The organism is Empedobacter sp. UBA7611 (genome assembly GCF_002484365.1).
Classification (GTDB): domain Bacteria; phylum Bacteroidota; class Bacteroidia; order Flavobacteriales; family Weeksellaceae; genus Empedobacter; species Empedobacter falsenii_B.
Genome location: NZ_DLJR01000036.1, coordinates 1 through 57,671 on the forward strand (window position 1 = coordinate 1; position 57,671 = coordinate 57,671).

Sequence of the window (57,671 nt, forward strand, 5' to 3'; positions counted from 1 at the left end):
ATAAATTAAAAGTGTATCTGTGGAAATTTTTCGTAGAACTTCCAATATTCTTTCGTAATTTGCAAGTAAGTTGTTCATTGTAAATGTTTTGTGGTTAAAGCAATTTACTGATTTTCAATCAAATGAACAACTTTATTATTTAGTAATCAAAATGCACAACGGGTTAAATTAATAAATATTTAGAATAATATATGGAAGCTTTTACAATTTGTAGCAGCTTTTTTTGTGAGTAATTTAAGAAGATTTTAATGAGATTTTTAATTGTAATATGATTAGATATGTTTATTCTATAATTAAACTTTTTATTAAAATTTTATTTCTAAAAATATGTAAAGATGTTTTACCTTTATTCTTGACAACTGAATCACCTATTTCGATAAATTGATTAGCATTTTCATAAGGTAAATAATAATCGGAATATTTTACTCTAACCATTAATCGATTTCCTCTACTTTCATATTTTGTATATATCTTTTGAACATTTCCTTTGTAATGAATTGTTTTATAGTACTCATAAGGGGAATAAGTTTTTGGAGAAAGAAAAAATTATGCAACAATACAACCTAAAAACAAAAGAGGAGAAAATAATGAAATAGTAAGTATGATATTATCTTTTTTCATTTAAAAGCTTTACAATATCGTAATATACAAAAAAGGACTTCAATTAGAAGTCCTTTTGTTATTTTTCTCTTTCGATAACGTATTTCACCATTGTTTCCAATGAATTTCGAAATTCACTTTCTGGGAATTCGTATAGTATATCTAAAGCCTCTTGGCTATATTGTTTCATCATTTTTTGCGTGTACTCAATTCCGCCGTGATCTTTTACATACTGAATAATTTCTCGTACACGTTTTTTGTCATTGTTGTAACGTTTTACCGAATTAATCAACCATTTTTTGTCTTTTTCATTCGCTGTATTGATTGAATAAATCAACGGTAACGTCATTTTTTGTTCTTTGATGTCAATTCCGACAGGCTTTCCAATTGCATTAGAAGTGGTATAATCAAACAAATCATCTTTAATCTGAAAGGCAATTCCAACCAATTCACCAAAACGATGCATTTTTTTCGCTACTTCTTCCGAACAACCAACAGAACGTGCTCCAGCCTCACAACAAGCTGCGATAAGCGTTGCCGTTTTCATTCGAATAATCTCGAAGTATACATCTTCTGTAATATCAAGTTTTCGCGCTTTTTCGATTTGCAATAATTCACCTTCCGAAATTTCCTGTATCGCAACCGAAACAACTTCAAGTAAATCAAAATCTTTGTTTTTAGTCGAAATAATTAAGGTCTTTGACAAAAAATAATCTCCCACCAAAATAGCTACTTTATTCTTCCAAATCGCATTAAGTGAAAAGAAACCACGACGCAATGTACTATCATCCACTACATCATCGTGTACTAAAGTTGCGGTGTGAATAAGCTCGATAAAAGAAGCTGCACGATAGGTACGTTCTTGTACTTCGCCATTTAATTTTGCAGTTAAAAATACAAACATCGGACGCATTTGTTTTCCTTTTCTGCGCACGATATAATTGGAAATACGGTCAAGAAGCGAAACATTACTCTTCATCGATTCGAAGAATTTCTGTTCAAACAATTTCATTTCCTCCGCGATCGGAGCTTTAATCAAATCTACCGTGTTACCCAAAATTTATTTTTTTAATTCGTAAAATTATTGATGCAATGTACAACCTGTTTTGCATAGAATCCTTTATAGTTAAATTCCTCTCCGCTAAAACAAATTTTGTTTTCGGTTGGCAAAACTGAAATACCTTCCAATTGTCCCAACTGTGTCGTGAAGCCCAAAGGTAAACTTATTTTTTTAACTTGAGAAGTGAAGAATAACTGATTGTTATCTTTTGGCAAATCGAACCAATTGATAAAAGTTAACGCTTCTTTTGTGTAGCCCAATAGATAAATTCCTTTGGTAGAACTATTTACATCAGCATCGATATAAGCAGCAGCTACAGCGTAATTTGTAGGAAAAGTTTCTAACTTTTTGGCTGCGTGTTTTTTAGAAGAGTCAATAGGAACAACATAATGAGACGTTGACATATTTGACCATTCTTTTGTAAAAATATGCAATTGATTTTGGTAGACAAAAAATGCTTCTGCGTCCCAATTTGTCGTCATATTTTTGAACTGAAAAGTTTCTTGTTCTGGATAATAAAATTCTATTTTTTCAGCTTTTAATTGCTGATAAGATTTTGAATAATCGATGTTTGATTTCTGGATAAAATAAATGGCTAAATCTTTTCGTTTGCCCAAATTATTTCCAAAATCAGCAAAATAAATTCGATTATCATCCGAAGACATTTCTTCCCAATCGATATTTGGAGCATTTGTGATGAAAATAGTATTGATAATTTTACCTGTTTTTGCATCAAAACGATACAATTCTGGTTTGGAATCAGAATCGTTTAAACCCCAAAAAGAAGCCACATTTTTATCTTCTTTTTCATATTCTAAAGTCGAAATTTCGTTCAAAGTAGGCGGTAAGTTGATACTTTCCATTTTATAATCATCAATAGAAATTGTATCGATGTTTTCTACTATTTGCGCGAAAGAGAATTTAGTCAGAATCAAAAATAAAAATATGGCTAAATATTTCATTTGATTATGTTTTAATCATTTCCAGTTTTATTGGCTAATTGTCCGCAAGCTGCATCAATATCTTTTCCGCGACTACGACGTACATTTACCACAATATTGTTGGATTCTAAAGCTTTGATATAATTGTTAACTGCTTCTTCTGATGCTTGTTTGTAGATTCCGTCATCAATCGAATTATATTCGATAATATTTACTTTAGAAGGAATTTTTCGACAGAATTTTACCAATGCATCAATGTCTTCTTTTTTGTCATTAACACCGCCCCAAACAATGTATTCGAACGTGATTCGTAAACCTGTTTGTTGGTACCAATATTGAAGACTATCCATTAAATCCGTCAACGGAAATTTAACAGAAAAAGGCATAATCACATTACGAACTTCTTCTCGAGCCGAATGTAAAGATACCGCAAGGTTAACGCGTAAATCTTCGTCAGCCAGTTTTTCAATCATTTTAGGAATTCCAGAAGTAGAAACTGTAATTCTTCTTGGCGCCATTCCCAATCCTTCTGGCAACGTGATTTTTTTGATGGCAGAAATTACTTCGTTATAATTTAACAAAGGTTCTCCCATTCCCATAAATACGATGTTGCTTAATGGACGATTGAAATAACGTTTACTTTCTTCATCGATAATCACAACTTGATCGACGATTTCGGCAGCTGTTAAGTTACGCATACGTTTTAATTGCGCTGTTGCACAAAAAGTACAATCCAAGCTACAACCAACTTGAGAAGAAACGCAGGCAGTTGTGCGAGAATCAGTCGGAATTAAAACAGATTCCACAACGTTACCATCATGAAGCTTAACCGCATTCTTGATGGTTCCGTCGTTAGATTTTTGTAGAAGATCAACTTCAACAGGTTGAATTTGGAAAGATTCTCCCAATTGCTCACGTAGAGCTTTTGAGATATTCGTCATGTCATCAAATTGATGTGCATTCTTTTTCCATAACCATTCGTACACTTGTTTTGCGCGGAATGATTTTTCTCCAATTTCTTTGAAATAATCTTCAATCTCAGCTTGTGAAAGCTTTCGTATGTCTTTTTTTGTTGTACTCAAACTTGTCTTATAAGATTAACATTGCATCTCCGTAAGAGTAGAATTTGTATCCTTCTTTTACAGCTTCGTTGTATGCTTTCATTGTTAAATCGTGTCCAGCAAACGCAGAAATCATCATGATTAATGTAGATTTTGGTGTGTGGAAGTTTGTAATCATACAATTTGCAATAGAGAAATCGTATGGTGGGTGAATAAATTTGTTCGTCCAACCATCAAATGCATTTAAATGACCATCTGCAGAAACAGAAGATTCGATAGAACGCATAGAAGTTGTACCAATAGCACAAACTTTTTTCTTCTCGTCAATTGCACGATTTACAAGATCAGCAGATTCTTGAGGAATAATAACTTGCTCAGACTCCATTTTGTGTTTAGATAAATCTTCAACCTCTACAGCTTGAAAAGTTCCTAAACCAATGTGTAATGTTAATTCAGCAAAATCAACACCTTTAATTTCTAAACGTTTTAATAAGTGTTTAGAAAAGTGTAAACCAGCTGTTGGTGCAGCAACAGCTCCTTCGTGTTTTGCATAAATTGTTTGGTAACGCTCTGCATCTTCTGGTTCAACATCACGTAAAATATATTTTGGAAGTGGAGTTTCTCCTAATTCTTTCAATTTTGCACGGAATTCTTCGTAAGATCCATCAAATAAGAAACGTAAAGTACGTCCACGAGAAGTTGTATTGTCAACAACCTCTGCAACTAATGTATCATCATTATCGAAGAATAATTTATTTCCGATACGAATTTTACGCGCTGGATCAACCAAAACATCCCATAAACGAGTCTCAGCATCTAATTCTCTTAGCAAGAAAACTTCGATTTGAGCACCAGTTTTTTCTTTATTTCCCATTAAACGAGCAGGAAAAACTTTCGTATTGTTACGAATCATTACATCTCCTTCGTCGAAATACTCGATAAGATCTTTAAATTGTCTATGTTCAATTTCTCCGGTGTCACGGTGAACAACCATTAAGCGAGCTTCGTCTCTGTTTTCAGAAGGACGATCTGCTAAAAGTTCTTCAGGTAAAGTAAAGTCGAAATCGGAGGTTTTCATTTTCATAATTGTACAATTTTTTGCAAATATACGATGTCAGATACCCCTTTGTCAAGTGAATTGAGGTATTTTATGAAATTGCTAACGTTTAAATGTTTATTTTTGACGAAAGACCTATAGATATTATCAAGTTTTTTAATACTTATTTGAAAAATAAAATGAAAACGAACCTACTAATTTTTTCCGCGATTTTTACACTTTTTAGTTGTAATAAATCCGAACAAAAAATTGAAGAATCTACTGAAATAGAAAAGATTGATTCTGTTGCAAAAAAAGAATCACCAGAATCAGAAATTCCGAAAGAATTGATAAAAGCACCAGATTTTTCTTTGGCTGATATCAATGGAAAACGATTTGACTTATCAGATTTCAAAGGAAAATATGTCTACATGGATATTTGGGCAACATGGTGTGGACCTTGCAAAGTTCAAATTCCTTTTATGAAAGAATTGGAAAAACAATTTCATAATGCACCAATTCATTTTGTAAGTGTTTCTTTGGATAAATTAGAAGATAAGCCAATTTGGGAAAAAATGGTGAGAGAAAATCAGATGTCTGGTGTACAGTTATTTGCAGGAAGAGAAGATAACTTTGGCTTTGATTATAAGATAGAATACATTCCGACTTTTATTATTTTAGACAAAGAAGGAAATATTATGATTGATCGCGCGCCTGCACCGATGGATTATCAAACAGGAGGAATCAATCAACAATTGATAGATATTCTCAAAATGATGAAATAAAAAAAGTTTTCAAAATGCCTCAAATATTATTTTTTAGAGGCATTTTTAATGTAAATAAAATCGAATACTATCAAAGGAATGATTTTAGTTGTTTTTAATAAAAATAGATTTATTTTCTTATAAATTACTTAATAAGTTGATTTAATAATGTTTATTTTAATTATTTATTAAATAATTCCGTATTATTTTTTTGTATTGATATTTAAAATGTATATTTGTATTACTAATATTTAATTAATATTTATGAAGAAAATTTTACTATTATGTGGTATGGCGCTAGGAATTGGCGCGAATGCACAAGTCTCAGTTAAAGAGGGGTTCGAAGGAACGCTTCCGTCGACTTGGGTTGGAGCTGGAGGTTATACACCAGCTAGCTATACAGGAGTGTATAATAATGCGGGGTGTACTGGAGCTGACAGAGCTTGGGGAGCTGCTTTAGTGGGAACTGCTGCCTCTGGAAAAACAGCTACTCTTACGTATACTAAGCCTGCAGCGATGGTGACTAATGGAAAGCAAGTTGACATTAGCTTTGATTATGTCATAGAGGATTTCTTACAAAATAATGTAGGGGAACTTAAAGGAGATATTCTTGTACAATATTCTACTGCTTCAATAGGGACTACTTTTACAACAGTTTCTACGATTCCATATAGTGGAACAACAGGTGAATGTGTACATGTTACAGCCTCTATAGCTGATGGAATTGTTAATGGAGCAAATTTTAGGTTTAGAATTTCAGTAACAAGTTCAAGTGCGAATAATACTAACGGAGCATTAGTGTTTTTAGATAATATTTCTATTTTACAAAAGGTTGATGCTCTTCCAAGTTGTACTACTCTTTCTACTCCAGTAGATGGTGCGACAGGTGTTTTTGTTAGACCAACTTTTACATGGGGAATTGCTGCAAATGCACATGCTTACAAATTGTATTTAGGAAGTGTGTCAGCTAATTACAATGCAATAAATGGAGAAGAACTATCTTCAGGTTATATGTTACCTGCAGCTCAAGCGTTGGCGGCTAATACGAAATATTTTGCTAAAATTGTTGCAACGAATAATTTAGGAGATGCTGTAGGTTGTGTGGAAACTACATTTACAACAGGTGAAAATTCGTTTGCTCCTTATTGTGGACCGATTATTAGTACGATTCCTGCTCAGATGTTTCCAATTAAATCATTCAAATTTGGAGATGTTGAAAAAATATCTGATGAAGCGGCTACTACTTTTGGAACGTATGAAGCTCATCAAAATTTTACAGCAACAAAATTCGAAATCAATGATGATGTAACGTCGGTGCCATTTACTTTATCTGGAATAGGATCGGGAAGTAATAATTTTGCTACTGTGATATACATCGACTGGAATGAAGATGGTGATTTTGATGATGCAGGAGAAGCTTATTTCAATACAGCTGGTACAATGTTGGTATCAAATGTTGTAACAGGTGGTTTAATTAATTTAAAAGGGGATTTATCGATTCCAGCGGATGTTAAAGCAGGAGAGAAGAGAATGAGAGTGAAATATAATTTCACAGGGGCTACAGCTATTCATAATTCTCTTTCTACAGCTTGTTCAGATGTTGGAAATGGTCAGGTGGAAGAGTATACAATTAAAGTAAAATCTACTGCACTTACTTATTGTGATGCTCAAGCGACTTCTACTAATAATGATTATGAAAGAATAGTTAATGTTAAATTTGCAGACATAGATAATGCATCGACACCTTTATATGATAATAATGGATACGAAGATTTTACTAATATAGTAGGTAATGTTCAAACAAATAAAGGATATCCAATTGAAGTTAAGATTGCTAATTTTTCTCGTGATAAAACAAGTATTTGGATTGATTATAACCAAGATGGAGTATTTACAGATGACGAAAAAACAAATATGACTGTAAATGCAGCTACATCAACAGGGCTTGTTAAAATACCTTCTAATGCAAAATTAGGAAAAACTCGTATGAGAGTTAGAACGGCATTTCTTACAGATCCTCAGCCATGTGGAAATACTACATTTGGTCAAGTCGAAGATTATACACTTGATATAAAAGAAGGGGTAGCAACACTTCCTGATTGTGTTACAATTACAGCTCCAACAAAAGATGCAGTTAATGTAGCAACAACTACTAAAATTACTTGGAATACTGTTGATAATGCAGATAAGTATAAAGTTTATATAGGGACTTCTTCTGGAGTTTATGATATAGTAGATGGAAAAGAAGTTACAGAAACAAGTTATGCTACTTCTATGGCTGCTAATACGAAATATTTTGTAAAAGTGGTAGCTTCAAATGAAACAGGTGATGCAACAGGATGTGAAGAGATTTCATTTACAACAGCTGCTAACTATACTTATTGTAACAACGGAATTAATATGATTTGTAACGATGGTGATGTTATTGAAAATGTAACATTTGCAGGAATTAATAAAGATTCTAGTTGTAGTGGCGCAACAGGTTATTCTGATTTTACTTCACTAGTTGCAGAGGCTTCAGCTGGAGAAACTTATCCTATTTCTGTAAAAGTAGGACCTTCAGGTGATGGTTGGTTATATGAATCTGTAGGTGTGTGGATTGATTTTAACCAGAATGGTACTTTTGAAGAAAATGAGTATACTTACGTAGGAACAGGACTTGCAGAAGTTCTTACTAAAGATATAATTATTCCTTCTGATGCAAAATTAGGAAAAACAAGAATGAGAGTTGTATTATCTGCATCAAAAGCAGATGCTTTTGGTCATCATTTCGCTTGCGGACCAAATAATGCAAATGAGGCATATGGTGAGATGGAAGATTATACTGTTAATGTAGGAAAATTAGGCGTGTCGGACATGAGTAAAACTACGATATCAATATATCCTAATCCATTCAAAGATGTGTTAAGAATCTCTGATGTTAAAGATGCTGTTTCTATTGTTGTTACTGATCTTTCTGGAAGAACATTAGCAAATATGAAACCAGCTACAGAGCTTAATTTATCAGCACTTAGCAAAGGTGTTTATATTATAACAATTAAATATGCTGATGGAAGTACTAAGACAACAAAAGTTGTCAAAAACTAACTTTAGATATTATTTTTAATAACAAACGCCACCCAATTTGGGTGGCGTTTTTTTTGATATAATTCTAATCGTTTATAAATTAATGAAACTCTGAATCTTAATGATAAACCTAAATTGTAAAGCTAAAACATATATACATCATATAATTCAGCTTAAAACCTAAGCTTTAAAATGAAAAAGGATATCATCGTTATTTATTTTTTTTTATTAATCTAATTTAGTAAGTTAAGTGTTGATTTTTAAGTGTCTGTTGGTGTGTCTAGTAAATGTGGAAGATTTATAAATGAGATAATGAAAGTTTGTTAAATTAGGATTTGATTAGTTTAAATAATTAAATGTTTTCTAAAACGATGAAATAAAAAAAGCTTCCTTTTGGAAGCTTTTTTAAGTTTATTGAAATTATTATGCTCTAACTTTTGTTTTCAAATTAATTCGTTGTCCAACTCTAGGTTGTTCACCTGGTTCCATACGATTTAGCTTGTATAAATTGTTAATTTTCATTCCAAAACGTTGCGAAATCGTGTACATATCGTCACCTTCTTGTACTTTGTATGAATAATCAGAACCTTTTGTTTTCTTTTTTCCGAAAAATACAATTTGTCCATCTTTCAATTTAGAACCCATTTGTATTTCATTGAAATTCGCAATATCCGAAGGAACTTTGTTGTACGTTTTAGAAATAGTCGCAATTGTTTCTCCCGCTTGTGCAACAATATAAGGAATATTATTCTTGTGTTTTTTAATGCGAGTTGTAGGATTTTGAGGACGAGTTTCGTAAGCAATTGTTTTGTTATTTACATTAGGCTCATTTTTCTCTATACTATTATTATTTGGTTGATAAGACGCTAATGCAATTTCTTCTTTGATTGTTTTAGATTCTTTCTTCGTTTTAGATTTCGATGAATTATTTGCCATCATCATATCATCCTGATTGTTGTATAATGTATACAATTTTGTATAAACTTCTTCTGGAGAAATCTTATCAAATTGATCTAAATTATATTTCTCAATTCTCGAAATTAATTTTGAAGCATATTTTGGATCAGTTGCATAACCAGATTTTTTCAGACCATTTGCCCAAGCGTTATAATCTGTCGGATCTAAGAAAAATAAAGCTTTGTAATAAGGTCTTAAAGCTAAAAATTTAGAATGATCTCTATAACTTTCTTCAACTGAAGAATATTTTCTAAAACATTCACCTTTCGCATCATCATCGTGATAAATACGAGGTTTATCCAACGACCATTCTTCAGGACCTTTACATTTTATTCCAAAATGATTATTGGCTTGATCGGCTAATTTACTTTGTCCGCCTCCAGTTTCCAATAATCCTTGTGCTAACGTAATACTTGCTGGAACTTTGTAAAGTTGCATTTCTTCAACAGCTAAAATAGCATGTTTTCGAATGTAAGTTATGTCTCTACTTTCTTGTGCTTGCGTCGAAATCGACAACACTAAGCTAAAAATGTATAACAATTTTTTCATTCTATAATATTTTTGTTCTTCTTCTTTAAAAGTTTGTTCATTCCTTCAATTCCTTGCAATCCGCCTGTATGAACCAAAAGAATTTTAGAATTATCACTAAAATAATGATTTTTAATTAATTGAAAAATACCAAAAAACATTTTTCCAGTGTAAATAGGATCCAATTGAATATGGTTAATTCGCTTGAAATCATTTACAAAAGTAATTAATTCATCCGAAACTTTCCCATATCCGCCAAAATGATAATCATTAAAAATAGTGAAATTCGTTTTATTTGTCAATTTTTCGATTTCATTTTGGATAAAATCTCCCTTTAAACTCGGAAAACCTAAAACTTTTTGATGAGGTTTCGAGCTTTCAATCAATCCAGCAATTGTTCCGCAAGTTCCAATTGCCGAAGCAATAAAATCATATTCGAAACAATCATCGTACAAAATTTCTTCGCAACCTTTTATCGCAAAATCATTTGTGCCTCCTTCTGGAATAACGTAAGTATTTGGGTATTTAGTGTTTAAATGATTAATAAATTCTACTTCATCCTTTTTTCGGTATTCTTCCCTCGAAATAAAATGCAATTGCATTCCACATTTTTTTGCAAAACGTAATGTAGGGTTTTCATCGATTTTATCTTTCAATTCTTCTCCACGAATAATGCCAATAGTTTCGAAATGATGAAGTTGACCAGCTGCCGCCGTTGCTGCAATATGATTGGAAAAAGCGCCACCAAATGTTATCAATTTCTTGAAACCAAGTTTTTCAGCTTCAATAAAATTATATTTCAGTTTTCGGTATTTGTTTCCAGAAATTTCGGGATGAATCAAATCTTCTCTTAATATAGAAAGTTGAATATTTTGAGAAGTTAAATGTTTGATGTCAATGTTTTGAATTTGAGCTTTAAAATCGTTCCAAATCATTTAGATATATTTTAGAAAATTATAAAATTTTCGTTTTTTTAAATAATTCAAATTGTGTTCGTTTGCATAAGCTTCACGCTCAAAACTAATATTGCGATATGCTTTGTGTTGATCGCGATATTGAATCAATCGAATGGCATATTCAATAAAATAAAAAGGATAGAAAAAAACGACCAAAAGTTCGAGTTGCTGAATGATATGAATGGTTTCGTGATTGATTAAAACTTCATCATTTTTCAGTTTTTTATCTCTCAAAAAAATGAAAGGAAAAATGGTGATTCCAATAAAATTTTTTCGGAACAAATGACTCAAAACAACTACAAACATGATTTAGGTAATTCGATTTTGTTGCAAAATTAATCAATCTGAGAAGATATTGATTTAAAAAGCATTAAAAATCGTAAATTTATAGGAAGTTTCGCAAATAATTATCATACCAAAATTAATGATAGTTTATAGATAAAAGTTGTAAATTCACAGCGTTAGAAATGAAAAAGTTTGAAGAAGGAGATTATTATTTATCTCCAGAAGGTTTCAGAATATTTACTGAACAATATCTAAAAAAAAGAGGGTATTGTTGTAAAAGTGGATGCAAACATTGTCCGTATGGATACGATAAAAAAACAGATAAAATAAAGAATAAGAAATAATTATATGAAAATAACATCAACAGTTTTAGCTTTGTTAATAGGAAGTTGTGCTTTTGCTCAAATGAAATTTCCCGCGGTAAGTTCTCATGCTGAAGTTGAACAAAAAGTAGGTTTAACAGAATTTGAAGTTGAATATAATCGACCAAATGTAAACGGAAGAAAAGTATTTGGAAAATTGGTACCGAATGGAGAAGTTTGGCGAACTGGTGCGAATGAAAATACGGTCATCAAATTTGATAAACCAATCAAAGTGAATGGACAAGAGTTGGCTGCTGGCGAATATGCGTTGTATAGCATTCCGAATAAAGAGGAGTGGGAGGTAATTTTTTACAAAGACACGAAAAACTGGGGAAATCCGAAAGAGTGGAAGGAGTCGAATATCGCTTTGAAAGTGAAAGCTCCGTCAACAAAATCGATGAACAAGACAGAAACGTTTGAGATTCGTTTTACAAATGTGACGCAAAAATCAGCGAATTTGGTATTAGCTTGGGATAACACAACGGTTGTTTTGGATATTGAAACGAATACAATTAACGAAGTTTTAAAAATGATTGGAGATCAATTGAATGAAAATTCTTCTGCAAGAGATTTTTACAATTCAGCAAACTTCTATTATTCGAATAAATTGGATCGAAATCAAGCGTTGAAATGGGTTAATACAGCTTTAGAAAAAGATGCAAATGCGCCAGATTATTACAAAGAATTGAAAGTTAATTTGGAAAAAAATAAATATTAATTAAAAATCCCTTCAAAAATTTTTGAAGGGATTTTTTTATTGAGTAATATTCTTCTTTAAGATAATTTGTAGGTAAGAAAACATCAACGCAGTTGACCAGCCTACCATCATAATTCCGTTTATAGCTTCTAATCCAGCCATAATTTTCCATTCGCTATCAATCACAACATCACCGTAACCAACGGTTGTAAAAGTGATTAATGAAAAATAGATTGCTTCTTGAAAACTATGTAAATTGTCAATATTTGGATTGAAATAAAAAGTAGCCGCCCAAATTGTACATTGTGCACCGTGCAATAAAGTCAAGAAAGATACTGAAATTGCCATTTGCCAAAGCACTTCACTAAACGTTAATCGTTGTTTTTTGAGATTATATTTATGTAGATATTTTAGCGAATAAACCGTAACAGTTGATTGTAAAATAACATTTACACAAATAATCAATACGCCAAAACATATAATTAGAAACATATTTTTATCAATTATAGATGAGTACAAAAATGTAAAGAATAAAATTTATAGAACACTTTTTGAAGCGAAAAATTTTGTAAATTTAATAGAGAAGGAAAATCTAGATATCCTAAATATTTGATAAAATCTGGATTAATAAAGCTTTATTACTAATTTTGTAACGCTAAAAATACATATTTCAACGAATGAAAATTAATTTTAAATATATTTTGATGTGTTTCGGACTAGCTACAATTGGCTTGACTTCGTGTGCTTCAAATAAAAATTCGAAAAAAATAGTTTATAAAAAAGTAGAATCTAAGCAGCCTATAAAACCTGTCGAATCTACGAAGTCAACCATTCCTACTACACCAAAAACTGAAATTTCGAATAAGAAAGATGAAGTTTTTACAGTGAAATTACCAGAAGTAAATCGTGAGTTCCGAGCGGCTTGGGTGGCTTCTGTTGCAAATATTAACTGGCCTTCTAAAAAAGATTTGACAACAACGCAACAAAAAGATGAAGCAATAAAGTTGTTGGATATGTTAGAAGCAAACAATTTTAATGCTGTTATTTTTCAGGTTCGCCCAGCGGCAGATGCTTTGTATAAAAGTAATTTCGAACCTTGGTCTTACTTTTTAACTGGAGAAGAAGGTAAGGCGCCTTCGCCATATTATGACCCGTTAGAATTTTGGGTGGAAGAAGCACACAAACGTGGAATTGAGTTGCATGTTTGGTTAAATCCTTACAGAGCGCATCACAGTAGTGGAGGTCCAGTGACAAACGAATCGATGGTGAAAAGATCGCCAAGTAATGTGGTGAGATTGAAAAATGGCATGTATTGGTTTGATCCTGCTGACAAAAAAACGCAAGATCACGTTTCGGAAGTTGTTCGTGATATCGTTTCGCGTTATGATATTGATGGTGTTCATTTTGATGATTATTTCTATCCATATGCATCGTATAATGGTGGTGCAGACTTTCCAGATAATTCAACTTGGAATGTTTACAAGAATAATGGAGGAATGTTGTCGAGAGCAGATTGGCGTCGTCAAAATGTGAATACAATTATTGAGCGTATTTATAAAGAAATCAAAGCAGAAAAACCTTTTGTAAAATTTGGTATTAGTCCTTTTGGAATTTGGAAACCAGGATATCCTGCTGGAATTACAGGTTCTTCGCAATATGATGAATTGTATGCAGATGCAAAATTATGGTTGAACAAAGGTTGGGTTGATTATTTTTCGCCACAATTGTATTGGCCAATTAATTCGACAGGACAAAGTTTTCCGAAATTATTAGAATGGTGGAAATCAGAAAACACACATAATCGTCATCTTTGGCCAGGTTTGAATACTGTAGAAGTGAAAGTTTCGGATAGAACAACTGAGATTACAAATCAGGTAAAAATGGCTGGAGAAATTTTACAAAACAATGTGGGTGTTATTCACTGGAGTATTGCTGGATTAACGAAAAATCCTTCGATGTTGAGTTATCTGAAAGAAGGTCCATACAAAGCTAAAGCTTTGGTGCCAACTATGAATTGGATAAAAGCAGATCGTTTGGTAAAACCAAGTTTGACTGTAAATATGAAAGCGTCAGAAGTTGTGATGAATTGGAATGATTATAAAATGAATTCAAATGTTTCGAAATGGATTTTATACACACGTTACAACAACGATTGGGAAACGTCTATTTTGGATAAAACCAAAACAAACCAAACAATTTTGAAACACAAAGATGGTAAAAGTTTAACAGCAGTTGCACTAAAAGCTGTCGATCGTTTAGGAAACGAAAGTGATTACGTTGCTCAAAAAATTAATTAAGAATTGAATTTCTCTCAATATAAATCCTCAACATAAGTTGAGGATTTTTTTATTTTTTTCTCTTTAAAATATAATAAAGCGCATCGTTATCATTTTCTTTTGATGTGTAGGCAAACTGAAATTCATATCCGTTTTCAGACATAAAATTCAACGCATCAATCATCGAATTGAATTTCACTGAAATTCCGCGTTCATCTTTTATTTTCAAACCATTTTTCAGTGAAAAAGATTTGGTTTCTTGTCCAAAATCCAATCGAATATTCATTTTTGTACTCAAACCTCGCCCAGTTCCAATAATCTGTACATAATCAACATTGATATCTTTAATCGGAACATCATTTACAGTTTGCGCAACCGAAAAATTACCGATGAATAATCCCAAAATAAGTGCTAATTTTTTCATAAGTTTTAAATTTTGATAAAGATATTTATTTTCGAATGAAAGAAAAAAGCTGTTTCAAAAGACTAAAATTAGTCATGTCATTTCGACGCATGGAGAAATCTGTAATTTAGATTTCTCATTTCACTACGTTTCATTCGAAATGACATTTTTGAAACAACTTTCTTAATTATATTATTTCAATCCCCAATCAACAGCAAAAACAGCTTGTAAAGCTGCAGTTTCAGTACGGAAACGTTGATGTCCAAGACTAATTCCTGTAAAATTATGATCTTCTGCAGCGAAAATTTCATCTCTCGAAAAATCACCTTCAGGACCAATCATAATCAAAATTTTCTGCGGATTATTTTCCAAAACTGTTCGTAAAGGCGTACGTTCAATATCCGCTTCGCAATGCGCAATACATTTCGTGAAACCTTCAAAATCCTGTTTGATAAATTCATTGAATTTTGTCAAATCATTTACTTTTGGCAAATACGCTTTCAACGATTGTTTGGTTGCAGATTGTACAATTTTTTCAATTCGCTCGATTTTAATATTTTTTCGTTCCGAATGAAAAGTCTGTAAAAAAGTAATTTCGTCAATACCAATTTCAGTTGCTTTTTCTAAGAAAAATTCCAAACGTTCCATTGTTTTTGTTGGTGCAATTGCAACATGTAAATAGTAATTTTTCTGCTCGAAATTTACTTTTAAGTCAACAACTTTTCCTTCAACTGCTTTTTTAGAAATTGATGTAATTTCAACTTCAGCCAAATTTCCTTTTCCATCTGTCACGTGCACCAAATCGCCTTCATTTCCGCGTAAAACTTTTGCAAAATGATGACTTTCTTCTTCGTTGAGAATAGCTGTGTCATGATGAATTTCTCCAAAAAATAATTTCATTAAATATGGTATTTAGCTACAGATTTCGCTGTGTTTTCTGTAAATAACTCTTGATCAAATTTTAAACTTCCAACCATTGCAATCATCGCTGCATTATCTGTTGTATAAGCAAATTTTGGTATAAAAGTTTTCCAACCAAATTCAGTTTCTCCATCTTTTAATCGTTGACGAATTTCAGAATTTGCAGAAACTCCACCTGCAATTGCAATTTGTTTAATTCCAGTTTCGTCCGATGCTTTTTTTACTTTTTCCATCAAAATATTTACGATAGAACGTTGAATAGAAGCGCACAAATCATCAATATTTTCTTCTATAAAATTTGGATTCGCTTTGACTTCTTTCTGAATAAAATATAAAATTGACGTTTTGAAACCGCTAAAACTAAAGTTTACACCTTCAATTTTTGGTTTTGCAAATTTGAATTTTGTAGGATCTCCAATCTTAGATTTTTTGTCGATAATTGGACCTGCAGGATAAGGTAAATTTAAAATTTTACCCGCTTTATCAAACGCTTCACCAGCTGCATCATCAATCGTTTCTCCTAAAATTTCCATCTCAAAATAATTATTGATTTTCACGATTTGTGTATGTCCACCAGAAACAGTCAAACATAAAAATGGAAAAGTTGGTTTTTCGTCGTTGGCATCTTCAATAAAATTTGCCAAAATATGTGCTTGCATGTGATTAACCTCAATCAACGGAATATCCAATGATTGACTGAAAGATTTCGCAAAACTTCCGCCAACCAAAAGCGAACCCATCAATCCTGGACCACGTGTATACGCGATTGCTTTAAGTTCTTCTTTGTTAATATTTGCCTGTTTTAAGGCTTGATCTACGACGGGAACAATATTTTGTTGATGTGCTCTCGAAGCTAATTCTGGTACTACGCCACCATATATTTCGTGAATTTTTTGGCTTGCTACAACATTAGAAATAATTTTATTTCTGTCAATAATTGCTGCGCCTGTATCATCACAAGAAGATTCTATGGCTAAAATGTAGTTTTTATCGCTCATAATTCCTTGTAGAATAAAATTTATAACTTATTTTTACCCTGCAAATATCGTAAATTTAAACCATTGAAAATAGTCAGACGAATAGGAAGATTTTTATTGTCGTTGATTATACTCGTTTTAACCCTTGTTTTAACAGTAGCAATCGCAATACAAATCCCTGCGGTACAGACAAAAATAGCACATTTTGCCTTAGAAAAATTAAATAAATCGTTGAACACACAAATGTATGTAGATGCGGTTGATATTGATTTTTTTGGGCGTATTTATTTCTATGGTGTACACATTAAAGACGATCACAAATATGATTTTTTGAAGTCGAAGACTTTAGAAACAACAATAAATGTTTGGTCGTTAATTCCAGGAATCAAAAAAGATCATATCAATTTGAGTGAAGTGAAATTGATTCAGCCCGAAATTCGTGTAATTACGTACAAAGGCGATTCGATTTCGAATTTCATCAAATTTGTGAACGGTTTTAGTTCTGATAAACCAAAAGATCCGAAAAAGATTTTCAAATTGGATGGAGATTTTATTTTGGAAGATGGTAAAGTTTCTATTGTTAATCAAAATTCTGGGAATATCTGGTTGGATTCAAAACAGTTGAACATGACTGTAAAAAAGTTTCGATTAGTTGATTCTGATATTACGGCTGATTTAGAAAACTTCTGCTTTGTTGCGACAAAAAATAAAGAAACGTATAACGTACAAAACTTTACAGGAAAAGTTCATTATTCGAAAAAAGAAATTCGAGTTGGGAATTTGAATTTGAGAACGGATACATCTGTTTTGAATGGAAATTTATTATTGAGTTACGACGAGCCTTCGGATATGTCGGACTTTGAAAATAAAGTTCGTTGGGATGTTTTCTTTGATCGAGGTTCTAAAATTAACTTTAAGGAAATTCGTTATTTTACTCCTTTATTTGATAAAAATTCGTCAGTAGATTTATATGGAAAAGTAAATGGAACCCTGAATAATTTAACATTTACAGATTTCGAATTGAAAGGAGAAGATAATTATGTTGGTGCTTCTCGTTTACAATTGCAAGATGTGACACATGGTTCTTCGCTAAATTTTTCGACAAGAAATGTAAAAATCAATACATCATATCAAAAAATAACAAAATTACTTCCAACCTTTGTTTCGAAGAAAATTCCAAATATGTTGACTCGTTTTGGAAACCTAAATTATCGTGGAGATATTTCATTAAATCCAAATGAAATTCATGCAAATGGTTACGCCGTTTCTGGACTTGGAGATGCAGATATTAAAGCGCAAATCAAGAATTATAAAAATGTAAAAGCTTTAATTTATAAAGGAACTTTAGATGCGAAAAACTTAAATCTTCGTCAATTGACAAATGCAAAAGATTTGGGTTATGTAAGCGGAAAATTTAGATTTGATGGACGAGGAACAGACTTGAAAAATATCAATTTAGATGTAGACGGAACACTTCGTTATATGGATTTGATGGGCAAACGTTACCAAAATATTACGGTTGACGGTTTGGTCAAAAATTATCAATTCAATGGCTTGTTCGATATCAAAGATCCAAATCTAAATGCGCAATTGAAAGGTAAAATTAACTTTAGTGGAAAACCTTATGATTTTGATTTTACTTCGAATATTCGTCAAATTAATTTAGATTTGCTTGGCGTTACAAAAAATCTAAATGCAATTGTACGCGGTGATGTAGAAGGGAATTTTAAGTTGACAAATATTAATGATTTCAGAGGAAATATTGATATCAAAAATCTTTACTTCCGTTCGAAAAAAGATACGTTAGAATTGTCACATGTCATGTTGAATTCTCAAATAGATGGTTCGCATAAAATCATGACTTTGGATGTTCCTAATTATATGCGCGCTACAGTAGATGGTCGCTATAATATTACGGAAGTTGCCAATGTCATCAATAATTCTCTTGTAGATTTAGTTCCATCTTTTCGTCATAAAAAAGTTTCGCCAAATCAAGCTTTTTCGTTTGATGTTTATGTGCAAGAAAATTTATTACAATATATCGATCCGTCGATTTCGATTGAGCCTGATACGCATGTAAAAGGTTATATTGATGGTACGAAAAATCAGTTGGAAGCGACTTTGGAAACGCCTGGAATAAAATATGCAGGAATTCAATTGTTCCAATCTAATGTTAATCTAAATACAATTGCGGAATTGCCAACGTTGAATGCGAAGATTGATAGTTTGAAAGTAAGTGGGGTAACGATTAATGCGATTAACGTAAATTCGATTCCGAAGAATGATACAATGATTGTCAAAACAGATTTTAATATTGGTCGAAAAAATCCAATTTTATTTAATCTGAATCTTTTCCATACAGTTCAGAATAATAATGATTTGATTTTTGGATTTTCTCCTTCAACAATTCAAATTGATTCGACACAATGGACAATTAATCATTTGAATGATGCAAATTCGAATCGTGTAATTTTTAATCGAATCAATAAATCATTAAAAGTTGAAGATTTATCATTAGAATCGGAAGAACAATATTTAAAAGTAAGTGGTTTATTTAATAATAATACAGATTATAAATTTAATGCTGATTTTAAAGATTTGCATTTAGAAAAAATTATACCTAAAACATTATTGAATAATCTAAAAATTGTCGGTATAGCGAATGGTAAAGTAGATATTATTCGTACAAAAGAAAAACTTGAGCCTACGCTTGAAGCTAAAATTGACAAGTTAGGTTTAAATGATTTTGAGCTTGGTAATTTGACGTTGCAAGGAGGTTATAATGTAGCGGATAAACAGTTTAATTTTGAAACAAGTTTACAGAAAGAACAAATTCAATCGTTGGTTGCTTATGGTAATATTATCAATAAACCAACAGGTCCTGAGGTTGATGTAGATGCCAATTTTGACGAGTTTCACATCGATTTCTTAGAAGGATTTTTAAAATCTGTTTTCTCTAATATGCGTGGAACGTTATCTGGTGATTTAAAAATTACGGGACCTGTCGATTTGCCGAATCTAAGCGGAAATATGGTTGCAAAAGATCTTGGATTAAAAGTTAATTTCTTAGGAACAGATTATTTATTTGAAGGAGAAAACGACCTATTTGTTTCGAAACAAGGTGCAGGACAAGGAAGTATTATTTTGAATGATATTGCATTTAAAGACACTGCTTACAATACAAAAGGAAAGGTTGACGGAGCAATTCTTTTCCGTAACCTGTCTAAATGGGGTCTCAACTTAGATTTCGATACGCAAAATTTATTGGTGATGAATACATCTATAAAAGACAATGAACTGTTTTATGGAAAAGTATTTGCCAAAGGAAATGTCTCTATGTTTGGTGCGGTAGAGGAGTTGGAAATTGCTGGTGATGCGACTGTTGTAGGGAATTCTGAATTGACAATTAATACAGGAAGTACAACAATTGAGTCAGAAAATAACTTGGTACGTTTTGTTCCTAACCAACATTTAGACGAAAAATCTAAAAATAATGAACCGCATGCGCCAAAAGGAATGTCGATAGATGTCAACATTAATGCGTATCCAAATGCAATGGTGAATTTGATTTTTGATGCAGCTACAAACGATAAAGCGACAGCGCGTGGTACAGCAGAAAATCTTAGATTCTTAATGAATAAAGCAGGATTGAGTATTACAGGTGTATATAATATAGAAAGTGGAACATATGAGTTTAGACAATTTCCGCTGATTCCGAAAGATTTTAAAATCAAAAAAGGATCTTCTGTGCAATTTGCAGGAAATCCGCTCGATGCAACGCTTAATATTACAGCTGAATATCAACGTTCGGTATCAAATGTTGGAGATTATTTAGGTGTAGGATATTCGCAAATTTATGATGCTCTCTTATCAATTAATATTTCCGAAACGTTGAAGAAACCTATTATCGATTTTGGATTAACAATTCCTAATGCAGGTTCGGATATCAATTCGCAGTTACAATCAAAATTCCGTTCAAATACAGAAGAACAGATGCTTCAGTTTAGTTATATCTTATTGACAGGTAAATTTGGTGACGCATCGGCTGTTCAGTCTGGTGTAACGAGTACAGCTGCTGATATTGGTTTATCGACAATTGCGGGCATGTTATCATCTATTGCGAATAATGTAGATATACAAATGGAGTACGTTGGTGGTAGTGCACAATCGGAGACAAATGATAAAATTAGAACTTCGGTTTCATATCGCGTTAATAATCGTTTAAGTTTGCGTGGTTCGTATGGAATTGCGGTTACAAATAATAGAAATGTACAAGAGAATTTCGATGGTAATTTTGATATTTCCTACGATATTTCAAAATTAAATAATGGATCTTTGGTCCTAAAAGCATTTACAAAACCTACAACTTTCGGTTTGTTACCTGGAATGGAAAATAACTTGAATCAAAGTTTCGGAGTCGGAATTCAATACAACAAAAGTTTCGATACGTTTAGAGGTTTCTTAGGTTTAGATGAAATTAAAAAGAAAACTAAAGCTAAAAAAGAAGAGCAACCACAAGAAAGATTTGATTCGATTGTACTTCCGAAACAGTTTAAAAGTGAGGAAAGAAGAATAGATTCTACCCGTCAAACTACAAAAGATACGGTCAAAGTTACGTATCAAAAAACTACTCAACCTAAGGTGGAACAAAAGCGTCGCGGCTTAGTCAAAATTAAATAAAAAAAAATGAGTTTATTGTGGTTAGACAATAAACTCGCGCAAACAAACAAAAGTGATTAGTTCTTTCTTTTTAGAACTATTATTACAACAAAAGTAAAATATTAAATAAATCATTAAAAAATATTTTGAAGTTTGTTTGTTTTATTTATAATTTTGCTAAAAATTAATTCGATTTTTTATTAAAATAATAATAATAATCAAAAATTAGGAAAATGAATTACATAATTGATGATGTTGATAAGAAAATTTTGATGTATTTGATTGACAATACAAGAATGCCATTTACAGAAATTGCAAAGAAAATGAATGTTTCTGCTGGTACTATTCACGTACGTGTCAAGAAATTAGAGGAGGCTGGAATCATCAAAGGAACTACACTAATTACAGATTATGATAAAATGGGTTATCAGTTTGTTGCGTATGTAGGATTGTTACTTACAAAAACAAATAAAACTCAGAAAGTGATAGATGAATTATATAAAATTCCTAACGTAACAGTGGTTCACGTTGTGTCTGGAAAATATAATATCTTCTGTAAAATTCGTGCAAGAGATACTTCTGATGCGAAAGATGTTATCTACAAAATTGATCAAATTGATGATGTATTGAGAACAGAATCTATGATTTCGTTAGAAGAATCTTTCAACGATAAAAATAGATTGATGCATTCAATTTTTCATTAAAAATAAATTTCAATTTATTAATCATCCCACAAAATGACAGACGAAGAAAAAGAAAAATATTTTCAGGTCGCTCTATGTTCAAGTCTCGTACTTTTCGGGTTTGATGGAGAAGATCTCAAAATATTGGTGTACAAAAAACTAAACGATCCTTTCAAAGGAGCATTGGTTTTGCCAGGAAAATATATTGCGCCAACGGTAAGTAACGATCAAGCAATTCACGAATTGTTGATTGAGAAAATTGCTTACGATGAGCATCAAACATATATTGAACAATTGAAAGCTTTTACAAAAGTTTTTCGTAATCCATTAGGACGAGTTGTAAATGTTGCTTACTATGCTTTGGTTAAATTGACGCCTCAAATAGAGGAAAAAGTGAAAACACAAGGTGGAGAATGGTTTCCTTACGATCGCGTTCCGGATTTAGCTTTTGATCATAATGAGATTGTAAAATATGCAAAAGAACGTGTAAAACGTCGTGTGAAGCGTCGTCCAGTAGGGTTTAACTTACTTGGTGATGAATTTACAATTGCGCAATTACAAAGTTTATATGAAAAAGCCTTGAATCGTGAGTTGGATAAACGTAACTTTAGAAAGAAAATCTTTAACTCAAATTTAATTATCGAAACAGGTAATACAACAGATCCTAAACAACATCGTAAAGTATCTAAATTATATCGTTTTGATGAAGAAAAATACGAAAAATTGAGTTTGAAAGGATATGATTTCTTATTTTAAAATAAAGCTATGACAGATCAAAAAGTAGAACAAAATCAAGAACGTGACGATATTTTTGACACAAAAGTTTTAATGTCGGATAATACCAAAACAAAAGATTTGAAACACGAAGGAAACAAAACATCATTCCTTTTCAAGTCAATGATTTTTATAATGGTTTTCTTGATTTTGAGTATTCTTTATCGTGGTTATCAATTATTGGTGACAAATGATTATTTGTTCCGCCAAATGATGAACGAAGATGCACCAGAAATGCCAAAATGGTATCCAATTGCAACGCTTGTTTTAGGAGTTATTGCATTAATTGGTATCTTTTTAGTGAAATCTTACAAAAGAATTGGTGTGTATATGGTTGTGACATCATTATTTGTGTCAGCAGCAATGCAGCCCGAATTTATGGCAGATGGAACACTTTTTACCATGTTTACATTGTTTGTGTTTATAGGTTATGGTTTAGCGATTATCTATCCATATTGGCACAAGTTTAAATAAAAACTTAATAAAGTATAGAAAAGAGGTTACAATTAGTTGTAACCTCTTTTTTTGATGCTGAATTATTTGTATTAATATCATTCAATATGAATATTTTAAGCTTATTAATTGTTTAAGTTGATAAAAAAACTGCTTAAATAAAGCGAATATGAGAATTTAACGGCTATATTTGTCTTGTGTGGAAAAAATATAAATTAAAAGTACAAAATGGATTGTATTTCAGTATTTGATATGCTCAAAATTGGCGTTGGTCCTTCAAGTTCGCATACTTTAGGTCCTTGGCGCGCTGCAGAAGCTTTTCTGAAAGAATTGGAAGCTGCATCTATCTTTAATAAAATTACAAAAGTTCGTGTAGATTTGTATGGCTCTTTATCGCTTACGGGTAAAGGACATGCAACTGATTATGCAGTAATGTTAGGGCTAAGCGGTGCTGATCCTGAATATATTCCTGTTGATGATATTTCGAATATTATTAATACGATTAATACAAATAAGCAATTAAATTTTGGAAATAAATTTTTAATTGATTTTAATCCTGAAACTGATATCGTTTTCAATCGTGAGTTTTTACCTTTTCACGCTAATGGCATGATGTTTACAGCTTTCTATGAGAACGAAGAATTATCTTCTACGTTTTATTCGATAGGAGGAGGATTTATTACAAAAGAGGATGATAGAGCTACCAATACAGATGTCACTTGTGCTTTTCCATATTTATTTAATACATCAACAGAGTTGTTAGAATTTTGTTCAAAAGAAAATAAATCGATTTCTGAAATAATGTTCGAGAATGAAAAAACAATCCGAACTGAAGATGAAATTCACCACGAATTAATGCGTGTTTGGAATACCATGTTAGAGTGTATGTATATTGGTTGTCATACAGAAGGTATTTTACCAGGCGGATTGAACGTGAAACGTCGTGCTTACGATATGCACAAGAATTTGGTTGGAGCAACACCTTATTCTAATCCACAAGAATGGATTGCTTCAATCCGAAAAACCAAAGTATATTTTCGCGAAATCTTGAAATGGGTGAGTTGTTTTGCTCTTGCTGTTAATGAAGTAAATGCTTCGTTAGGTAGAGTTGTAACAGCGCCAACAAATGGAAGTGCAGGAGTTATTCCAGCAGTTTTGATGTATTATTTGGTGATCGAAAATCATAAAGCTGGTCAAAAAGAGATTGAACAATTCTTAACAACAGCAGGAGTTATTGGTTCTATTTTTAAGAAAGGAGCAACTATTTCTGCGGCAATGGGAGGTTGTCAAGCTGAGATCGGTGTATCTTCAGCTATGGCTGCAGCTGCATTATGCGAATTAATGGGAGGAACTCCTGCGCAAGTAACAATGGCTGCCGAAATTGCAATGGAACATCATTTAGGTTTAACATGCGACCCGATTGGTGGTTTGGTACAAATTCCTTGTATCGAGCGTAACACAATGGGAGCGATTAAAGCGATAAATGCAGCAGAATTAGCACTGGATACAGATCCGTTGACTGCGAAAGTTCCGTTAGATAAAGTTGTGAATACGATGTGGGAAACTGCAAAAGATATGAATAATAAATACAAAGAAACTTCTGAAGGAGGTTTGGCAGTTGCTGTAAATATTGCAGATTGTTAGTAACTTATTTATTATCAGTAAAATAATATTATGTGTATTAATTGTAAGGATTATGAATGTGTGTTGTGTATTTCAAAAATAATCCTTACATTTGCACAGCCTTTTAGAGTTAAGGTACGGATGTTAAAGAATATTCATTTAGGGATTTTTTAGGCTGCTCAGCCATTTAATTTTATTCTTTCATATCTGTTGGTTAAATAATTTAAAATAAAACCGTGATATGAAATATAAATGAATTTCATTATCTCGGTATCGTATCTAACATGATTACATTCAAAGAATTAGGACTTCAAGAAGAAATCCTAACTGCAATTGAGAAAATGGGCTTCGTTAACCCATCTCCAATCCAAGAAAAAGCTATTCCTCAAATCCTTTCATCAGATCAAGATGTTATTGCATTGGCGCAAACAGGTACAGGAAAAACTGCAGCATTCGGGCTTCCAGTTTTAAATCAATTAGACAGCAATTCAAAATCAGTACAAGCAATTATTTTGTGTCCTACTCGTGAATTATGTTTACAAATTGCAAAAGAATTTGAATCTTTTTCTGCAGATATGCGTGGAGTACGTGTACAGGCAGTTTACGGTGGTGCTGACATCGTTAAACAAATTAGAGGATTAAAAGATAATCCGCAAATAGTTGTAGGAACACCAGGTCGTACAATGGACTTAATCAAACGTGGCGCATTAAAAATTAATGACATTACATGGACAGTTTTAGATGAAGCAGATGAGATGTTGAACATGGGATTCCGTGACGAAATCGATTCTATCTTAGAAACAACTCCAGAAGAAAAACAAACTTTATTATTCTCAGCTACAATGCCTTCAGAGGTTCGTCGTATCGCTTCAGAATATATGCACAATCCAGTTGAGATTGCTGTAAGTAAAGTAAATACTGCATCAAAAAATATCGAGCATCACGTTTACTTAGTACGTTCTTCTGATCGTTACTTAGCTTTAAAACGTTTGGCCGATTATTACCCAAATATTTATGGTATCGTTTTCTGTAGAACTCGTCGCGAAGCGAAAGACGTAGCAGATAAATTGATGCAAGATGGTTACAATGCAGACGCATTACATGGAGATTTATCACAATCACAACGTGATCACGTGATGGAGAAATTCCGTAACCAAAATATTCAAATCCTTGTCGCAACAGACGTTGCTGCTCGTGGTATTGACGTAAATGAGTTGACTCACGTAATCAACTTCAATTTACCAGATGATCCAGAAGTTTATGTACACCGTTCAGGACGTACAGGACGTGCGGGTAACAAAGGAATTTCTATCATTATTTCAGGAGGACGTGAAGCGCGTAAAATTAGAGATTTAGAAAAATTAATTGCTTCTAAAATCGAGCCTAAAAATGTACCAACTGGAGCAGAAATCTGTGAAAAACGTTTAATTTCTTTAATCGATAAAATCGAAAATATCGAAGTTGATGAAGAATTAATCGAGCCTTACATGGAAACTGTAAATGAAAAATTGGCGAACTTAGATCGTGACGATTTATTAAAACGTTTCATGACAGTTGAGTTCAATTCTTTCTTAGAATATTACAAAAACACGAAAGATATTTCTTCTGAAGGAGATCGTGGTGATAGAGGAGATCGTTCTTCTAACCGTCGTGGTGGACGTGATTTCTCTCGTTTCTTTATTAATATTGGTCAAAAACACAATTTACGTGTTCCAAACTTAATTGGTTTAATTAACGAGCAAACTCGTAATCGTAACATCGAAATCGGAAAAATTGAAATTTTACGTAATTTTTCTTTCTTCGAAGTTGATACACAATTCGAATCATTAGTGTTAGAATCTTTCAAAGATGCACAACGTGATGGAGTAGACTTAGATGTTCAAATCTCTAAACCAGAACCTAGACGTGGTGATGGTGAGCGTCGTGGTGGAGATCGTCGTCGTAATGACAGAGGAGATTCTCGCGGACGTGGTTTCAATAGCCGTCGTGATAATGACCGTGAAAGAAGTGGAGGTTATCGTGGTGGAGATCGTGATCGCGGAGGAGACAGAGGTGGATTCCGTGGAGGTGATCGTGACCGTGATTCTAGAGGTGGAGATCGTGGTGGTTACCGTGGAGGAGACCGTAATAGAACAGGAAACTCAAGAAGAGGTAGAGATTAATATATTCTCAATAAAAAATAACAAAAAGGATGATTTTATAAAATCATCCTTTTTTATTCATAAAACTTCTGTTTGAATAAATAATTTTTCTATATTTATTCAAAACCACAAATAAATGACAGTACAAGAATTGTTTAGCTCTATTCGATTATCCATCGAAGAAGAGAATTATACGCAATTAAAACAGATTAAAATTTTCAAACCAGAGAAATTCAATTGGGTGAAGGATATTTTTGAGCCTTATAATGTTGCTCAATTAGGAACTCAAAAAGGTTTAATTTGGAAGTATAATGAAGAACGAGAAGATTATACTTTTCAGGATTTAGCTGATAAATACAATCAATTTTTAAACTATTTAAGAAACAAAGGAATTGTACAAGGAGACAAAATGTTTTCTCAAGTTCCATTATTACCGATTACTTGGATTGGTTATTTGGCTTCTATCAAAGGTGGATTAATTATTATTCCAGCCGCAACAACTTTAGAAGCAAGGGATTTAACGTTTAGATTCGAGTCTTCTTTTCCAGAAGTTGCTTTAGCAGATCAAGCAAATGCATCGAAAATAGATGAAGCAGAAGCAAAATTTGATAAAAAGATTAAGGTAAAATTAATCACAGAAGGCGAGCGAGAAGGTTGGATAAATATCAATGAGTTATGGAAAGAATCTATTCAAGCTGAGGCTGCAGATACAAAACCAGACGATGATTTATTCTACTTTTTTACTTCAGGAACGACAGGAATGCCGAAAGTTGTGGTGCATACGCATTACACTTATCCGCTTGGAGGTTTCACGACTTCTTCTTGGGTTGGAATGAAAAAAGGTGATTTACATTATAATATTTCTCAACCAGGTTGGGCGAAATTCTTTTGGAGTAGTTTTTTTGCTCCATGGAATATGGGTGCGACAATTTTGGGTTATCATTCAGATAAATTTGTTCCGAAAGAACAATTACAAACCATTCAAGATTTGGGTGTAACAACTTTTTGCGCACCACCAACAGCTCTGCGTGTATTGATTTTAGAAGATTTGAAAAGTTATGATTTCAAACTTCGTCAATGTGTTGCAGCTGGTGAACCGCTTAATCCAGAAATTATAGATGTCTGGAAAGAAGGTACAGGAATTACGATTCGTGATGGTTATGGACAATCAGAATCAACTGCGATGATTGCGAATTTGCCAAATGAGAAGATTAAATATGGATCGATGGGAAAACCTGCGTTTTTATACGATATTGTGATTGCTGATGATGATGGAAATATTGTACAAGATTGCGAAGAAGGAAATATTTGTGTTGTGCATAATGAAGAAACCATCAATGGAATTTTCAAAACTTATTTGATTCAGAAAGATAAAATGGCGAAAGTTTTCAAGCATGGATTATATTATACAGGAGACAAAGCTTATAAAGACGAAGATGGTTATGTTTGGTTTGTTGGGCGTGATGATGATGTGATAAAAGCGTCTGATTTCCGTGTAGGACCATTTGAAGTAGAAAGTGCTTTGTTAGAGCATGATGCCATTATGGAAGCTGCTGTTGTGGCAAGTCCGCATGATTTGAGAAGTAATGCTGTAAAAGCTTTTGTTATTTTAGCACCTGGAAATGAAGCTTCGGAAGAATTAGCAAAAGATATTTTTAGATATACAGAAGAGCATTTAGCACGTTACAAAATTCCACGTATTGTGCAGTTTGTGGAGAGTTTACCAAAAACAATTTCAGGAAAAATACGTCGAGTGGAATTGCGTAACCAAGAAGCTGTTGATAAAAAGAATAAAACGATTATACCAAACGAATATTTTCACGAAAAATATTAGTCGAGCTTAAAATTAACACACAAAAAAACCACTTCAAACGAAGTGGTTTTTTAATATCAAATAATTTTATAATTTTTCTTCTATATATTCCTGAATTTTATTCGTAATAATTGGAACCGCTATCATAATCAATCCAGAAATTAAAATTTTTGTAATTCCCTTCATTGGATATTTTTTTGAAGCTTTATCTCCAGCCCAATTTAATGCACTTTCAACTTTAGAAGAAGTAAAACTTGTATCGGATTTTAAGTTTGTTACAAGATTAACTGCTTTATTTACAAATGAATTTTCATGTTTATTTTCAGCAACTTTCATTTGTAATTTTAGTTTACGTTTTGCCATTCGCAAATCGTCTAAATTTTTTATCGCAGACATTTGTTCTTTATTCTTCATCGTCGTCTTCGTCATCTTCCTGGTTAGACATAGCTTCCATCGCGTTTTCTACGGCAATATTTGTCAAGAAAAGTTTTAATTTCTTTCTAAATAGAATAGAAAAAACCATCATTAAGAAATAAATTCCAGTTACAGCAAGAAAACCTAATCCTGTATCATTAAAATAACCTCCCAAAATAAATCCTAATGCTAAACTTCCTAATAATAATAGAAACAAAGAAAATACGGCAATAATTAATACATAAATACCGCTCGCCAACATATTACTCAGCGAATCTACGAGATCGTATTTAGCTAAAGTTATTCTATTATTAATATAAACTTTTAGTTCATTAAACATAAAATTGATTTATTTCAGACAAAGTTAATTATAAATTTTAAGGAATGTTGTATTTCGAAGAAATTAAACTCCTACGTTTTCTTGAAATTCGTCTTTTAAATCTTCTTTTGTTTGGTTTGCTTTAGATTTTAAATCTTTTCCAGCTTCTTTCGCTTTTGCTACAAACTCGTCTTTTTGTTCTGCTAATTTTGATTTTACTTCGTCTAATTTAGCTTCTAATTCTTTTTTTGTTTTTTTCGCTTTATCAGAAAAATCATTCGCGTATTTGTCTAACTCTTTTTTGTATTTGTCAGCTTCTTTTTTTAATTTTTTGCGAGTGTCTTTCCCTGATTCTGGCGCATATAATAAACCTACTACTGCTCCGATTGCTGTTCCGATTGCTAAACCTGCTAATAATTTAGTTGCATTATTTAATTTACTCATAATAAAGTTTTTTTTGAGATTAAACGTTTTTTATATTTACACTTTAAAATTACAAAAACAATACCAAAGAATTCAAATCAAATTTAAAAAATTACAATAAATGTTAATATTATCTGAAAAATCACAAAATATGCCAGCTTCTCCAATCAGAAAGTTGGTGCCATACGCAGATGCAGCGAAAAAAAGAGGAACAAAAGTTTATCACTTAAATATTGGACAGCCCGATATTGAGTCGCCAAAAGCTGTTTTAGAAGGATTGAAAAATTTCCCTTCAAACATTATTTCTTATACACACTCAGAAGGAACGTTGGAATATCGTCAGGCTTTGGCAGATTATTTTACAAATCGTGGAATCGAATTAACGCCAGAAAATTTTATTGCAACGTTAGGAGGTTCGGAAGCTTTATTATTTATTTTCGGAATTATTGCAAATCCAGGAGATGAAATTATTATTCCAGAACCTTTTTATGCAAATTATAATGGATTTACATGTGAAAACGATGTAAATATTGTTCCAGTTCCATCTACAATCGAAAATAATTTTGCTTTACCATCTGTTGAGGAGTTTGCAAAAAAAATTACAGATAAAACACGTGCGATTTTAATTTGTAATCCAGGGAATCCAACAGGTTATGTATATTCGAAAGAAGAATTAAATCAATTGAAAGATTTGGTTTTAGAGCATGATATATATTTAATTGCGGATGAAGTTTATGCAGAATATTTATATACAGAAGAAGAATTTACATCTGTTTTAAGTTTCCCAGAATTGAAAGATAATGCAATTGTAATTGATTCTGAATCGAAACGTTTTTCTTTATGTGGAGCACGTTCTGGAGCTTTGATTACACGTAACGAGAAATTCTTAAAAGCTGCGATGTTATATGCTCAAGCGCGTTTAAGTCCAGTTGAAATTTCTCAGTACATTGCAACATTAGCACACAGAAACGTAGGAACTTATTTTGAAGATTGTCGTACAGAATATTTAAAACGTCGCAACACTTTGGTAAAAGGTTTACAACAAATTCCAGGTGTTGTTTGTCCAAATCCAAAAGGAGCATTTTATTGTATGATTCAATTACCTGTAGATAGTGCAGAAAAATTTGCAATCTGGTTATTAGAATCTTTCTCATCAAATGGAGAAACAGTAATGTTGGCACCAGGAGCAGGATTTTATTCAACTCCAAATTCAGGAATTCAAGAAGTTCGTTTGGCTTATGTTTTGAAAGAAGAAGATTTGGTTCGTTCTGTCGAAATTTTGAAAGAAGCTTTAGAACAATATCCAGGAACAATTAGATCATAAGAAAAATACGAAGATGGAAATCATCGAAAATTATTCATTAAAATTATATAACACATTTGGAATAGAAGCGAAAGCAAAATATTTTGCTGATGTTGCAACTATTCAAAATTTGCGAAAAGTTTTGGTTTTTCGTCGTCAAAAAGATTTACCTATTTTATTTATAGGAGGAGGAAGTAATATGCTTTTTGTAGACGATTTCCCTGGAATTGTGTTAAAACTGAATTTGAAAGGAATCGAAATTATCAATGAAGATGATGATTTTGTGTATGTAAAAGCGCAAGGAAGCGAGAATTGGCATAATTTTGTTGAATGGACGTTGCAAAATGATTTCGGAGGATTAGAAAATCTTTCGTTGATTCCTGGAAATGTTGGTACTGCACCGATGCAAAATATTGGTGCGTATGGCGTAGAGGTAAAAGATTATATCGAAGAAGTTCAGACATTAGTTCTGGAAACGGGTGATGAACGTACTTTTACAAATGAAGAATGTCAGTTTGGTTATCGCGAATCTGTTTTTAAAAATGAATTGAGAGGTCAATATGTCTTGGTGGCAGTTACGTTTAAACTGACAAAGAAAAATCATAAACTTCATGTTGATTATGGTGCAATAAAATCTGAATTGGAAAAGGAGCAAATTTTTGATCCAACGATTCAAGAAATTAGTGCAGCTGTGATCAAAATTCGTCAAAGTAAATTACCAGATCCTTCGCAAATAGGGAATTCGGGAAGTTTCTTTAAAAACCCTGTGATTTCGAATGAAGAATTTGCTGAGATTGAAAAACTTCATCCAGAAATTTCTCATTTCAAAACTGATTTAGGTGTAAAATTAGCTGCTGGTTGGTTAATAGAACACGCAGGTTGGAAAGGAAAACGTTTTGGAGATGCGGGAGTTCACGATAAACAAGCTTTGGTTTTGGTGAATTATGGCAATGCAACTGGACGTGAAATATATGATTTATCTGAACGAATTATAGAAGATGTGAAAACCAAATATGGCGTAACATTGGTTCGAGAAGTCAATATTATACAATAATTTAAATCCCGCTGAAAGCGGGATTTTTTTATTCTTCTTTATTGATTTTTAATTTATAAACTCCAAGAATTAAGATAACTCCGAATGCTATGTATAAAAGTTTTTCGAGAATATTTGTTACTATATTTAGTTCATAAATTGAAACACCAAGATATTCTTTTATAGATAATCTTATTATTGATAATAGTAATATAGAAATTGTTATGAAAATTAGATAATTACTAAAACTTATTTTTTTTCCGTGAGCAACAATAGAAATAATTAATAATAAAATATCGAATACGAAGTGAAGGACTAAAATTACTTTAGTATACAAAATTAAAAAATCCGGATCCATATATTTATTTATAATTTGTAATAATCTCCACAATTTTATCCAAACCATCGGTTAAAGCAGCAGGACCAGGTTGTAAAATCAATTCAGATTTTATTTCGTATAAATGATTTTGTTGAACTGCTTTTACATTTTCGAAACCAATACGTTGTTTTACTTTTTCTGGTTTGAACATTTTACCACACCAAGAACCAATAATAATTTCAGGGTTACGTTCAATCACTTGTTCAGCCAACAAAATACGATCTTTAGCCAAAGCTTTATTTTTGAGTTCTGGAAAAGCTAATTTTCCTCCAGCAATTTCTATCAAATCATTTACCCAAGCGCTTCCCGAAATAATTGGTTCGTCCCATTCTTCAAAAAAAACTGTTGGATGATAGGGAAGGAGAGCAGCTTGTTGTTTTACTTCTTCGAGTTTCTTTTCATAAGATTCAACTAATTTTAATCCTTTATCTTGGCAACCAATCAATGAAGTAAATTGCACAATCATATTTAAAATTTCATCAACTGTTCGGTGATTAAAAATAAAAACATTAATTCCTCTTCTGATTAATTCTGCAGCAATTTCAGCTTGTAAATCCGAATATCCTACAACCAAATCTGGCTTCAAATTTATAATATCTTCAAATTTTGCATCTAAAAAAGTTGAAACTTTAGGTTTTTCTTTTCTTGCTTGTGGCGGACGATATGTAAATCCACTAATTCCTACTAAACGATGTTGTTCGTTAATATTATACAGAATTTCGGTTCCTTCTTCGGTTAAGCAAACAATGCGTTGAGGATATCGATTTGATGACATTTAATTATGATTAATAATAACTAAAATTAAGATTAAAATATGTAAAAAAAAAAGACCACTTGCAAAAGTGGTCTTTAGATTAAGTTTTCAGCTTAAATTATATATTTTTTGAATTTGCACAGCTGTAATCAACTGGACCATCGTTTGGAATATCTTTTAAAATATCTAATAAATAATCCCAGAATTTTTGAACTGATGCAATTTCTACTTTTTCGTCAGGAGAGTGAGCGCCAGAGATATTTGGACCGAAAGAAATCATATCCAAACCAGGATAATTTGTTCCAATAATTCCACATTCTAAACCAGCGTGACATGCCACAACTTTTGGTTCTTCTCCGAATTTTGAAACATAAATTCCTTTCATCAATTCTAAAATTTCTGAATGAGTATTTGCTTTCCAACCAGGGTAAGATCCTGAGAATTTAACCTCAAAATCACCTAATTCGAATCCAGCTTTTAATGTTTGTGCTAATGCTTCTTTACCTGATTCTATAGAAGAACGAGTTAAACATAAAACACGAGCATTTCCGTCAATAACTTCTACGCGAGCCACATTGTTAGACGTTTCTACTAAACCTTCAACATCTGGACTCATTCTGTAAACACCATTGAAAGCTGCCATAATTGTTTGAACAAAAACTTTAGAATCTTGTGCTGACATTGCATCAGTTGCATCAGTTGGTTCTAGTGTAATCACCATTTTAGGTTCTTTCGTTTCATATTCTTCAATAATTTCAGCGCGTAAAGTTTCGTAAGAAGCTTTGAAAGCGTCAACTTTATCTGTAGGAATCACAATTTTAGCCCAAGACTCGCGAGGAATAGCGTTACGTAAACTTCCACCTTCCATATGAGCGATTTGTAAACCAAATTCAGTTGCAGCATTTAATAAACGAGCAATTAATTTGTTCGAATTTCCTAAACCTTCGTGAATTTGCATTCCAGAGTGTCCACCGTTCAAACCTTTTAATGTTAAGGTAAAAGCAGTTCCGTTAGTAGCTTCTGTAGTGTAAGCTTTTGTCGCCGTTACATCAACACCACCAGCGCAACCAATGTCTAATTCATCATCTTCTTCGGTATCTAAGTTCAACAAGATTTTCCCAGATAAGAATCCAGCTTTCAAACCTAAAGCACCAGTCATTCCAGTTTCTTCGTCAATTGTAAAAAATGCTTCAATAGCTGGATGAGGAATATCTTTCGATTCTAAAATAGACATAATTGTCGCAACTCCAATTCCGTTATCTGCACCTAAAGTTGTTCCATTTGCTGTAACAAATTTATCATCTTCAATGTACATTTCAATTCCTTGTGTTTCAAAATCGAATGTTACATCGTTATTTTTTTGACAAACCATATCCAAGTGCGATTGCATGATCACTTTTTTACGGTCTTCCATTCCTGGATAAGCAGCTTTTTTGATCAAAACATTTCCTACTTCATCTGTTTCGACAGGTAAACCTAAATCTTCACCAAATTTGATGATGAACTGACGTACTTTTTCTTCTTTCTTAGAAGGTCTTGGAACTGAATTCAATGCTGAGAAGTTTTTCCAGATTGCTTTTGGTTCCAAATTAAGAATATCGTTATTCATTGTTTGTTTTTTTATTGTTCCTCAAAGTTACGGAATTGCAACAATATAGTTTTATGAAAGAAGTTTTAAATTTTAAATAAAGCCAAAAAATCCCTTCAATTGAAGGGATTTTTTGGCTTTATATTCTCAATAACTATCTTGTCGAAGGCATTGGAGATTCTTTGTCTACAACTGGTCTATTTTCGGCGTTTGCTAAAATCCAAATTGTATTGAAAGCCAATTTTGTACGACGCGTCAATAAATCATATTCAATTTTATCTGGCGTATCGCCTGGTTTGTGGTAATCATCGTGCACTCCGTTAAAAAAGAAAACAGATGGAATATTATGTTTTGCAAAGTTGTAGTGATCCGAACGATAATAAAAACGATTTGGATCATCTGGCGTATTGTAACGCATATCTAAATCAATTCCTAAACCATTGTTTGCAGCTAAAACAGCTTTGTGTAAGTCAGAAGACAACATTTCAGAACCAATTACATAAACAAAGTCTCTTGTTTTTTCGTTGTGCTCATAATCTACGCGCCCAATCATATCAATATTAACATTCGCAACCGTGTTTGCAAGAGGAAAAATTGGATGCTCCGAATAATATTTAGAACCTAATAAACCTTTTTCTTCACCAGAAACATGTAACAATAAAACCGAACGTTTTGGACGGATTCCTTTTTTCTCAGCTTCGCGGAAAATACGACCAATTTCCATCACAGCAACAGTTCCAGAACCGTCATCATCAGCGCCAGCATATAATTTTCCGTCTTTTATTCCTTCGTGATCATAATGAGCAGAAATCACCACAATTTCTTCTGGTTTTTCTGATCCTTTGATGAATCCCATTACATTTCTCATTTGACCTTTTACACGGCTAAAAGTACCTGCAGGAATAATTTGGAAATAATTATTATTTGGTCCATTAATTCCTAACTCTTTGTAATAATTAGAAATATAATTCCCCGCTTTTATTTCGCCTTCACTTCCAGCATTTCTACCTTCCATATCAGGCGCAGCAATGATGTAAAGCTGTTTTTTCAATTCAGCTTCAGAAATTTTATCTGTATATTTTACAAGACTCTTTTGATATTTCTCCTGAGAAATTGGTTTTGTAGAATCACAACTTACTAAAGTAGCAGTTAAAGCAATTGCAAATAAAAATTGTTTCATGTTAATTTTTTGAATTAAATTTAAAATTAATCTAACCAAGCAGAATAAAAAAGAAAATTTGAATAAAAAACCAATATTTATACGGATTCTATCCGTTTTTGGGATTGTCTTTTTTATATTTGCCCGTTTTTAAATAAATTATGTCACAATTATTCAGAAAAAAATCTGTCGAATCCATTTTAGCAGAATCTGCAAAGAACACGACTACAATGAAAAGAACTTTAGGTGTTCGAGATTTAACAGGTTTTGGTATCGCCGCAATTGTTGGAGCTGGTATTTTTAGTACCATTGGTCGAGCAAGTTTTGAAGGTGGTCCAGCAGTTATCTTCCTATTTATATTTACAGCAATTGCCTGTGGTTTTACAGCTTTTGCTTATGCAGAATTTGCTTCGTTAGTGCCTGTTTCGGGTAGTGCGTATACCTATAGCTATGTTGCATTTGGAGAATTATTTGCTTGGGTAATTGGTTGGGCATTGATTATGGAATATGCGATAGGGAATATTGTGCTCGCGATTTCGTGGAGTGATTATTTTACCACCTTGCTCTCCGGAATGGGATTACATCTGCCAGAATGGATGACAATGGATTATTTTACGGCGAGAGAAGGTTTTGAGTTTGTTTCGAATGAGTTAGCGAAAGGTAAAACATTAGAAGGAATTGCGAATTCGCCTTATGCACAAGAAATCCCAAAATATTTAGCTTTTAAAGATGCACCATATTTAGGATTTAATTTAGTGGTGGATATTCCTGCATTAATCATTACTTTTTTGATTACAGCTTTGGTTTATCGCGGAATTAATGAATCGAGAAAAGCAAGTAACGCAATGGTTGTGTTAAAATTAGCTGTGGTACTTTTAGTAATTGTGGTTGGTGCTTTTTATGTGAATCCTGATAACTGGAATCCTTTTGCTCCGAATGGAGTAGGTGGAGTTTTGGCTGGAGTTTCATCTGTTTTTTACGCTTATATTGGGTTTGATGCGATTAGTACAACTGCGGAAGAATGTAAAGATCCGAAGCGAGATTTGCCTCGTGGAATTTTTGCGTCTATTATTATTTGTACTGTTTTATATGTGCTGATTGCGTTGGTAATTACAGGAATGGTTCATTATTCTGAATTGAATGTTGGAGATCCTTTGGCGTATGTTTTTGATAAAATTCAAGATTTAAAATGGTTGGCAGGAATTATTGCTTTTTCGGCTGTAGTAGCGATGGCGAGTGTATTTATTGTTTTTCAAATTGGACAACCTCGTATTTGGATGACAATGTCTCGTGATGGTTTATTGCCTAAGAAATTTTCTACTATTCACCCAAAATTTAAAACGCCTTCTTTTGCAACTATTTTTACTGGATTTGTAGTAGGTATTCCTATTTTATTTACAGATTTAGAATTGGTTGTTGACGCTTGTTCTATCGGAACTTTGTTTGCTTTTGTGTTAGTTTGTGTGGCTGTACTTCGTATGGATGCCGATCCTAATGCGAAAAGAGGAAATTTTAAAACGCCTTTTATCAATGCAAAATACATTATGCCAATTGTAACTGCGGTGATTGTATTTTTATGCGCAACAACGTTTAAAGATGATTCGATTGATTTCTTTACGAATAAACCGCAACCTATGCCAGTTGAACATTTTGTAAGTTCGTTAACACCAAAAGAGCTAAAAGATTCTTATACAACAATTAATGAATTAACAGGATCTGAAATTGAATTTTTGGATGATTATTTGGCTCAACTATCACCAGAACAATACAAATCTACTTTGAGCAAATTACCAGTTTACGAAGATAAGAAGATGGAAAAAGGTTGGGATGTTTTCAAACACAAAATCCCAATGATTCTATTCTTAATGATTTATGTTTTTATGGTAGTTAGAACATTTTTCAAAAGAACATCTATTATTCCGTTAGCAGGAATGTTGTGTTGTTTTTATATGATGGCACAATTAGGATTGAAAAACTGGATGATTTTCTTGATTTGGATCGCAATTGGCTTAACAATTTATTTCACTTATGGTTATAAACATAGTAAGTTGAGAAATCAAAATTCATAATAGTTAAAGCGATTCAATTTTGAATCGCTTTTTTCTTAAAATTATTTCATCAAATAAGTTATATAACTTCTTTATTTCACCTCAAAACTTTACCTTTGTTCAATAAATTTGACGACAAATGTTTAGAACTCATACTTGTGGTGAATTAACACAAGCCAACATTAATGAAAAAGTTACGTTAAGCGGTTGGGTATCAACGTTACGTGACAAAGGTTTTATGATGTGGATCGATTTACGTGATCGCTATGGAATCACACAAATCATCTTAGATGAAGAACGTTCTTCGAAAGAATTATTTGAAACTGCTCGTCATTTAGGACGCGAGTTCGTAATTCAAGTTACAGGAACTGTAATCGAAAGAGCTTCAAAAAATCCAAACATTCCAACAGGGGATATTGAAATCTTAGCAGAAAACATTACAATTTTGAATGAATCTGCATTGCCTCCATTTACAATCGAAGATAATACAGATGGTGGAGAAGATATCCGTATGAAATATCGTTATTTAGATATTCGTCGTAATCCAGTAAAAGAAAAATTAATCTTCCGTTCTAAAGTTGCGCAGGAAGTTCGTAAATATTTAGATGCACAAGAATTTGTAGAGGTTGAAACTCCAGTTTTAATTAAATCTACGCCAGAAGGTGCGCGTGATTTCGTGGTTCCATCTCGTATGAATCCAGGTGAATTTTATGCGTTACCACAATCGCCACAAACATTCAAACAATTATTAATGGTAGGAGGTTTAGACCGCTATTTCCAAATTGTAAAATGTTTCCGTGACGAAGATTTACGTGCAGACCGTCAACCAGAGTTTACACAAATTGACTGTGAAATGTCGTTTGTTGAACAAGAAGATATCATGAATGTTTTCGAAGGTTTAGCAAAACATTTATTACATACTTTCAAAGGATTAGAATTTGAACAATTCCCACGTATGACATTTGCAGAAGCAATGCGTCGTTATGGAAATGATAAACCAGATATTCGTTTTGGAATGGAATTCGGTGAAATCACAGACTTAGCTAAAGGAAAAGATTTCAAAATCTTTGATGAACAAGAATTAATTGTTGGTATTGCTGCGGAAGGTTGTAATGCTTACACACGTAAAGATATTGATAAATTAATCGAATGGGTTCAACGTCCACAAATTGGGGCAACTGGTCTTGTTTGGGCGCGTTATAATGAAGATGGAACATTTAAATCTTCTGTAGATAAATTTTATTCGCAAGAAGATTTAGCAGCTTGGGCAGAGCGTATGAACGCAAAACCAGGAGATTTAATGTTGGTGATGTCTGGTAATACAAACAAAGTTCGTGCGCAATTATCGGCTTTACGTATGGAAATCGCAGAGCGTTTAGGATTACGTAATCCAGAAGTTTTTGCTCCATTATGGGTTGTAGATTTTCCTTTATTAGAATGGGACGAAGAATCTGAAAGATATCACGCGATGCACCATCCATTTACTTCTCCAAAACCAGAGGATATGGAATTAATTGCGACTAATCCAGGTGAAGTTCGTGCAAATGCATATGATTTAGTTTTAAATGGGAATGAAATCGGTGGAGGTTCTATTCGTATTTTCGATAAAGAAGTTCAAGCAAGAATGTTCGAATTATTAGGATTTACGCCAGATCAAGCAGAAGCGCAATTTGGTTTCTTAATGAACGCTTTCAAATATGGTGCGCCACCTCATGGAGGTTTAGCATTCGGTTTTGATCGTTTTGTATCGATTTTAGATGGTTCAGAAACAATTCGTGATTACATCGCATTCCCTAAAAATAATTCGGGTCGCGATGTCATGATTGATGCACCTTCTCCAATTGATCAAACACAAATGGATGAACTGAATATTGCGTCAACATTTGTTGCAAAATAAAAAGAAAAATTTTCTATAAATATTAAAGACTACTTATTTAAGTAGTCTTTTTTTGTTTCAAATTATAGATATATAAAAAGCCTAAAATTTATAAAATTTCAGGCTTTTCTAATCTTTATTAAAATAAATTAATTTAAATTAATGATATAATCCTCATGTAATATCGTTGATTTAATAAACTTAATTGCCTTTGAAAAAGATAATATTTTGATTATAGTAAANNAAAACGCTAATAAGATAAGTTTATTTTTTAATCAACTGTTAAAATAATGTTATTATTATAAATCACTTTTCTAAGATTGATAATAGCGTATCGCATTCTCCCTAATGCTGTATTTATACTAACATCAGTTTCTTCTGCAATTTCCTTAAAACTTAATTCTTTAAATATTCTAAGTTCTAATACTTCTCTTTGATCTTCTGGTAACTGAGTGACTAAATTTCTTAAATCATTTTCAATTTGTGATTTAATGATTTTAGTTTCAGAACATTCATCACTTATACCAATAAAGTCAAAAATATTATATTCTTCATTGTAACCAACAGTTTCGCTAACCGTTGGCATTCTTTTGTTTGATCGAAAATAGTCAATAGTTAAATTGTGAGCAATACGCATAACCCAAGGCAAAAATTTACCTTCTTCGTTATATCGTCCACTTTTTAATGTAAGGATTACTTTGATAAAAGTGTCCTGAAATATATCTTCAGTGACATCTTTATCTAAGACTTTAGAGTATATAAAACTATAGATTCTTCCTTTGTATTTCTCTATCAATGTTTCTAAAGCATTTTCATTACCTCTTAAATAATCTTGGATTAATAAAGAGTCGTCTTCATAGTTCATAGTAGCAATTGTTAATTTTTAAAGTAGAATTAAATCTATAGGCTGTATTTTTTTGTTTATTCAAATATAAGTAAACAAAAATTTCTTACAATTTTTTTAACATAATTATTCATAATTTTTTTTAAAAATTTCTTAAAAAAATAAATAATTGTTAATTTTTGCTATTATGTATAATAATGTATTCACTTTATTGTGGATTTAATAAAACTATAAATAAGAGTTGTATAGAATTAATTTAGATGAATTGCATTCTTAGAACTCATTTTTTGTATTTTAACATTTGATAAAGATTTAGAAAAGGATAAAATTTTATCTATGGTTGATTTTTTTGGACCTAAAGTTCGTAATTCTTTTTTCATATAAGTGGTTTAAAAAATTAAAATCAAATATTAGTCCACAATATTAATTTATTGTAAAAAAGTCTTCTCAATTTGAGAAGACTTATAAAATAAACTATTTTTTAATCTAGGATTAAATCTTTGCGATGTGTTGAACTAAATCAACTACTTTGTTTGAGTAACCAATTTCGTTATCATACCAAGCAACTAATTTAACGAAAGTAGGGTTTAGCATGATACCAGCTTCTGCATCGAAAATAGATGTTCTTGTATCACCTACGAAATCTTGAGAAACAACAGCATCTTCTGTGTATCCTACAATTCCTTTCAAATCTCCTTCAGCAGCTTCGCGCATTACTTTTTTGATTTCGTCGTAGTTTGTTTCTTTTGCTAATTTAACTGTTAAATCAACTACAGAAACGTCAACTGTTGGTACACGGAAAGACATTCCTGTTAATTTACCATTCAATTCTGGAATTACTTTTCCAACTGCTTTCGCAGCTCCAGTAGATGAAGGAATGATGTTTACCATTGCACTACGTCCTCCTCTCCAATCTTTCATTGATGGTCCGTCAACTGTTTTTTGAGTTGCAGTAGTTGCGTGAACTGTTGTCATTAAAGCTTCCACAATTCCGAAATTTTCGTGAATTACTTTTGCTAATGGTGCTAAACAGTTTGTTGTACAAGAAGCATTAGAAACGATAGTGTCTTCTGCTGTTACAGATTCGTGGTTAACACCCATTACAAACATAGGGGTATCATCTTTAGAAGGACCTGTTAAAACAACTTTTTTTGCTCCAGCTTCAATGTGTTTTCCTGCAGTTTCTTTTGTTAAGAATAAACCTGTTGCTTCGATTACGATATCAGCTCCAACTTCGTCCCATTTCAAGTTCGCTGGGTCTCTTTCAGCTGTAACGCGAATTGTTTGTCCATTAACAATTAAGTTTCCGTTTTCTACTTTAACTTCTCCGTTAAATTTTCCGTGAACTGAATCATACTTTAGCATATAAGCTAAATAATCAACGTCTACTAAATCGTTAATACCTACGATTTCAATATCGTTTCTCTCAATAGCAACCCCGAAAACAAGGCTACCAATTCTTCCGAATCCGTTGATTCCAATTTTAATTTTTGACATAGTATATATAATTTCCCTTTATATTAAATGTTTAAATCGCTAAAATATTAGCTACTTTGATTAACTCTTCATCAATCTCATTGTGTTTTTTGATGGCTTCATCTATCGCTGTAAATACAACTTTATTAGAGCGAATACCAGCCATAAGATTTGTTTTACCTTCCAGTAAACCTTCAACAGCAGCAATTCCTAAACGACTTGCTAAAACACGATCGTGACAAGATGGAGAACCACCACGCTGTATGTGTCCTAAAACTGTGACACGAATATCATATTCTGGATGACTATTTTGAACTTGTTTTGCTAATTCAAAAACTCCACCTAATTTTTCACCCTCTGCAACTACAACGATGCTTGATTTTTTTCCAGATTTTTCTGAACGTTCTAAAGAAGAACATAATTCTTCGACGCTATCACGTTGTTCTGGAATCAAAATATCTTGTGCACCCGAAGCAATTCCACTATTTAAAGCAATAAAACCTGCATCGCGTCCCATTACTTCCACAAAAAATACACGATCATGTGATGTAGCAGTATCTCTTAATTTATCAATTGCATCAATTACAGTATTCAAAGCTGTATCGTATCCAATTGTAAAATCGGTTCCGAAAATATCATTGTCAATTGTTCCTGGAATTCCAATAAATGGAACACCAAACTCTTGATGAAATATATTTGCTCCTGTAAAAGAACCATCTCCACCAATTACAACTAAAGCATCAATGTTATTTTGTTTTAGATGATTATATGCTTTTTGACGACCTTCTGTAGTTTTGAATTCTAAAGAACGAGCAGTTTTAAGAATTGTACCACCTTGATTGATAATATTTTTCACTGAACGAGGTCCAAGTTCAATCATATCATTGTTAATCAAACCTTCATAACCTTGACGGATTCCTACTGATTTGATATCGTAGTACTTACATGCTCTTACAACGGCACGTAAGGCCGCATTCATTCCAGGCGCATCACCTCCAGAGGTTAATACACCAATTCTTTTTATATTGTTTCCCACGTTTTTTCCTTTATTAAATCAAATATAATAAAAAATCAGAATATTATTATAATTGGTAGTATGAAAGATAAATTAATCTTCGTCGACAGGTTTTAACGTTCCGTCTGCAAAATCTCGTTGAAGAATAACCGCAATATACAAATCTTCTCGTGTTCGCTTCGGATCATAAGCTTGTTTCAGATCAATATTAAACGCGCCACTTGCTGCTTGATAAAGAAAAGCATTCAATCCGCCACGTAATTCTTTTATAATATCGTATGTTGTTTTATCTGTTTCTTTATAGATTAATTTAGTAAGAATTTGTCCACGAGAACTTGACATATTTTTTAATTGATTCTCAAATTGATCAGCCAAATCCTTTTGACGAGATTTAATAAAACGTTTTTTATCTCGTCTTTTATCCATTGTTTGAATCGTATCCGATACATAATTATATTCTCTAACAGCAGTTCTTACATACGGCCAAACATCGCGAACGCGTTTTCTTAGCCATAAATAATATTTTTTTTCTAAATCAGTTTTTAAATGAACCGAATAGCTATTCATTTCATTAAGATGTATTGTGTCTAAAGGATTAAATGCAAATTCATCTAAATTAATTGAATCATTTTTAATTTCTTGTGCAGGATTTTTTCCACCTAAATCTAACCCAAAAATTTGAGCATTAACATTAGATAATCCAACAAAAGTAAGTAGTAAAGTTATATGATAGATATAAAATTTCATATCAGAATTAGTTCAAAAATTGTTCCTAAAATTAGTACATTTGTTAGATAAATAAACTAAAATGAGTACAAATAATTTGTTTGATCAACAATCTTTGGATTTTTTGACAAAATATTTAAATACAGCTTCACCTACAGGTTTTGAAAGTGAAGGACAAAAAGTTTGGATGGATTACATAGAACCATACGTAGATGAGGTAAAAACAGATAATTATGGATCTGCTTATGGTGTAATAAATCCTGAAGCGAAGTATAAAGTTGTGATTGAAGCCCATGCTGATGAGATTTCTTGGTTTGTGAATTATATTTCTGATGACGGATTGATTTATGTGATTCGTAACGGAGGATCAGATCATATGATTGCGCCTTCTAAAGTGGTTAACATTCATACCAAAAAAGGAATTGTAAAAGGTGTTTTTGGTTGGCCAGCTATTCATTTGCGTCAAGCAGGAAAAGACGAAGCGCCGACTCCAGATAAAATTTGGATTGATACAGGTTGTACATCGAAAGAGGAAGTTTTAGAACTTGGAATTCACGTTGGTTGTGTGATTACTTATCCTGATGAATTTTTTACATTGAACGATCGTTATTTTGTTTGTCGTGCAATAGACAATAGAATGGGAGGGTTTATGATTGCTGAGGTTGCGCGTAAATTGGCAGAAAATAAAGATCAATTAGATTTTGGTTTATACGTTGTAAATGCGGTTCAGGAAGAAGTTGGATTGCGTGGTGCGGAAATGATTACGCAAACAATCAAACCAAATGTTGCAATTATTACTGATGTTACACACGATACAACGACACCAATGATTACAAAATCGAAAGAAGGTGAGCAAAAATGTGGTGATGGCCCAGTTGTTTATTATGCGCCTGCTGTGCAAAATAATGTACGCGAATTAATTATTGATGCAGCTGAGAAAAACAATATTCCTTTTCAGCGTGCTGCAAGTTCTCGTGTAACAGGAACGGATACAGACGCTTTTGCATATAGTAATGGTGGTGTACCTTCAGCTTTAATTTCGTTGCCTTTGCGTTATATGCACACAACTGTAGAAATGGTTCATCAAGCTGATGTAAAAAATGTCATCGAGTTGATTTACGAATCAGTAAAAACAATTAAAAACGAACAAAGTTTTAAATATCATACTGTTTAAAATATAAAGTGATTAAAAACGAAAAGGCTGTCGTAAGACAGCTTTTTCGTTTTTAATTGTCCCTTCCTAAGATAAGTTGACACTAAAATCAACTTATTATGAAACATCGGATTTAGAAAGAAACATCGAACACAACGGGATTATACTTTAGGCTTTAAATTAGCCGTTGTATCTCAAGTAGAAAAAGTCGATTTTCGTATAAACAAGCACAAAAATGCTAGGGAATTAAAATACAAAGAAGGAGTAAAGTTTTGGTTTGCCTCAGAAAATGTGGTAAGTTAGATTGGAACCTAACAATTATACATACGATGTAGAAACAAGAACAAACACCAGCGCAAAAGATCAAACGGTTATAACGAGAATTAGCCGATGAAAAGCTAAGAGTCAAAATTCTCAACCCCATGATGGATATAGCCGATGAACAACTTGGTACTCTAATCACAAAAAAGTTCAATATCTAACACTCCTCAAGAGCCAAAAAAAAATAAATGTTTTCTGCTCTTGTCGATTGCTTGGGTTAAGTCGCCAAAGTTTCTATGCGGCACTAAAACGTCATACTATTCGAGAATCAGAGCTTTTACAGGTTAAATGATTAGTTTTGGAAGTTCGGATGAAATTACCACGATTAGGAACTCGAAAGCTTCATGATATCTTGAATGAACAGCTAAAAGAACTTAACATAAAGATGGGTCGAGATGCTTTATTTTGTTATCTGAGAAGAGAAAATTTACTCATAAAATCTAAAAAACATTATACAAGAACTACATTCTCTAACCATTGGTTAAGGAAACATCCTAATTTATACAAAGAAATAGAGGTTAATAAAACAGAACAGGTTTTTATGAGTGATATAACATATGTAAAAACGAAGCAAACTGTTTGTTATTATTCTTTAGTTCCAGATGCGAATAGTCGAAAAATAATTGGTTATTCTGTAAGTGAAAATATGAGTGCAGAAAATGTATCTTTAGCCCTGAAGATGGCTATTAAAAACAGAGTGAGTAAGTAGAAAGTAATCCATCATTCGGATAGAGGATTGCAATATTGCTCGGAATATTATCAAGCGATTTTAAAACAAAATCAGATGATACCATCGATGACTGAGGGCTATGATTGTTATCAACATGCTTTGGCTGAAAGAATTAATGGAATATTAAAACAAGAGTTTTTGATCGAAAAGCAAAAGATATTACTGAATTAACTAAAATGGTGTAACAAATTGTGTATCTTTATAATAATACAAGACTTCATATAAGTCTTAATATGCAGACCCCGGAAATGAGACAAAAAAAATCCGAAGAAATAAAATCTCTTCGGATATAAATATTGTTTAATAACTGTCAATCTATTTTTATGACTAGTCAATCAATTAACCCGTAGTGTATTTGTATTAGATTGTATATAAAAGTTATACAAAAAGCTAAAAATCATTAATTTGTAGTGATTGCACAAACAATTTAATGCACAACTTTATAGCAAATTACGGAAAAATTTATAAGTATAAAAGGGTTTAGGTCTTGAAAGTGAGAATTTATTATTTCAGATACGAAGGTCCAGATTATCTGACTTGAAAATAGTTGCCTTAAATCTGAATTCAGAAACATGAGTATTGATAGTGAATATCAACTTTTTAGAATACGATCTTCTGATATTAAGTCATTTATAGAAGGTAGTGTTTATAATTGAAGAAAAAGAAGATTATTTATACATATGGAACTTATACGAAAACTGTTATTTGAAAACTTGAATGGTTCTGAAAAGTATTTTATTGTGGATAGCATGCCTTTATATGTTTGCAAATTATCAAGAAGCTCACTTAGTAAAATATGTAGAGAAGCCGATTATGCATTTCCAAATAAAGATAATTGTGCTTCACAGAAAATACATTATTATGGGTATAAACTTCATGCTGTTTTGTTATTTAAGTATTGATTTACAAAGTCTTAATATTAGTACAGTATCAGTGCTTGACATTCATAATCTGAAAGATATAAAAACATGAATTTAAAAATTGTACACTCTTGGGTGATAAAGAAAATTTATACGTACAATACCAATTCGATTTGTTTATATCGCGCAATATAAAGCTGGAAGTTCCTATGAGAACAAATCAAAAAAACTTTAATGATCAACCTTTTGAAATAGGTAAATACAGAAAAAGGATAGAAACGTTATTCTATCAACTATGCGATAAGTACATGATTAGACGTAATTAGGCTAAAAGCTTTTTAAGGTTTAAAACTAGGATACTATCAAAAATACTAAAGCTCACAATTCTTAAAACAATAAACACAAACCAAAATAGGAATATTAACAACTTAAAAATTAATATTACCTAAATGCACTAGGGGTTTGAATAAATATTATTTTACTTTATTTTTGATCCACTTGGCAACGGGTTTCTCAAAATATTCAAACGTTAATGCACTTAAAATTAAAGCAATAACAAAATAAATTCCAATTTTATGAAAATCATTGATTTTAGGTAAATATTGATTTCCATATTTTATCACAATCATATGAATCATGTAAAACGCAAAACTGATTTCACCTAAATAAACCAGAATTTTGTGTTGAAGTATTCTCGAAAATAAACCTTTTTGTAATGCAAAAATTAGAACAATTCCAACCATCGGAATCCAATAATAAATTACGTAACGAAAAGCTCTCGCAATATCATTGTGGAAGTAAAAAAAGATTGCCAAAACTGTAATTGCAGCGATTTCTATTAAAGTTCCTTTTGAAAAACTGATAGGCGTATCTTTTATCTTTTTATAGATTTGACAGGTAATAATTCCTAAAATAAAATCGAAACTGCGAACAATTGGATTGATGTAAAAAATTGCTTTTTCCAACTTCATATTTGTTCTGAAATAAGGTTCTGCAAAAATGATAATCGGAATAATTAGTAATAAAATATATTTCAGTTTCGGAAATTTATGTAACCAAATCACATAAAAAGGAAACATTAAATAGAAAAATAATTCGGTCGAAATACTCCACGAAACGTTATTAATAGAGAAATAAAAGTCTTTTACCGGAATGTAAGATTGTAATAAAAATAAGTTTGCACCTGCAATATCCCAATGAAAATAACCTTGCCAAACATTGATGATAATAAACGGCAACATAACACAAAAGGTTAGGACATGAAGCGGATAAATACGAGCAATTCGCGCGATATAAAACTTCTTTTTATCAAAATTTGGATTGTCGATGACTTTCTTTTCGTAATTGAGCGCCAAAACAAATCCGCTCAAAATAAAGAAAAAACCAACACCAAGATAACCTTCGAAAAAGACGTTATTTTTTAGATAATTATACCAAGCTAAATCGGTTTTTACAAACGTTAAATGGCTTAAAAAAACAACAAAAGCAAAGAAAAAACGTAAAGAAGTTAAGCTGTTTAGCATCAGTCAATAATTTTAATTTCCATTTGATAATACTCGTCAAACATGCGAATAAATTCTTCCAATTTACTTTCTCTTACCGAAATTGTAAACATGCATTTATCAGAAAAATGTTTGTCTTTAATATCACCAGAAATACGATCGACATTGCGCTCTACAATTCCTTGTTGATCATAGTTAAAAACCATTTTCACACGTTTTGAAACAAATTTTTCTACAATATTTGCTTCTTCTAACACAACTTGTGCCGCATATTTATAGGCTTTTACCAAACCAGGAATACCTAATTTTGTTCCGCCAAAATAACGTACAGAAACAATTAAAACATTGGTGATTTCGCTTGATAAAATTTGATTATAAATTGGTAAACCAGCCGAACCACTTGGCTCTCCGTCATCATTTGCACGATGATTTTTACCATCTATTCCAAGAGCGTACGCGTAACAATGATGATTTGCATCGGGATGAATTTCGTGTAATTGATCCAAATAAATTTTGATGTCATCTTCATTCTCAACTGGATAAGCAAAATTAATAAACTTACTACCCAATTCTTTGAAAATTACATCTTCCACCGCTTTCTCGATTGTACGATAATTGTCCGTCATGTTGTATTGAAAAGTAGCGCAAAGATAGTTTAAATAGTACTTTTAAAGAAAAAAGGTTTTATATTTATGAATGGTGAAAAAATTTAATATAAATGAAAGCTTATTTATTTTTATTCATACTAATGTGTTCGAGTATTCTTTTTTGCCAGAGTATTTCAAAGAAGGAATTTAAAAGGATCATTAATAATTCAATGAAAGATTATAATTATAGAATTATTACAGATAATCAAGATAGTATGTTTTACAAAACTGAAAATCTGAAGATTTATAATAGTTCAATTGGAAAATCTAAATTTCAATTTTGTCGTACAATAGAATTTAGATTTTTGAAAAATAATAAAGCAAATTTAATTGATTGCCAAAATTGTAATGAACCATCATTTTGCTATGTAACAAAAAAACAAAATATTTTTAATTATAAAATTGATAATATTGGTGGGAAATTAATATTTAAGCTACAAAATAAATTTTATAAAATGAGTTTTCTTGTTGAATCAATAAATAACATAGAATTTGAGAAGAATAAATTTTCTGAAATAATTATTAAACGAAAATTTTAATAAATTCAAATAAATCATAAATAAAAAAGAACCTCATTTCTAAGGTTCTTGTATATCTAATCTATTTTCGAAAATATTTAATTCATCATTCAAAAAGCGATGCTTTTCAGTTCGAGTTCCTTTCAGTCGAGGAGCTAAAATTCCTTCATTCCAAATGGTATCCGAACTCAAAATTCGTGCTTCATCCCACAAATCAGCATCAATAAAATGTTGTATGGTATCACTTCCACCTTCAATAATTAAGGATTGAACATTGTTTTCGTATAAATAATCCATCACTTGTGGCAATATTTTTTGCGTAAAATCTAATTGAACAAGTTCTAAATTTTCTTCAGAACAATTTTCAATCGAATTGAAAATTACAGTAGGTTGTGTTTGATCAAACAAATGGAAACTTCTCGGAATCGCTAAGTTTTTGTCAATCGCAATTCTCAACGGATTATTTCCTTTCCATAATCGTGTGTTAAGTTGTGGATTATCAATCAAAGCGGTGTTTTTTCCAACCAAAATAGCTTGTTCTTCCGTTCGCCATTTATGTACTAACTGTTTTGTATATTGGTTTGTAATCCACAATTGTACATCATCACGCCCCATGTATCCGTCTTCTGTTTGCGCCCATTTTAAGATAATATATGGACGTTTTTTCTGATGAAATGTTATAAAACGCTTATTGAGTTTGATACATTCTTTTTCCAAAACACCAAGCGTTACATCAACACCATTTTTCAACAAACGTAAATAACCTTGCCCATTTACTTTCGCAAAAGGATCTAAAGTTCCAATTATGACTTTTGGAATTTCTTTTTCTATAATCAAATCCGCACAAGGAGGCGTTTTTCCGTGATGCGAACAAGGCTCTAACGTAACATATAACGTAGATTCTTTTAATAATTCTTGATTTTTAACCGAATTAATAGCGTTCACTTCGGCGTGCGGTCCGCCATATTCTGACGTAAAACCTTCGCCTATAATTTTGTTGTTATGTACAATAATAGAACCAACAAACGGATTAGGATATGTTGTTCCTAACCCGTTTGTTGCAATTTGTATACAACGAGCCATATATTGCTCATCGATAGATTGTTGTGTCATGCCCAAAAATTATGCATTAAAATCAATATTGAATAATGTTTTCAGTTTGATTTCTGCTTCAATTAATTTTTTACGTTTATCGTCAATTTGCTTGTAAACATCTTTTAAAAAAGGATTGTTCTCATTTGCATTCGAAAAGAAATGTACATTATTATCCAATTGATTAATCTCTTTTTCTAAATCCTCAATTATTTTACGTGTTTTTCTAATCTCATCATCCAATAAATTTCCATTATTTCCAGATTTTACTTTATTGACAAATGATTTCAACTTATAATCGCTCAATTCATTTTTAGAAAGATTTAAAGCATCTAATTTTTTGTGGTAAACATCTGTAAATTCTTGATTGATTGAAATTTTTTCTGATGGAACTTTTCCTAAATTTGTCCAATTATGTTGAATTTCTTCTAATTGTTTCAACGCCTCATCTTTGTCTTCAGAAATCGTTTGATTTTTGAAATCGTTTAAGAAAGCTTGTTTCTTTTCGAAATTTAGTTCCAATTTTTGATTCGCTTGTTCGTGACGTTTTTTGTAACGATCAAAGAATTGATTACATGTATCTTTGAATTCTTTCCAGATTTTGTCTGAATTTTTTCTCGGAACATGTCCAATTTTTTTCCAATCATTTTGGATTTTTTTAATCACTTGTACAGAAGCATTCCAATCTGTGCTATCTGTATGTTGTTTTGCGATTTCCAACAAAGCTAATTTCTTTTCAAGATTCAATTGTTGCTCTGATTTTAGATTTTTATAGAAATCATTTTTGATGTGATTAAATTGTCTTGTCACTTCTTTGAAAGCTTCCCAAGTTGCAGAATTTTTATCTTTTGGAACACGTCCAATTGTGATAAAGTTCTCACGCAAAGAGTTTATTTCAGAAATAGCTTTTTGCCAATCGCCATGCGATTTTGTTGTTGCTTGCTCAGAAATTTCTTTGATACGAGTAATAATTTGATTCTTCTTCTCTAAATTATCTTTTTGCTCTTGTTTTATTTTTTCATTCAATTCACCTTTACGGTCATGAATTTTATTTGTTAATTCTTTAAATTTTTGCCACGTTGGTTCACGCAAATCTTCTTGTACAGGAACGGCTTCTTCTTTCCATAAACGATGCAAATATTGCAATTCATTCAAGGCTTTTTGCACGTTTTGCTCTCCAATTAATTCTTCTGCACGTTTGATAATCGATTGACGAACTTCAAGATTATGTGCATAATCTAATGTTTGCAATTCCTTATTCATATCCAAATACGTGTAGAAATTATCTAAATGGAAAAAATAATTTTTGAATACATTTTCAGCATTTTTGCTCGGAATTCTTCCTGCATTGTGCCAACGAGTTTTTAACTCACGAAATTTCTTGAACATTGCCGCCGAAGAATCACTTGGTTCTTGATACAAGGCTTTTAATTCGTCAATAATTTCTAAACGTTCTTTTAAATTATCAGATTCCTTTTTTTCATTTTCTTTATGAAAAACTGCTAATTGATTTTTGAAATCGTTGTAAACAGCGTTAAATTTTGCTCTAAAAGATGTTTCGTATTTAAAATCTAATTCGTCACCACCTTCACTTAAGAAAGCTTCTTTTTTTGCGGCTTCATCTTCTTCTAATTTAGCTTTGAATGCATCACGAATTTGATTAAAATGCTCGCGAATCTCCTGAACATCGTATTTGCTCAATAGATTTTTTGCTTCGTTAATCAAAACATCAAAACTAAATGTTTCGTAATCTTTGAACGAAATATCGCTTATTTTTTCTTGGTTCGTTAACTCTTCCGTTTTATAAGATTCCGTATTAGAGTGGTTTGTAGTTGCAGGTTTAGGTAATTGTTCTCCGTCTGCATTTTGCAGGTTATCCATTTCAGTATTCATAAGAAAATAAGTTTTGTTTCTCAAATCTAATAAAATTTGAGGACAATATCAAGTCTATTTTATACGATTATTCCAAATTTTCCAAGCTTTTTCGGCTTGTAGAACTAACATTTCGTGACCATTTTTAATTTTGGCTCCGTTTTGTTGACCATTTTCTAAAAATTTAGTTAACGGTGGATTGTAAATTAAGTCGTACAATAAATGATTTTCGTTAATATATTGATAGGGTAGAAGTGGGGCGTTTTCAATAGTTGGAAAAGTACCAACTGGTGAACAATTTACAATAATTTGATGATTATGAATGATTTCTTCATTCAATTCATCATAAGAATAATGATTTTCAGCTTTTGTTCTCGAAACAATTTTATAGTCAATTTTCAATAAATCAAGAATATAAAAAACCGCTTTTGCAGCGCCTCCATTTCCTAAAATCAACGCTTTTTTGTGATGAGGTTCTAAAAGAGGTTCTATCGAATGATGAAAGCCGTAACAATCTGTATTATACCCGATTCGTTTTCCATCTTGTATCAAAACAGTATTTACCGCACCAATTGCTTTGGCTTCTGGCGATAATTCGTCCAAAAATGGAATGATTTCTTGTTTGTAAGGAATTGTGACATTAAAGCCCACTAAACCTTCGGTTTCGAATACTTTTTCTACTTCATCGATTTGCTGTAAATCAAAAACATTGTAGACAGCGTCTACAATGTTCTCGTTTTTAAATTTTTCAGCAAAATAAGATTTAGAAAATGAATAAGAAATATTTCTTCCGATTAATCCAAATTGTCTCATTCTTCTGTTTTATTTTTATTGAATTGAGCTTTCACGATTCGGATAATCAACGGCATATTCGCCAATAATATAATTCCGAAAATGAATTTCTCTAAATTATTTTTTACAATGTCAAACTGACCTAATGTGTGTCCCAAAAGCGAAATAACGCCAACCCAAAGCACCGCGCCTATAAAACTATAGGTAATAAATGTGCGATAATTAAGGTTTGTAACACCACAAATAAATGGAATTATAGTACGAACTACAGGCATAAAACGAGCAATAATAATTGCTTTTTTACCATTTTCGTTAAAAAATTCTGTTGCTTTTTCGATATGTTTCTTTTTAAGAAACCACGAGTCTTTTCGTCCTAAAATCCAACCCCCAAATTTGCGTCCAACATAATAATTTACGTTATCACCAAGAATTGCTGCAACCATCAGTAATGGAATAATATATTCGATATGCAAATGGTTTTGATCATCGCTTGCCGCAATCATTCCAATCGAAAAGATTAGTGCATCTCCAGGTAAAAAAGGCATTAAAAATGACATGATAATTAAACCAGTTTCGGCGAAAATTATCAGGAATAAAATAACATATATCCAATAACCGTAATTATTGATAATGTCCATTAATACCTTGTCTGGGCGTTGAACAAAATTGGTGATAAACTCAATAATAGATTGCATTTTTTATTTTTTAAGCTCTAATTATATCAGCTCCAATAGCACGTAAACGTACATCGATATCTTCGTAACCACGGTCAATTTGATCGATATTATGAATAACAGTTTTTCCTTTCGCAGAAAGTGCAGCAATTAATAAAGACATACCGGCACGAATATCTGGCGAAGTTAATTCGGCTCCTTTCAATGGCGTTTCGTGATTAAGACCAATTACTGTTGCACGGTGCGGATCACATAAAATAATTTGGGCACCCATATCAATTAATTTATCCACGAAGAATAAACGAGATTCGAACATTTTTTGGTGAATCAAAACACTTCCTTTTGCCTGTGTTGCAATTACCAAAATAATTGACAATAAATCTGGCGTAAATCCTGGCCATGGCGCATCAGAAATAGTTAAAATAGAACCGTCAATAAAACGCTCGATTTCGTAATGTTCTTGAGCTGGAATATAAATATCGTCATCGCGACGTTCTAATTTGATTCCTAATTTTCTGAAAACATCTGGAATAACACCTAAATTTTCCCAGGAAACATTTTTGATTGTTAATTCAGATTTTGTCATTGCTGCTAAACCAATCCAAGATCCAATTTCGATCATATCTGGTAAACATGTATGTTCAGTTCCGCCTAATTTCTCAACTCCTTCAATCGTTAAAAGATTCGAAGAAATTCCAGAAATTTTAGCACCCATTCTGTTCAACATTTTACATAATTGTTGAATGTAAGGCTCACATGCAGCGTTGTAAATGGTTGTTGTTCCTTTCGCTAAAACTGCAGCCATAATAATATTTGCAGTTCCAGTTACAGAAGCTTCTTCTAATAACATATAAGAACCTTGTAATCCTTTTTCGTCCACTTCTACACCGTAGAAATCTTCGTCAGGATTGAAACGATATTTTGCTCCTAAAGCAAAGAAACCTTCGAAGTGCGTATCTAAACGACGACGTCCAATTTTATCTCCTCCTGGTTTTGGCATAAAAGCTTCTCCGAAACGAGCTAAAAGTGGTCCCATTAACATGATCGATCCACGTAAGGCAGCACCATCTTTGCGAAATTGTTTTCCTTTTAAATAATCTAATCGTAATTCGTCAGCTTGAAAAGTGAAATCTCCTTTTCCATTTTTTTGTGTTTTTACGCCTAAATCACCCAAAATTTCAATCAAACGATTGACATCTCGGATATCTGGAATATTTTTAACACGAACTTGTTCATTGGTTAATAAAACCGCACATAAAATTTGTAGTACTTCATTTTTAGCACCTTGCGGAGTAATTTCTCCTTTCAAAGGTTTCCCTCCCTTTATTTGAAATGTAGCCATTTAGTTGTATTAAATAGTTTTGATTTAACCTTTATTGTTTCGAACGTTTTGGTTTCGATTGTTGTTATTTTGATTATTTCGGTTATTGTTGTTTTGACGATTATTCGAATTTTGGTTATTATTTCGATTGTTGTTATTTTGATGATTACGATTATTGTTTTGGTAACTTCTATTGTTTTGATTGTTGTTTGAATGATTATTATTCGAATTCAAACGATCAGGTGAAACCAAATGATCATCAACTTTTCTCAAATCAATTTTACCATCAGATAATTCGTACAAATGATTAAAAATAACTTGATCGTCAACTGTATCTTTATTCCAAAGTAAATAACATTTTTTCATGTGATTGGCAATCGCAAAGTACAAACCTTCGCGTTTTTCACCTTCTGCCCACGTTACAGCAACATCAATCATTTTACGAATATTATTTCCGTAATATCTGTATTTATAGATGCTTTTTGGATAGTCTACTTTATTTGGTTTACTATTTACCGTATCTTTTTTTGTCGGAATTGGATAAGGAGATTTTACATCCAAATCAAATTCTGCCATTATAAAAAGTTGATCCCAAAGTTTGTGTTGAAAATCTGGTACATCGCGCAAGTGAGGATTTAATTCTCCCATTACTTCAATTATAATTTCGGCAAATCCGTTGCGTTCTGTTTCGTCTGTTATTGTTTTACAATGATTTACCATTTCTTGAATATGACGACCATATTCTGGAATAATCAATTGCGAACGAAGTGTATTATATTCCATTAAATTTTCTAATGTATTGGTTACAAATTTACAAAATTCTATCCGATTATTTGGGTAGAAAAGGTGTATTGATTGCTAATTTTTTATTAAATTTTATTCCTCAAAAAAACGGTTATAGTCGGAAGAAGATAAACCGTAAAACAAGATTTTGTCTATTCAATTCAAAATAGTTGAAAATCTTTATCACCAAGGAAAATTAAGTTAAAACCTTTTGGTTGTCAACAAATATAGTATTTTCTTTTAATAATTTAGAATTTTTGGTTTTTGTTTTAATCTTCCGTATAGTCAATAATATCACCTGGTTTACAACCTAAAGCTTTGCAAATTGCATTCAAAGTTTCGAAACGAATAGCCTTTGCTTTTCCATTTTTTAGAATAGATAAGTTAGATAATGTAATACCAACTTTTTCACTCAAATCATTCAAAGACATTTTACGTTTTGCCATCATGACATCTAAATTGATAATAATTGCCATATTTATATTGTTAAATCGTTTTCTTGTTTCATTTGAATAATTTTAAATAAAATTTAGATTTAGTTTCCATATTTAGTAATAATTTATTTTTCAAATTAAATAGAAATATTTTGAATTGCAAAATAAATTTATTGTAAAACAATAAAAATATATTAATAAACGATTTGATTGTTGTTTTTATAGACGAAATAATTTTTATTGATTTGTAACGTTTTTGAACATTTATACGCTATTTTATATAATCGTTTTGGTGTAGCAAGTGGTACCTTTACAACCGTAAATGAAAACAATTTTTCACATATTTTCTGTCCTTTTTTTGATTGTTCTGTTTAGCTTTTCTAACAAAACAAATCAATCTTCTGCGCATCAAAAAGTAGAAAAAGAGACAATAAAATGTGATAATACAACTAGCACTATTGAGGGATTTACATTTACTGTAGAAGATTTAAAAATCAATGATTTTTCTTTTGATGAATTTATCAACGCAGATGTTAAATTTAATTTTAATCAACAGATTTGTGTTCGTGTTTTTTCTGA

The 57,671-nt window shown here is 31.9% G+C and carries 50 protein-coding genes and 2 pseudogenes (1 of these 52 running past the window's edge); 21 read left to right on the top strand and 31 right to left on the bottom strand.

The genetic code is table 11. The features are described 5' to 3' along the window. Positions 1-679: 679 nt before the first annotated feature. The 4 genes from B3R94_RS04860 to queA are packed head-to-tail and all read right to left on the bottom strand — an operon-like array spanning position 680 to position 4,740. Complete coding sequence (locus tag B3R94_RS04860) at positions 680-1,612, bottom strand: polyprenyl synthetase family protein (RefSeq protein ID WP_180906365.1); 933 nt, start codon at positions 1,610-1,612, stop codon at positions 680-682. A 56-nt stretch (positions 1,613-1,668) separates the two neighbouring features. Next, entirely contained in the window at positions 1,669-2,622 is a 954-nt protein-coding gene (locus B3R94_RS04865; RefSeq protein ID WP_125350211.1) for a hypothetical protein, read from the bottom strand. A gap of 11 nt (positions 2,623-2,633) precedes the next feature. Continuing rightward, on the bottom strand, positions 2,634-3,683 hold the full coding sequence (gene rlmN, locus B3R94_RS04870) for a 23S rRNA (adenine(2503)-C(2))-methyltransferase RlmN (RefSeq protein ID WP_038336309.1): 1,050 nt from the start codon (positions 3,681-3,683) through the stop codon (positions 2,634-2,636). A 7-nt stretch (positions 3,684-3,690) separates the two neighbouring features. After that, positions 3,691-4,740 (bottom strand): tRNA preQ1(34) S-adenosylmethionine ribosyltransferase-isomerase QueA, encoded by a 1,050-nt coding sequence (gene queA, locus B3R94_RS04875; RefSeq protein WP_038336356.1) that lies wholly within the window; start codon positions 4,738-4,740, stop codon positions 3,691-3,693. Between the two features lie 158 nt (positions 4,741-4,898). On the opposite strand from queA, the gene B3R94_RS04880 reads away from it, so the two are divergent. Continuing rightward, positions 4,899-5,483, top strand: coding sequence for a TlpA family protein disulfide reductase (locus B3R94_RS04880; RefSeq protein WP_291099036.1), 585 nt, complete (start codon positions 4,899-4,901; stop codon positions 5,481-5,483). Positions 5,484-5,726: 243 nt separating this feature from the next. Further along, entirely contained in the window at positions 5,727-8,549 is a 2,823-nt protein-coding gene (locus B3R94_RS04885) for a GEVED domain-containing protein (RefSeq protein ID WP_291099039.1), read from the top strand. A gap of 402 nt (positions 8,550-8,951) precedes the next feature. Here B3R94_RS04885 and B3R94_RS04890 read toward each other — a convergent pair whose 3' ends face one another. Genes B3R94_RS04890 through B3R94_RS04900 form a run of 3 tightly spaced genes read right to left on the bottom strand, consistent with a single transcriptional unit; the run spans position 8,952 to position 11,275 of the window. Next, positions 8,952-10,034 (bottom strand): glucosaminidase domain-containing protein, encoded by a 1,083-nt coding sequence (locus B3R94_RS04890; protein ID WP_291099042.1) that lies wholly within the window; start codon positions 10,032-10,034, stop codon positions 8,952-8,954. Then, positions 10,031-10,948, bottom strand: a complete 918-nt coding sequence (locus B3R94_RS04895; protein WP_291099045.1) for a 1-aminocyclopropane-1-carboxylate deaminase/D-cysteine desulfhydrase — start codon at positions 10,946-10,948, stop codon at positions 10,031-10,033. Before B3R94_RS04895 ends, B3R94_RS04890 begins: the two co-directional genes overlap by 4 nt. Next, positions 10,949-11,275, bottom strand: coding sequence for a hypothetical protein (locus tag B3R94_RS04900; protein WP_291099047.1), 327 nt, complete (start codon positions 11,273-11,275; stop codon positions 10,949-10,951). It abuts the gene before it with no gap. Between the two features lie 161 nt (positions 11,276-11,436). Between B3R94_RS04900 and B3R94_RS04905 the strand changes: the two genes are divergently transcribed. After that, complete coding sequence (locus B3R94_RS04905; protein WP_160279602.1) at positions 11,437-11,598, top strand: DUF5522 domain-containing protein; 162 nt, start codon at positions 11,437-11,439, stop codon at positions 11,596-11,598. A gap of 4 nt (positions 11,599-11,602) precedes the next feature. After that, positions 11,603-12,334 carry a DUF2911 domain-containing protein gene (locus B3R94_RS04910; RefSeq protein WP_084106931.1) on the top strand — a complete coding sequence of 244 codons (732 nt, stop codon included), beginning with the start codon at positions 11,603-11,605 and terminating at the stop codon, positions 12,332-12,334. Positions 12,335-12,370: 36 nt separating this feature from the next. On the opposite strand, the gene B3R94_RS04915 is transcribed toward B3R94_RS04910, so the two are convergent. Further along, positions 12,371-12,805, bottom strand: a complete 435-nt coding sequence (locus tag B3R94_RS04915) for a potassium channel family protein (protein ID WP_125350214.1) — start codon at positions 12,803-12,805, stop codon at positions 12,371-12,373. A gap of 185 nt (positions 12,806-12,990) precedes the next feature. On the opposite strand from B3R94_RS04915, the gene B3R94_RS04920 reads away from it, so the two are divergent. Then, positions 12,991-14,610 carry a glycoside hydrolase family 10 protein gene (locus B3R94_RS04920; RefSeq protein WP_291099050.1) on the top strand — a complete coding sequence of 540 codons (1,620 nt, stop codon included), beginning with the start codon at positions 12,991-12,993 and terminating at the stop codon, positions 14,608-14,610. Between the two features lie 49 nt (positions 14,611-14,659). On the opposite strand, the gene B3R94_RS04925 is transcribed toward B3R94_RS04920, so the two are convergent. The 3 genes from B3R94_RS04925 to tsaD all read right to left on the bottom strand — a co-directional run bounded on the left by B3R94_RS04925 (position 14,660) and on the right by tsaD (position 16,911). Beyond that, complete coding sequence (locus tag B3R94_RS04925; RefSeq protein WP_038336316.1) at positions 14,660-15,013, bottom strand: hypothetical protein; 354 nt, start codon at positions 15,011-15,013, stop codon at positions 14,660-14,662. A gap of 171 nt (positions 15,014-15,184) precedes the next feature. Continuing rightward, entirely contained in the window at positions 15,185-15,892 is a 708-nt protein-coding gene (locus tag B3R94_RS04930) for an RsmE family RNA methyltransferase (protein ID WP_125350218.1), read from the bottom strand. After that, complete coding sequence (gene tsaD, locus B3R94_RS04935; protein WP_291099053.1) at positions 15,892-16,911, bottom strand: tRNA (adenosine(37)-N6)-threonylcarbamoyltransferase complex transferase subunit TsaD; 1,020 nt, start codon at positions 16,909-16,911, stop codon at positions 15,892-15,894. The genes B3R94_RS04930 and tsaD overlap by 1 nt, the downstream gene beginning before the upstream one ends. A gap of 63 nt (positions 16,912-16,974) precedes the next feature. Here tsaD and B3R94_RS04940 point away from each other — a divergent pair, with 63 nt between their 5' ends. The 7 genes from B3R94_RS04940 (at position 16,975) to B3R94_RS04970 (ending at position 29,057) form a co-directional block, all read left to right on the top strand. Beyond that, complete coding sequence (locus tag B3R94_RS04940) at positions 16,975-21,570, top strand: translocation/assembly module TamB domain-containing protein (protein WP_291099056.1); 4,596 nt, start codon at positions 16,975-16,977, stop codon at positions 21,568-21,570. A 212-nt stretch (positions 21,571-21,782) separates the two neighbouring features. Continuing rightward, positions 21,783-22,253: an Lrp/AsnC family transcriptional regulator gene (locus B3R94_RS04945; RefSeq protein WP_038336320.1), complete on the top strand. Its 471-nt coding sequence runs from the start codon at positions 21,783-21,785 to the stop codon at positions 22,251-22,253. A gap of 33 nt (positions 22,254-22,286) precedes the next feature. Continuing rightward, the gene (locus B3R94_RS04950; RefSeq protein WP_125350221.1) at positions 22,287-22,988 is read left to right on the top strand and encodes an NUDIX hydrolase; all 702 of its coding nucleotides are present in this window, start codon (positions 22,287-22,289) and stop codon (positions 22,986-22,988) included. 9 nt (positions 22,989-22,997) lie between these two features. Further along, positions 22,998-23,480, top strand: coding sequence for a hypothetical protein (locus tag B3R94_RS04955; protein ID WP_038336323.1), 483 nt, complete (start codon positions 22,998-23,000; stop codon positions 23,478-23,480). Positions 23,481-23,687: 207 nt separating this feature from the next. Beyond that, complete coding sequence (locus tag B3R94_RS04960) at positions 23,688-25,103, top strand: L-serine ammonia-lyase (protein ID WP_291099060.1); 1,416 nt, start codon at positions 23,688-23,690, stop codon at positions 25,101-25,103. Between the two features lie 263 nt (positions 25,104-25,366). After that, a complete protein-coding gene (locus tag B3R94_RS04965) occupies positions 25,367-27,244 on the top strand; it encodes a DEAD/DEAH box helicase (RefSeq protein WP_291099063.1) in 1,878 nt (625 codons plus the stop codon). 115 nt (positions 27,245-27,359) lie between these two features. After that, positions 27,360-29,057 (top strand): AMP-binding protein, encoded by a 1,698-nt coding sequence (locus B3R94_RS04970; protein WP_291099067.1) that lies wholly within the window; start codon positions 27,360-27,362, stop codon positions 29,055-29,057. Positions 29,058-29,123: 66 nt separating this feature from the next. Here B3R94_RS04970 and B3R94_RS04975 read toward each other — a convergent pair whose 3' ends face one another. The 3 genes from B3R94_RS04975 to B3R94_RS04985 all read right to left on the bottom strand — a co-directional run bounded on the left by B3R94_RS04975 (position 29,124) and on the right by B3R94_RS04985 (position 30,213). Further along, entirely contained in the window at positions 29,124-29,450 is a 327-nt protein-coding gene (locus B3R94_RS04975) for a hypothetical protein (RefSeq protein WP_115000004.1), read from the bottom strand. Next, entirely contained in the window at positions 29,440-29,790 is a 351-nt protein-coding gene (locus B3R94_RS04980; protein ID WP_219034203.1) for a phage holin family protein, read from the bottom strand. The genes B3R94_RS04975 and B3R94_RS04980 overlap by 11 nt, the downstream gene beginning before the upstream one ends. Positions 29,791-29,853: 63 nt before the next feature. After that, positions 29,854-30,213 (bottom strand): YtxH domain-containing protein, encoded by a 360-nt coding sequence (locus B3R94_RS04985; RefSeq protein ID WP_125350224.1) that lies wholly within the window; start codon positions 30,211-30,213, stop codon positions 29,854-29,856. A gap of 100 nt (positions 30,214-30,313) precedes the next feature. On the opposite strand from B3R94_RS04985, the gene B3R94_RS04990 reads away from it, so the two are divergent. Together B3R94_RS04990 and murB are read left to right on the top strand one after the other, a co-directional pair. Then, complete coding sequence (locus tag B3R94_RS04990) at positions 30,314-31,516, top strand: pyridoxal phosphate-dependent aminotransferase (RefSeq protein ID WP_280036080.1); 1,203 nt, start codon at positions 30,314-30,316, stop codon at positions 31,514-31,516. 13 nt (positions 31,517-31,529) lie between these two features. Then, entirely contained in the window at positions 31,530-32,549 is a 1,020-nt protein-coding gene (gene murB, locus B3R94_RS04995; RefSeq protein WP_291099070.1) for a UDP-N-acetylmuramate dehydrogenase, read from the top strand. A 28-nt stretch (positions 32,550-32,577) separates the two neighbouring features. Here the strand turns inward: murB and B3R94_RS05000 are convergent, their stop codons facing one another. From B3R94_RS05000 to B3R94_RS05015, 4 genes are all read right to left on the bottom strand, one after another. Then, complete coding sequence (locus tag B3R94_RS05000; RefSeq protein ID WP_280052068.1) at positions 32,578-32,886, bottom strand: hypothetical protein; 309 nt, start codon at positions 32,884-32,886, stop codon at positions 32,578-32,580. A 4-nt stretch (positions 32,887-32,890) separates the two neighbouring features. Next, entirely contained in the window at positions 32,891-33,682 is a 792-nt protein-coding gene (locus B3R94_RS05005; RefSeq protein WP_291099073.1) for a cobalamin-binding protein, read from the bottom strand. A gap of 97 nt (positions 33,683-33,779) precedes the next feature. After that, positions 33,780-35,270: an aminoacyl-histidine dipeptidase gene (locus B3R94_RS05010; protein WP_291099076.1), complete on the bottom strand. Its 1,491-nt coding sequence runs from the start codon at positions 35,268-35,270 to the stop codon at positions 33,780-33,782. Positions 35,271-35,403: 133 nt separating this feature from the next. Continuing rightward, positions 35,404-36,429 (bottom strand): M28 family peptidase, encoded by a 1,026-nt coding sequence (locus tag B3R94_RS05015; protein ID WP_280036070.1) that lies wholly within the window; start codon positions 36,427-36,429, stop codon positions 35,404-35,406. Positions 36,430-36,569: 140 nt separating this feature from the next. Between B3R94_RS05015 and B3R94_RS05020 the strand changes: the two genes are divergently transcribed. Both B3R94_RS05020 and aspS read left to right on the top strand, forming a co-directional pair. Further along, complete coding sequence (locus tag B3R94_RS05020) at positions 36,570-38,477, top strand: amino acid permease (RefSeq protein ID WP_291099080.1); 1,908 nt, start codon at positions 36,570-36,572, stop codon at positions 38,475-38,477. A gap of 118 nt (positions 38,478-38,595) precedes the next feature. Continuing rightward, on the top strand, positions 38,596-40,353 hold the full coding sequence (aspS, locus tag B3R94_RS05025; RefSeq protein ID WP_286495565.1) for an aspartate--tRNA ligase: 1,758 nt from the start codon (positions 38,596-38,598) through the stop codon (positions 40,351-40,353). A gap of 250 nt (positions 40,354-40,603) precedes the next feature. Here the strand turns inward: aspS and B3R94_RS05030 are convergent, their stop codons facing one another. The 4 genes from B3R94_RS05030 to B3R94_RS05045 all read right to left on the bottom strand — a co-directional run bounded on the left by B3R94_RS05030 (position 40,604) and on the right by B3R94_RS05045 (position 44,414). Then, the gene (locus B3R94_RS05030) at positions 40,604-41,197 is read right to left on the bottom strand and encodes an RNA polymerase sigma factor (protein WP_291072674.1); all 594 of its coding nucleotides are present in this window, start codon (positions 41,195-41,197) and stop codon (positions 40,604-40,606) included. Positions 41,198-41,668: 471 nt separating this feature from the next. Beyond that, a complete protein-coding gene (gene gap, locus B3R94_RS05035) occupies positions 41,669-42,673 on the bottom strand; it encodes a type I glyceraldehyde-3-phosphate dehydrogenase (protein ID WP_038336349.1) in 1,005 nt (334 codons plus the stop codon). A 31-nt stretch (positions 42,674-42,704) separates the two neighbouring features. Beyond that, positions 42,705-43,688: a 6-phosphofructokinase gene (pfkA, locus tag B3R94_RS05040; protein ID WP_280051123.1), complete on the bottom strand. Its 984-nt coding sequence runs from the start codon at positions 43,686-43,688 to the stop codon at positions 42,705-42,707. Between the two features lie 72 nt (positions 43,689-43,760). Beyond that, positions 43,761-44,414, bottom strand: coding sequence for a DUF4294 domain-containing protein (locus B3R94_RS05045; RefSeq protein ID WP_219034483.1), 654 nt, complete (start codon positions 44,412-44,414; stop codon positions 43,761-43,763). 61 nt (positions 44,415-44,475) lie between these two features. On the opposite strand from B3R94_RS05045, the gene B3R94_RS05050 reads away from it, so the two are divergent. The 3 genes and pseudogenes from B3R94_RS05050 (at position 44,476) to B3R94_RS14255 (ending at position 47,906) form a co-directional block, all read left to right on the top strand. Then, positions 44,476-45,567, top strand: coding sequence for a M42 family metallopeptidase (locus tag B3R94_RS05050; protein ID WP_115001110.1), 1,092 nt, complete (start codon positions 44,476-44,478; stop codon positions 45,565-45,567). Positions 45,568-45,672: 105 nt separating this feature from the next. Next, a pseudogene (locus B3R94_RS05055) lies at positions 45,673-46,890 on the top strand (IS3 family transposase). Between the two features lie 137 nt (positions 46,891-47,027). Further along, positions 47,028-47,906: pseudogene (locus B3R94_RS14255) on the top strand (IS982 family transposase). A 24-nt stretch (positions 47,907-47,930) separates the two neighbouring features. Here B3R94_RS14255 and B3R94_RS05060 read toward each other — a convergent pair. Together B3R94_RS05060 and B3R94_RS05065 are read right to left on the bottom strand one after the other, a co-directional pair. Then, the gene (locus B3R94_RS05060; RefSeq protein WP_291099085.1) at positions 47,931-48,980 is read right to left on the bottom strand and encodes an acyltransferase family protein; all 1,050 of its coding nucleotides are present in this window, start codon (positions 48,978-48,980) and stop codon (positions 47,931-47,933) included. After that, the gene (locus tag B3R94_RS05065) at positions 48,980-49,585 is read right to left on the bottom strand and encodes an IMPACT family protein (protein WP_291062134.1); all 606 of its coding nucleotides are present in this window, start codon (positions 49,583-49,585) and stop codon (positions 48,980-48,982) included. The genes B3R94_RS05060 and B3R94_RS05065 overlap by 1 nt, the downstream gene beginning before the upstream one ends. Positions 49,586-49,776: 191 nt before the next feature. Between B3R94_RS05065 and B3R94_RS05070 the strand changes: the two genes are divergently transcribed. Continuing rightward, positions 49,777-50,145 carry a hypothetical protein gene (locus B3R94_RS05070; protein ID WP_291099088.1) on the top strand — a complete coding sequence of 123 codons (369 nt, stop codon included), beginning with the start codon at positions 49,777-49,779 and terminating at the stop codon, positions 50,143-50,145. Between the two features lie 39 nt (positions 50,146-50,184). Here the strand turns inward: B3R94_RS05070 and ribD are convergent, their stop codons facing one another. The 7 genes from ribD to B3R94_RS05105 all read right to left on the bottom strand — a co-directional run bounded on the left by ribD (position 50,185) and on the right by B3R94_RS05105 (position 57,134). Beyond that, the gene (gene ribD / locus B3R94_RS05075) at positions 50,185-51,237 is read right to left on the bottom strand and encodes a bifunctional diaminohydroxyphosphoribosylaminopyrimidine deaminase/5-amino-6-(5-phosphoribosylamino)uracil reductase RibD (protein ID WP_291099091.1); all 1,053 of its coding nucleotides are present in this window, start codon (positions 51,235-51,237) and stop codon (positions 50,185-50,187) included. A 9-nt stretch (positions 51,238-51,246) separates the two neighbouring features. Further along, the gene (locus tag B3R94_RS05080; RefSeq protein ID WP_291099094.1) at positions 51,247-53,109 is read right to left on the bottom strand and encodes a DUF349 domain-containing protein; all 1,863 of its coding nucleotides are present in this window, start codon (positions 53,107-53,109) and stop codon (positions 51,247-51,249) included. Positions 53,110-53,163: 54 nt separating this feature from the next. Beyond that, on the bottom strand, positions 53,164-53,901 hold the full coding sequence (locus tag B3R94_RS05085; protein WP_291099097.1) for a shikimate dehydrogenase family protein: 738 nt from the start codon (positions 53,899-53,901) through the stop codon (positions 53,164-53,166). Next, entirely contained in the window at positions 53,898-54,575 is a 678-nt protein-coding gene (locus B3R94_RS05090) for a DedA family protein (RefSeq protein ID WP_038336669.1), read from the bottom strand. Before B3R94_RS05090 ends, B3R94_RS05085 begins: the two co-directional genes overlap by 4 nt. Before the next feature lie 10 nt (positions 54,576-54,585). Continuing rightward, on the bottom strand, positions 54,586-55,896 hold the full coding sequence (gene murA / locus B3R94_RS05095; RefSeq protein WP_280062341.1) for a UDP-N-acetylglucosamine 1-carboxyvinyltransferase: 1,311 nt from the start codon (positions 55,894-55,896) through the stop codon (positions 54,586-54,588). A 24-nt stretch (positions 55,897-55,920) separates the two neighbouring features. Beyond that, positions 55,921-56,658: a DUF4290 domain-containing protein gene (locus B3R94_RS05100; RefSeq protein WP_280062340.1), complete on the bottom strand. Its 738-nt coding sequence runs from the start codon at positions 56,656-56,658 to the stop codon at positions 55,921-55,923. A gap of 269 nt (positions 56,659-56,927) precedes the next feature. Further along, positions 56,928-57,134 (bottom strand): helix-turn-helix domain-containing protein, encoded by a 207-nt coding sequence (locus tag B3R94_RS05105; protein WP_115000022.1) that lies wholly within the window; start codon positions 57,132-57,134, stop codon positions 56,928-56,930. Positions 57,135-57,414: 280 nt separating this feature from the next. Between B3R94_RS05105 and B3R94_RS05110 the strand changes: the two genes are divergently transcribed. Further along, positions 57,415-57,671 carry the 5' portion of a hypothetical protein gene (locus tag B3R94_RS05110; protein WP_115000024.1) on the top strand. Its footprint extends 70 nt past the window's final position, so the window shows 257 of its 327 coding nt (coding positions 1-257); its start codon is at positions 57,415-57,417; the stop codon falls past the right edge of the window.

Bases quoted from the DNA above. Each gene is read 5' to 3' on its own strand.
- B3R94_RS05080 (WP_291099094.1), bottom strand. From the start codon at position 53,109: ATGAATACTGAAATGGATAACCTGCAAAATGCAGACGGAGAACAATTA.
- B3R94_RS04915 (WP_125350214.1), bottom strand. From the start codon at position 12,805: ATGTTTCTAATTATATGTTTTGGCGTATTGATTATTTGTGTAAATGTT.
- B3R94_RS05090 (WP_038336669.1), bottom strand. From the start codon at position 54,575: ATGCAATCTATTATTGAGTTTATCACCAATTTTGTTCAACGCCCAGAC.
- B3R94_RS04880 (WP_291099036.1), top strand. From the start codon at position 4,899: ATGAAAACGAACCTACTAATTTTTTCCGCGATTTTTACACTTTTTAGT.
- B3R94_RS05100 (WP_280062340.1), bottom strand. From the start codon at position 56,658: ATGGAATATAATACACTTCGTTCGCAATTGATTATTCCAGAATATGGT.
- B3R94_RS04920 (WP_291099050.1), top strand. From the start codon at position 12,991: ATGAAAATTAATTTTAAATATATTTTGATGTGTTTCGGACTAGCTACA.
- B3R94_RS04970 (WP_291099067.1), top strand. From the start codon at position 27,360: ATGACAGTACAAGAATTGTTTAGCTCTATTCGATTATCCATCGAAGAA.
- B3R94_RS04985 (WP_125350224.1), bottom strand. From the start codon at position 30,213: ATGAGTAAATTAAATAATGCAACTAAATTATTAGCAGGTTTAGCAATC.
- B3R94_RS05060 (WP_291099085.1), bottom strand. From the start codon at position 48,980: ATGCTAAACAGCTTAACTTCTTTACGTTTTTTCTTTGCTTTTGTTGTT.
- B3R94_RS04925 (WP_038336316.1), bottom strand. From the start codon at position 15,013: ATGAAAAAATTAGCACTTATTTTGGGATTATTCATCGGTAATTTTTCG.
- B3R94_RS04945 (WP_038336320.1), top strand. From the start codon at position 21,783: ATGAATTACATAATTGATGATGTTGATAAGAAAATTTTGATGTATTTG.
- B3R94_RS04885 (WP_291099039.1), top strand. From the start codon at position 5,727: ATGAAGAAAATTTTACTATTATGTGGTATGGCGCTAGGAATTGGCGCG.
- B3R94_RS04980 (WP_219034203.1), bottom strand. From the start codon at position 29,790: ATGTTTAATGAACTAAAAGTTTATATTAATAATAGAATAACTTTAGCT.
- B3R94_RS05070 (WP_291099088.1), top strand. From the start codon at position 49,777: ATGAAAGATTATAATTATAGAATTATTACAGATAATCAAGATAGTATG.
- gap (WP_038336349.1), bottom strand. From the start codon at position 42,673: ATGTCAAAAATTAAAATTGGAATCAACGGATTCGGAAGAATTGGTAGC.
- B3R94_RS05105 (WP_115000022.1), bottom strand. From the start codon at position 57,134: ATGGCAATTATTATCAATTTAGATGTCATGATGGCAAAACGTAAAATG.
- B3R94_RS04930 (WP_125350218.1), bottom strand. From the start codon at position 15,892: ATGAAATTATTTTTTGGAGAAATTCATCATGACACAGCTATTCTCAAC.
- B3R94_RS05085 (WP_291099097.1), bottom strand. From the start codon at position 53,901: ATGAGACAATTTGGATTAATCGGAAGAAATATTTCTTATTCATTTTCT.
- B3R94_RS04895 (WP_291099045.1), bottom strand. From the start codon at position 10,948: ATGATTTGGAACGATTTTAAAGCTCAAATTCAAAACATTGACATCAAA.
- B3R94_RS05065 (WP_291062134.1), bottom strand. From the start codon at position 49,585: ATGACGGACAATTATCGTACAATCGAGAAAGCGGTGGAAGATGTAATT.
- B3R94_RS04955 (WP_038336323.1), top strand. From the start codon at position 22,998: ATGACAGATCAAAAAGTAGAACAAAATCAAGAACGTGACGATATTTTT.
- B3R94_RS05005 (WP_291099073.1), bottom strand. From the start codon at position 33,682: ATGTCATCAAATCGATATCCTCAACGCATTGTTTGCTTAACCGAAGAA.
- B3R94_RS04900 (WP_291099047.1), bottom strand. From the start codon at position 11,275: ATGTTTGTAGTTGTTTTGAGTCATTTGTTCCGAAAAAATTTTATTGGA.
- B3R94_RS05000 (WP_280052068.1), bottom strand. From the start codon at position 32,886: ATGGATCCGGATTTTTTAATTTTGTATACTAAAGTAATTTTAGTCCTT.
- B3R94_RS05050 (WP_115001110.1), top strand. From the start codon at position 44,476: ATGAGTACAAATAATTTGTTTGATCAACAATCTTTGGATTTTTTGACA.
- B3R94_RS05030 (WP_291072674.1), bottom strand. From the start codon at position 41,197: ATGAACTATGAAGACGACTCTTTATTAATCCAAGATTATTTAAGAGGT.
- murA (WP_280062341.1), bottom strand. From the start codon at position 55,896: ATGGCTACATTTCAAATAAAGGGAGGGAAACCTTTGAAAGGAGAAATT.
- tsaD (WP_291099053.1), bottom strand. From the start codon at position 16,911: ATGAGCGATAAAAACTACATTTTAGCCATAGAATCTTCTTGTGATGAT.
- B3R94_RS04965 (WP_291099063.1), top strand. From the start codon at position 25,367: ATGATTACATTCAAAGAATTAGGACTTCAAGAAGAAATCCTAACTGCA.
- aspS (WP_286495565.1), top strand. From the start codon at position 38,596: ATGTTTAGAACTCATACTTGTGGTGAATTAACACAAGCCAACATTAAT.
- B3R94_RS04990 (WP_280036080.1), top strand. From the start codon at position 30,314: ATGTTAATATTATCTGAAAAATCACAAAATATGCCAGCTTCTCCAATC.
- B3R94_RS04865 (WP_125350211.1), bottom strand. From the start codon at position 2,622: ATGAAATATTTAGCCATATTTTTATTTTTGATTCTGACTAAATTCTCT.
- queA (WP_038336356.1), bottom strand. From the start codon at position 4,740: ATGAAAACCTCCGATTTCGACTTTACTTTACCTGAAGAACTTTTAGCA.
- B3R94_RS04950 (WP_125350221.1), top strand. From the start codon at position 22,287: ATGACAGACGAAGAAAAAGAAAAATATTTTCAGGTCGCTCTATGTTCA.
- B3R94_RS04890 (WP_291099042.1), bottom strand. From the start codon at position 10,034: ATGAAAAAATTGTTATACATTTTTAGCTTAGTGTTGTCGATTTCGACG.
- B3R94_RS04910 (WP_084106931.1), top strand. From the start codon at position 11,603: ATGAAAATAACATCAACAGTTTTAGCTTTGTTAATAGGAAGTTGTGCT.
- B3R94_RS04905 (WP_160279602.1), top strand. From the start codon at position 11,437: ATGAAAAAGTTTGAAGAAGGAGATTATTATTTATCTCCAGAAGGTTTC.
- ribD (WP_291099091.1), bottom strand. From the start codon at position 51,237: ATGACACAACAATCTATCGATGAGCAATATATGGCTCGTTGTATACAA.
- B3R94_RS04960 (WP_291099060.1), top strand. From the start codon at position 23,688: ATGGATTGTATTTCAGTATTTGATATGCTCAAAATTGGCGTTGGTCCT.
- B3R94_RS05010 (WP_291099076.1), bottom strand. From the start codon at position 35,270: ATGAATAACGATATTCTTAATTTGGAACCAAAAGCAATCTGGAAAAAC.
- B3R94_RS04860 (WP_180906365.1), bottom strand. From the start codon at position 1,612: ATGAAATTGTTTGAACAGAAATTCTTCGAATCGATGAAGAGTAATGTT.
- B3R94_RS05015 (WP_280036070.1), bottom strand. From the start codon at position 36,429: ATGAAACAATTTTTATTTGCAATTGCTTTAACTGCTACTTTAGTAAGT.
- B3R94_RS05020 (WP_291099080.1), top strand. From the start codon at position 36,570: ATGTCACAATTATTCAGAAAAAAATCTGTCGAATCCATTTTAGCAGAA.
- murB (WP_291099070.1), top strand. From the start codon at position 31,530: ATGGAAATCATCGAAAATTATTCATTAAAATTATATAACACATTTGGA.
- B3R94_RS04975 (WP_115000004.1), bottom strand. From the start codon at position 29,450: ATGAAGAATAAAGAACAAATGTCTGCGATAAAAAATTTAGACGATTTG.
- B3R94_RS05045 (WP_219034483.1), bottom strand. From the start codon at position 44,414: ATGAAATTTTATATCTATCATATAACTTTACTACTTACTTTTGTTGGA.